This is a genomic window from Chryseobacterium oryctis (assembly GCF_025971925.1).
Classification (GTDB): domain Bacteria; phylum Bacteroidota; class Bacteroidia; order Flavobacteriales; family Weeksellaceae; genus Chryseobacterium; species Chryseobacterium oryctis.
Genome location: NZ_JAPDHV010000002.1, coordinates 57,672 through 115,342, shown reverse-complemented (window position 1 = coordinate 115,342; position 57,671 = coordinate 57,672). Strand labels below are relative to the sequence as shown.

The following is a 57,671-nucleotide window of genomic DNA, read 5'->3' as shown; positions in this document are numbered from 1 at the left end:
AACTTAATGTATAATGAATCTTAAAAATATTCATATTGGTAGTCTCATTCAATCTAAAGTTGAAGAGCTAGAGATTCCAACTAGTAGAATAACAAAATTTTTAGATTGTGATGAAGAAAGTGTAGAGAAAATGTATCTAGAAGAAAGTATTGATGCAAGTATTCTTTTGAGATGGTGTAAACTTTTAGAATTCGATTTTTTTAGAATTTATTCTGGGCACCTTATTCTTTATTCTCCTCCTGCAAAGGTAGGTCGAGTGGTGAAGCATAAAGAAGATACATTAATGTTTAGAAAAAATGTATACACGCAGGAAGTTAAAAACTTCATAATTGAAAAAATTAAGACAAACCAAATGACGGCAAGTGAAGTTATTTCGAAGTATAGAATTCCTAAGACTACATTATTTAAATGGCTTAAAAAAGAGTAAAAATCAGGATGTTTTCTGAATATTAATTCATAGAGCATAGAAATAAAAACTTTAACAGATTCTTTTCTAATGTTTAGTTTTTTAGTCCAATAAATCAAATATAGTGAGTTTTACTACGCGCGAGTAGTGTTGTGTGGTTTTGTTTTTAATGATTATGGGGTTTAGCAAGTAGTTTTGTGCTCTAAAATAAATCAAAGTATTTTTTAGGATATAGTAGTTTAGATATGGAGATTATTTAAATTAAATTGTTTCCATGCCTTACGAATTCTGAAGAATGATAATTGATTCTAGTATACAGTAAATATCAGCATATTTAAAACTTAATGTATAATGAATCTTAAAAATATTCATATAGGTAATCTGATTCAATCTAAGGTGGAGGAGCTTCAGATTCCGATGAGCAGAATAGTAAAGTTTTTAAATTGTGATGAATATGAGGTAGAGAAAATGTACAAAGAGGAAGATATTGATACAAATGTTTTATTGAGATGGTCTAAACTTTTGGAATTTGATTTTTTTAGGATTTACTCTGGGCATTTAATACTTTATTCTCCACCTGCAAAGGTAGGAATGGCACAAAAACCTAAGGTAAGTAAATTGGAGTTCAGAAAGAATGTATATACAAAAGAAGTTAAAGACCACATAATAAAAGAAATCAAAACAAAACAAATAACCACAAAAGAAGCTATTTTAAAGTATAGAATTCCAAAACCAACATTGTTCAATTGGATAAAAAAAGAGTAAAAATGGGACCAGATTATAAACAAATCTATTTGGATATTTTGGAAGAGAAATTTCCGGAAAAACTAAGGGATAAAACTATAAAAAAGAAACTTAATTCTTTAGAATCTGCAATGGATATTCTAAAGCTTAATAAGATGATTTTTGGTGAAGCCAAATCTGCAATGGAATTTAAAAGCCAAAGATTACGTTCTTATGATGAAAGTTCAATTTTGGAAATCTTAGAATATCAGAAGAAAAATAAGCTTACCAACATAGGAGTGGCTAATCATTATAAAATCAGCCGTAATACAATCGCAAAATGGAAAATTTTTTATAAAGTTTAGGTGATAATCTTTATAATTTGTTCTTCTTATTAGATATTTTGCTCTTTTTGAGAGTGCCTTTTCTGTTCCCTTTCTCCCTCTCTCTATTTTCTAGAAGTGAAGTTTTTACATCTAAACAAATAGTATTTGTGAATTTTATATTGAGTTCATAGAATAGAAGAGGGATTGTTTCTCTGTTTTTCGAGTCTGACAAACCAATTGTGCACAGGTTTGCATGTGAAAAATTATAGATAATAGTTTTTGTAATTATCTGATTTGAAGTGGTTGTGGAATTGTCTTTTTGAATTTGATATTTATAAATTATTATTGATTGCTTTGTATTACATGTTTGTGGCATTTCATTTGTTTAAGGGTTGTTGATTATGAAGGATGATTGATCGTTAATAAAGTTAATTTGTGTTTTATTTTATAATATATTTTGTATACTATTGTGGAGTTTGGAATATTTTTAGATTTTATTGTTTTTAAGGTTGATAATATTCAATGTTTTTATTATAATTGTTGTGAATAGATTAATTTTAATGATATATGTAGAGGATTTTTACTATTTGTTTCTCAACAGTACTTTAAAGTTTAGACATGAAAAATAAAATATTCAAAAAAATAACTATTAGTAATGATAACAAAAAGATGGTTAATAATTATGACCAAAACTATTTGGATCTTATTAATCGTTATTTAGTATTCTTATTTCTACTTTTTTCATTTTATTCTCTTTTCATTATATTTTATTTTGGGGATAATTTTACCTCTACGATTTTAGTTGGTGTTGCCCTTATGTGGCTTTTACTGATAAGTATTAAAGGAAAGACGAGTAGATTCCTTCATATTTTGAAGCCATCTATTATATCGGTTTTTTTAGTCTTAATATTTTTAGTGAGTTTTTTTTACATATATACCTGGAAACAAGGTGGAGTAGAATATTTTTATTTTTCAATATTATTTGCCTTACCATTTTTCTTCAATTACAAGCAAGATTATTATGCTATACTTTTTATTGTTTTGGTGGTAGCTCTAAGCTTTATAGGAGGTGTTTTTTTTGAGATGGAGTTTTTGCCAAGAAGCAAATATATTAAACAGGAGGAATTCAAGGTAATACAATTCCTAAACATAATGTTCAATATTGTGATATCTATCTTAAATATGTATTTCGTACATCGGAAAGATGAACTTATTTTCGGATTAATGAAAGAAACAGAAACTAAAACTTCAACTATTGAAGATCTATTGAAGACAAATAATGAGTTGATGAAGAAACAGATTATTACTAATAATTTAACAGAAGAAAATATTAAAGATATTTTAGACTTGGCAGAGACTAACTCTTCTCTTTTTTTAGAAAGGTTTCAAACATATTTTCCTAATTTTTTACCGGATCTTTTAAAGATAAATTCCAATCTTATCAGTTCGGAAATATATATATGTGCATTGATAAGGTTGAATTTTGATACAAAAAAAATAGCTTCGTGTACAAACAGTAGTGTTCGGGCAATAGAGAGCAGGAAATATAGGATTAGAAAGAAATTGGGAATACCTTCTGATGTCAATATAAATAATTTTATACTTAATATCTAGGCTTAATATACAAGTTTTACTACGCGTGAGTATAGTTGCGTAGGCGCATATTGGTGATTTTTAATGTTTTGTAAATAGTTTTGTGCACTCTATTAAGAATTTGAATGTAAATTCTGATTAATAATGAGGACATAAATATTAGTAGAAAAGGGCATTAATGTTATTAAAAGAGGACATTAATGTTATTAAAGATATTAATGTAAATAACTATATAAATGATGGCAAAATTTTCAAAAATGCAAAATCAAACTTTGTTTTTGTTTTTGTTTCTGTTTCTTTTTTGTGGGAAATTTTTTTCGCAAAATAATGGTGCAGTTGGGATTAACACTTCCACTCCCAATGCAAACAGTGTATTAGATGTTGTTTCAAATAATAACGACAAAGGAATTCTTATTCCTCGACTTACAGAAGCTCAAAGAGATGCTATTGTAATAAATCCGGCAACTGACGATGGTCTTACTATTTTTAATACTACAGAAGACTGTTATAATTATTGGAGCTTAGCAGACAATGAGTGGAAAAGTGTTTGTGGTCAAATAGGAAAATCAGTTTTTACTGTTGACTGTGCAAATACAAAAGCAATGGGGACATACATTCAGGGAAAAGAGTTAACCGCTTCTAACTATTTGAGTGTTTCTGTAAATGTGACAAAAATTGGAAATTATACTATTACTGGTACAACTACTAATGGATATAATTTTTACGGAACAGGTGTTTTTATGAATACAGGAATACAAACCGTACAGGTTCCGGGGCAGGGTGTTCCTTCTGCCATACAAATAGATAATGTACAGCTTTCTGCAAATGGCGTAGACGTTACCTGTACTCCTGCGGTAACGGTAGATGTGTTAAGCCCTGCAGCAACTTATACCATGAGCTGTGGTAGTGCTACAGTAAATGGCGTATATAAAGTGGGAACTGCCCTTACAGCTTCTAATACTATTACTCTACCTGTTAATGTTTCAGCATTGGGAAGCTATACGGTTACTACCAATACTGTAGACGGGATTTCCTTCAGCGGTTCTGGTACCTTTACATCTACAGGAAATCAAAACATAACATTATCGGGTATGGGAACTCCGTCTTCTACGTCAGTAAAAACCCTTACAATAACTTCGGACAGTAAAGGAGGAACATCTACAACATGTACAGTTAATGTTATTGTTGTTATACCTAAAAAAAGAATTTTAACTTTGGGTGTAGGAATTTATAACGCTGGAACTAATGGGACTTATTTAAATTCAATGATAACATCTAGTAATAATTTTGGTACTAATGCAAACAGTACTGTAAAATTTGAAGGATGGGAAATAATAAATGGACCCGATGATCCAACTGCGGCCTATCTATCAACCTATTTAACAGGTGCTAATCCTGTGGATATTGTTATTACAGGGCATGGCGGATATATAGGAGCTGGTTCAAATGAAGCACAAGTTATTGCGGATTATTTAGCTAATAAAGGTATTGTAATTACTTTTAATGAATTTGCAACAGAAATGCAACCTTTATTTAGAACTGTATTTAATGACCCTGGAATCACAGCTACTCAAGCTGGTGCGGGTGGTGCAGGAACTGTTAAACAATTTGGTATAGGTTTATCTAATGACCCAATTATTAATGGTCCTTTTGGAAATCTAGCAGGAAAATACTGGGGAGAAGATTGTTCTGAAACTTTACGAATAAATAATCTGCCATCAAATGAGATAATTGTTTATTCTAATGGTATTTACAATAATACACTTGGAAGTTCCAATAATATTACTAGTTTCAGACACGCTACATTAAATCTGGTTTGGATAGGAGATGGTGGTTTTGTTTCCAATAATAATTCTACTACTGCAGGAGCAACATGTTATCCTTTCTTAACAGATGCTAATAACCGTCCTATTCCGAGACCAAATTTTGGTTCTACCAATACGACTATTAACAACTCTATATTTGTTGCAAATGCTTTGGCTTGGGCAATAAAAGAGGCAGAATTTAACGGAATAAATACACAATAAATAAAGCATAAGTTTTTAAAGTAAACTCTGGTACGAAGAATTTCGTTCCGGAGTTTTTTATTTGATGTAACTTTTTACCTCCTCAATCAGATTTAGAATATATTTAACAGGTAAATCCTGTTCCAGATCAATTAAAAGGATTTTAAACTTCTTTCTGCCTTCCTGTAGAAGTTCGGGATAATCAAGTTTGTCACCGTGATAAAAACTTATGTAATGTTTTTGATGCTTTTTGCTGTAGTAGAAGTAGCATAGCATTTTCTTTTTATACTTAAAAAATGGTAACCCAAAGCTTAGAGTTTCGGTAATATTTTCAGTGTCGGATTCAAGTATTTTTTTACGCAGAAAAAGAAGAGTACTTCTGTCAGGTTCTTCAATTTTGTAGAAATACTCTTGTATAGGATTCATTTAAAATATAAATTAAAATATTTTAGTCAAAATTTTGAAGTTCAACAAGTTTGTGGTACATGCCTCTTTTCGCAATAAGCTCATGATGTGTTCCTTGCTCTACAATAACTCCTTTTTCCATTACAACAATCCAGTCTGCTTTTTGAATGGTAGAAAGTCTATGTGCAATAACCAGAGATGTTCTGTTTTCCATCATTTTTTCCAAAGCATCCTGAACAAATCTTTCAGATTCTGTATCCAAAGCGGAAGTTGCTTCATCCAAAATCATAATTGGTGGGTTTTTCAAAACTGCTCTCGCAATAGAAACTCTTTGTTTCTGACCTCCAGACAGCTTATTTCCATCATCTCCAATATTAGAATCATAGCCTTCAGGAAGCTGAGAAATAAATGAATCTGCATTGGCGATTTTTGCTGCTGCAATCACCTCTTCTTTTGTAGCATCAGGTTTACCCATCAGAATGTTATTATAAACAGAATCATTGAATAATACAGATTCTTGAGTAACCATTCCTAAAAGTTGGCGATATTCTTTTAATTTTAAATGTTTGATATTAGTTTTGTCAATTAAGATTTCCCCTTCTGTAACGTCATAAAATCTTGCTAAAAGGTTGGCAATTGTGGTTTTACCACTTCCACTTTGCCCGACAAGTGCTACCGTTTTCCCTTTAGGAATGCTTAGTGAAAAGTTTTTGAGAATCGTATGGTCTTTATCATAATAAAAACCAATATTATTAAACTCAATTGAATGATTTAAAGTGGAGATTGATACAGGGTTTTCAATTTCATCAATTTTCACATCTGCATCAAGAATTTCTAATACTCTTTCAAGAGAAGCTTCTCCTTTCTGAATATTCGAAATAGATTGAGATAAACTCTTTACAGGAGGTAAAATTTGAAAAAAAATACCTAGGAAAACAAGAAATTCACCAGGAGAAATGCTCTGTTCTACAATAATCTGCTTTCCTCCGTACCAGGCAATGATTAAGAATGTTACAGAACCTAAAAATTCGCTCATAGGAGATGCTAACTCCTTTTTTCTTCCCAGTCTTATAGAACTGTTTATCCATTTTTGCATAGATTGCGTAAAACGGTTATTCATTATTTTTTCTGCACTAAATATCTTAATGACTTTAGTCGATTTTAAGGTTTCATCAACAATCGAAAAAATATTTCCCATCTCGTTTTGTGCTTCGTGAGAATCTTTTTTTAGACTTTTTCCGATTAGTGCAATCATTGTTCCCATTACTGGCAAAACCAAAAGTGAGAAAAGTGTCATTTCTGTACTCAGCATGAATAATGTAACTAAAGTACTTATTAACATAAATGGCGCATTAATTAATTCTACCAAACTTCCCAAAATACTACCTTCTACGTCACCAACGTCATTCGACATTCTTGACATCAAATCACCTTTTCTGCTTTCGGAAAAAAATGAAACAGGAAGAGAGAGTATTTTATTATAGATTGTTCCACGAAGGTCTTTTGTAACTCCTACACGATAGTTGATTAGTAAAAAAGCACCTAAATATCTAAACACATTTCTTAGTAAAAACATGAAAGCTGTAATAATGCAAAGCCAAGCCAATACATTAAGTGCCCCATGTTGTGAAACCATCGTTTGAACATAATAATTAGCATATTCTTTTGCGTAATCAAAAAAATCTGATATTTCACCAGAATAAACAGGTGCAGATTCATATTTTTCAGCTTTTACAGTTCCAAACAACATGCCTAAAACAGGAAGAATAGTTCCAACAGAAGCAATCTGAAATACAGAATACATAATGTTGAAAAATAAACTTCCGAAAATGTATTTTTGATGAGGTTTTGCGAACTTAAGTATTTTTATATATTGATTCATCCAATAGAAAATTGAAAAGCAAAATTACGTAATTTAAATGATAAGACGTTTTTAAAGGTGTTTTACTTTAAGGAATAAGCTTCTATTTTACTGTATTTTGATAAGTTGCAAATTCAGAACTGATTAAAACCTTACTTTATCATTATATTTTGGAGTAAAGTTTTTTGGTGTCAGTTTTTCCAAAGTTTTTCCGAAATTATTGATGATTGTAGTTAAGTTATCAAAATCTACTACATTTATGTCATCACTCTCGTTGTGATAATGTGTTGCTTTTGTCATGTCAACTGTTGAAAACGAATGCGCAATAATTTTCTTTTTCACAAAACTTACGTTGTCTGATCTGTAAAATAATTGTTGATCTGCATAAGGGTCAGGATAGATTTTTAAATTATTTTCAGCATTTTGATTGAAAAGCTCGTCAAGGTCAGAGAACTCGTCTCCTGTCATGAATAAAGCATTTTTTCCAAAAGCAGATTCTGTTGCTACCATTTCAAAATTGAAAAGTGTAGTCAGATTATCATATATTTTATCCAGATTTTTATCCTTTGAGATTGCTCTTGAGCCAAGCATTCCTTTTTCTTCACCATTAAATGCCATAAATACCATAGAAAATTCAGGCTCTTTAGTCTTAAAATAATCGGAAATTCCTACCAAAGTTGTAATTCCACTTGCATCATCATCTGCTCCATTATAGATGTTGTCTTTAGGGTTTTTACTTGTTCCGATGTGGTCGAAATGTCCTGAGAAACCTAAATATTTATCTGTTTTTCCTTTTTTTATTCCGCAAACATTGTAGGCGGTTTTCCCTTTGTAATCAAACGGAACCAAATAAGAGTTTCCTGTACAATATTCTAAATTGTTTTCTTCGAATAGTTTGGCGATATAGTTGGCTGCATTTTCGTTTTCCAACGTTCCTATTTCGCGTCCTTTCATTTCGTCTGATGCTAATGTTGAAAGTACGATTTCAACTCTCTCTTTGGAAACGTCCTGTGCAAAAGCAAAGATTGAAAAAAGTGAGAAAGTAAGAAAAGTTATTTTTTTCATTTTAAATAAAATTTATAAATAATCTGTCGCGTTTTAAATGAAAATGTTGCATTTGATTTTTCAAAATTAATTTAAAATAAAAAAACAGCTCCTAAAAAAGAAGCTGTTCTCACTCAAAAAATCGTTGTAAGGTTATCGAAGTCTGTCTACAGATTTTACGAGCCTCTCATCTTTTTTAATATATATGTTTGCAATAAACAAACAAATAATCGCAATTAATGGGAAAATTGGCTCAATACCCTTCTCAGGAATTTGAATTCCTCCGGATAATTTTAGTAACCAGTAAATCACTACACCAATCAACAAAGCGTTTATAATGATGCTGATATTATTCAGCAAAATTTGTCTTTTTCTGTTTTTAAAGCTGAATACACTAAGTAATCCAACTAAAACAAGGATTATACAACCTATATTTAGTACAGGAATACTGTCAGAAATGATAACATCTTGCCCTGTAATAAAAAGAAAAACAGCAGCCAAAACTGCTAAAAAAGTCCATATAGTCTGTATTCTTTGTAACATTGAATATTTAATTCTGTGCAAAAATAACATAAATTTTGCACAATTCAAAAATAAGTGTAGATTTGCATTATACAATGTACTTGAAAACAATAGTCACCGGACTTACTTTTCTTACTCACAATTAATTACATTTTTACATTAAATATGTTTAACATAGAAACGTTAAGGTCAAAATCCGTAACGGAATTGACTAAAATCTTAAAGGATTTAGGCGTTAAAGTTGCAAGAAACAGCAATGAAAATGACAAAATCTTCGCCATTCTTGACTTTCAAGCTTCAAATCCAAAGGTAGCCAAAGATTATTTCAACGATACAGAAGTTGGAGCCGAAGCTGAGAAAGTTGCAGAGGAAAAACCAGTAAAAGTTCCTGCGAAGAAAGCGGCTCCTAAAAAGGTAGCTGCGAAGCCTAAACCGACAACAAAAGCTCCTGTAGAAACAAAAGAAGAAGTTGAAGGAAAAACAGAAGAGATTGTTTCAGAGGAAATAAAGCTTGAAAAACCGGAAGAAACAAAAACAAACGAAGTCATAAAAGAAGCTTCAACAGATAATCCGGCAAAGAAAAAAAGAAAGAGAGTTTCGTCATCCACAGGAAATACAGAAGCTCCACAAGAAAAAACAGACGCCCCCAAAAATACAGAACCTCAGGAATCTGCTTCAGCAGAAGAAAAGCCTAATAATTCTCAACATCAGGCTAGACCTCAAAAAGGGCAACACAATAATCCGCACAACAACGGAAATCAGAATAGAAATCAGCATCAAAACCAGAATCAGAATAAGCAACAGCAACATTCTGACAAACAGGAAGATCAACAAGAACAGAAAAAAGAGTTCAACTTTGATGGAATGGTGAGTATTGAAGGGGTTTTAGAGATTTTACCTGATAATTATGGATTTTTACGTTCGTCAGATTTCAGTTATATTTCTTCTCCCGATGATGTTTATGTTTCTACGGCTCAAATCAGGAATTTTGGTTTAAAAACAGGTGATACTGTAAAAGGTATTGTAAGATTACCAAAAGAAGGAGAAAAATATTTTTCCCTTTTAAGACCAACTGAAGTTAATGGACGTGATTTGGCTTTCATTAAAGACCGTGTTGCTTTCGAATATCTTACACCGCTTTTCCCTGAAGAAAAATTCAATCTTGCAGGAAAAGGTTCAACGATGTCTACAAGAGTTGTTGATTTGTTTGCTCCAATCGGAAAAGGGCAAAGAGCCATGATTGTTGCACAACCAAAAACGGGTAAGACAATGTTGCTAAAAGATATTGCTAATTCTATCGCAGCAAATCACCCTGAAGTTTATATGATGGTACTTCTTATAGATGAACGTCCGGAAGAGGTGACCGATATGGAAAGAAGTGTAAATGCAGAAGTTATTGCGTCTACATTTGATGAAGCTGCCGATAAGCACGTAAAAGTGGCTAATCTTGTTTTGGCAAAAGCTCAAAGAATGGTTGAATGTGGTCATGATGTGGTAATTTTGTTAGATTCTATTACAAGATTGGCAAGAGCTTATAATACGGTAACTCCAGCTTCTGGAAAAGTACTTTCGGGAGGTGTTGATGCTAATGCTCTACATAAACCAAAAAGATTTTTTGGTGCTGCCAGAAAAATTGAAGGAGGAGGTTCTTTAACGATTATTGCAACTGCACTTATTGATACGGGTTCTAAAATGGATGAAGTTATCTTTGAAGAATTCAAAGGAACAGGTAATATGGAACTTCAATTAGACAGAAAGATTGCTAACAGAAGAATTTACCCTGCAATAGATTTAGTTGCTTCAAGTACTCGTAGAGACGACTTACTTCTTGATGAGGTAACTTCTCAGAGAATGTGGATTTTAAGAAAATATCTTTCCGAAATGAATCCTGTGGAAGCAATGGAATTTGTAAGTAAAAACATAAAAGGAACCCTAAATAACGAAGAGTTCCTGATGTCTATGAATAAATAATTTAATTGTAATAAATCAGGCTTTTATATTTTGAAATAAGGGTGTAATAAATCCTCAAAATTATAGAAGCCTGGTTTTTTATTAATAAGATGTTCTACAGCAAAAAGAGCTCCGTTGCCAAAAGCTTCTCTTGATATTGATTCGTGAATGAGTCTTACTGTTTGATATGGAAAACCGAAAATTACTTCATGTTTTCCTACAATTCCACCCGCTCTGATTGTATTGATTTTTTCATCCTGTACTTCCAATACATCTGCAATCCGAATAGCTGTTCCCGATACTCCTTTTTTATCTTTAAAATGCTCTTCGATGATTTCGATGTCTACTGAAGGTGCTATTTTTTTTAAAAAAGTAGAAGCGTATAATAGATAATTGATACCTAAAGTGATATTGGGAGACCAAAATACGATGGCTTTTTTAGCCAATTTTTTAATGAAGCTCATCTCTTTTTCAGAATAATGGGAAATTGCAGATACAATTTTTACATTTTTTTCTATAGCCGGTTCTCCATAAGTGTAAATGCCTTCTTGGGATGAGAAGTCAATAATAGCATCCACAGGATGTTTTTCTAGTAATTCTTTGATACCAAGTTTTTTTTCAGAATAAAAGTTACTAGGGTCGTTGCTTTCAATTCCAAAAAAATCAGCGGCGTTTCTGTCATTTAATTTATTTGTCTTTCTATAAACCCATTGCAATGAATGTTTTTTGTTCTGAAGAATTACCGAGGCTACGGCTTTTCCCGTTTTTCCAAATCCAAAAAGTCCAATTTTCATAATAAAAATATTTTGTGGTGAATATTCAGTTATTGGCAGAAATATTCCTTCAAAGAACTTTCCTATTACAGCTAAAGTTACGAAATTGAAAATAAAGGTGCATTTTGAGTAGTTTTTGGTAGATATATTTGAAAATTTAATTCATTCTAAATCAATTATATCAATGTTAAAGATTTATTAAAGTAATCCCTGTTTTTTGAAGATAAATTAAATTATGGCTAAATTTGGCTAATAACATTAAAAATAAGAATTATGTCATTTGAACTGCCAAAATTAGGATATGCTTACGATGCATTAGAACCAATTATAGATGCGAGAACTATGGAAATTCACCATACTAAACATCATCAAGCATATGTGGACAATTTAAATAATGCCATTAAAGGAACTGATTTAGAAGGAAAAACAATAGAAGAAATCTGCCAAACAGGGACTGATAAACCAGCTGTAAGAAATAATGGTGGAGGTCATTTTAACCATACTTTATTCTGGGAAATTTTAACTCCAGGAGGAAGCAAAGAACCAGTAGGAAATGTAAAAGCTGCTATTGAAGCTTACGGAGGTTTAGAAAAATTCAAAACTGATTTTTCTGATGCTGCTAAAACAAGATTTGGTTCAGGATGGGCTTGGTTGGTAAAAAATACTGATGGTTCTGTTTCTGTTTCTTCAACTCCAAATCAGGACAATCCATTAATACCTGTTGCAGATGTAAAAGGAACTCCAGTTTTAGGACTTGATGTTTGGGAACATGCTTATTATTTAAACTACCAAAACAGAAGACCTGACTATGTTGCTGCTTTCTTTGATGTGGTAAACTGGGATAAAGTTGAGGAATTATTCAACAAGTAATTTTTAACTATTATAAAATAAAAAAGGTTCAGAATTTTCTGAACCTTTTTTATTTTACTTTTTTACATATTCTTTCTGAATTACAGAAACAGCAGGGAAATGGTCACTGTACCCTCCTGTGTATGTATCTCCGTTCCAAGAACGGAAAGGATATCCTTTGTATTGCCCTTCTTTTGTAATCAAATATGATGGGGCAAAAATTTCAGCTTTAAAAAGTGAATATGTAGGCGTATATTTTTCTGTACTATATAGATTTTTAGATATTATAATCTGATCAAATAAGTTTGGAGAATCTCTATATGCTAAAGACGCTATTCCTGCTTTATGGAATTTATACATTAAGTTATAATATGGAGATTTGTCTGATAAGTCTTTTGGATCTCCTACTGCCCCAAGAGCTTTCTTTAGACTATTGTTGTCCGGATCATCGTTGAAATCTCCCATTGCAAACATTTTGATTCCGGGCATTTCTACAGATAATTTATCCATTTCTGCTTTCAAAACATTTGCAGCAGTTATTCTTAATGGTTCAGATTTTACGTCACCACCTCTTCTAGATGGCCAGTGATTTAAGAAAACTGCTATTTTTTCTCCGTCTAAAATTCCTATTGTTACTAAAATAGCTCTCGTATAAGATCTTTTACCCTCGTCATTGAAAATTTTAACTTCTTTTTCGTAAAAATCTGTAACGGTGAATCTCCCTTTTTGATAGATAAGTGCAATGTCAATCCCACGGGCATCATAAGAGTTGAAGTGTACAATTCCGTAATTGCCTTTTGCTAAAGCTGGTTGCTTAATAAGATCTTCAACAACTTGTCTGTTTTCAACTTCAAGTAAACCACATATTACAGGACTATCATTGGTGTATTGTCTTCCTAAGTCCGCGATAAGCTTTGAAACGTTACCTAATTTATGATTATAATTTTTTTGATTCCAGTTTTTAGGACTGTTTGCGGTGAAATCATCTGCAAGAATTTGTTTTCTTATTACTTTTTTCCCTATAAGAAGATCATTACTCCATTCTCCTTTATAATCTTCAGTTACTTCTAAAAATTGTAAGGAATCTAAAGGCACACTTCTGTGGAAAGCTGGATTTTTTACAGGTAAAGTACCGTCAATATAATCTGCTGAAGGAACAGTGTCCCAAAGATTTTCAACATTCATAAAAGCTACAGTCGCTCTTTTTACTTGTTTTTGCTGTGAAAATGTAAATCCAAAGCAAAATATAGCCGAAAGGATTAAATATTTTTTCATAATCTCTTAGTATATTCAAAAAATTGAGGGGTAAAATTACTAAATTTATATCATACTTTAGATTAAATACTTTGCCACTTTATTATTTTGTGATTGATGATAAATAATTAATATTTTTAGCATAATGATTAATCGTTAAGAAAAATTAATAGAATAAATTGCTAAAAATGTTTGAGTTAATGAAAATAGTATTAAATTTGTTGCCCCTTAAATAAAGAAGGAGTTAAAAAAGTTTATTATGATTAAAAAACTATCCCTAATCTCTTTGTTTACATTGTTGCCTGCTTCTTATTATTTTGCGCAAACGACTGTTCATGCGTACGTTAAGGATCAGGAAGGTAAGCCTTTGGAGAAAGCAGAAGTAGATCTAGCACAATCCGGCGACGATGTTACCGCGGATAAAATTGGTTACTTCCAGTTTGTGGATTTAAAACCTGGCCATTATCTTATTACTGTTACAAAACCAAATTTTGAATCTAAAGTTTTAGAATTTGACGTTACAGCTGATGAGAAGAGAAAAGATTTAGGTGTTATTACACTTAATTACAGTTTAGGATCAGATGCAGGAGTTATTGTTATTGATGATTCGGCAAATGATACTGAAGATGGAGGTTCATCAATGCAACCTACTGTAGGACTTTTAAGTTCAGGAAGAGATGCTTTCCAAAATGTTTCTGCTTTTGAATTAGGAGCTTATTGGTTCAGACCAAGAGGGGTAGATAATAGATTTGAGGATGTGATGTTTAATGGGGTTTCAATGTCTAAAAATGATGACGGTAAAGTTGATTTTAACAACTGGGGCGGTTTGAATGACGTTACAAGATATCCTTACGAAAATGTGGATAATATTACTCCTTCAGAATATACATTCGGAAATTTAGGAGGCGTAGTTTATTATAATACCAGAGCTTCCAGCTATAGAAAACAAACTTCATTAGCATATTCTTTTACTAATAGAAGCTACCTTCACAGAGCTATGGCAACCCACTCTACGGGTATGAGTAAAAAAGGATGGGCATTTACATTCTCTGCAAGTAGAAGATGGGGTGATAAAGCTATTATTGATGGTGTTTACCAAGATGCGTATGCTTATTTTGCTGCTATTGAGAAGAAGTTTAGTGACAGACACTCAATTAACTTGACAGCTTTTGGTTCTCCAACCTATAGAGCTTCAAACTCTCCAAACACTCAAGAGGTATATGATATTATGGGTAAAGACTATAATTCATATTGGGGATGGCAAGATGGTGAGAAAAGAAATTCAAGAATAAGAAAGGTGTTTGAACCAGTATTTATGTTAACTGATTATTTGAAAATTGGTAAAAACTCAAACTGGATTAATACTTTTTCATATCAATTCGGAAGTGATGCAAGAAGCCGTTTAGATTGGTTCCATGCTGCAGATCCTAACCCTACATATTACAGAAAATTACCAAGTTACGGTCTTTTAACAGTGGATGAGTTTAAGGCTCAATCACAAATCGACTGGACTTCTCTTTATAATGCCAACTATATCAATAGATATGACATGTATGGGAATGAAAGAGGGGCTGTTTACACAATCGTGGAGGATGTTGTTAAAGATAAAACTTTCAACTGGGCATCTCACTTTGATACTAGATTAAAAGATAACTGGAAATTAAACATCAACTTTAATTATCAGAACCTAAAATCAGATAACTTTAGAAGAGTTAAGGATTTGTTAGGGGCAAATTTTGCATATAACCTTAATGCATTCAATAATGATGTTCAGTATAACTTAGATGATCCTAATTACAAAGCAAAAGAAGGAGATAGAACTCAATATTCTTATGAACTTTTAAGAAATCAATATTCATTGAATGTTTCTACGGAAATTGATTTTCCAAAATGGAATATTGTAGCTTCTGTTTTCTCATCTTATTCAGAATCTCAAAGAGATGGTCATTTTAGAAATGGGATTGCGAGATTTAGCAATAATTCTAGAGGTAAGAGTGAAATCTATGATGCTTTAGATGCAGGTATTAAAGGTAAAATTACTTATAAAATCAATGGTAAAAACTTTATCGTATACAACGGAGCATTCTTCAGTTTAGCACCAACATTAAGTGAAATCTTCATTAACCCAAGAGCGGCTGATTATTTTACTCCGGGAGTTAAAAATCAAGTTATAAATTCTAATGATTTGAGCTATATTTTCAGAGGACAAATTTTAAAGCTTAGATTGTCTGGATACTATACGACTATCGACAATGCGACAGATATTGCAAGATATTATGCAGACGCAAATGATGGTTCAGGGTCTTCATTCAGTACATTAGTTAATGAGGCGATGACAGATGTTAGTAAGAGATATATTGGTGCGGAATTAGGCTTCGATTTGAAAATTACACCTACTTTAAATGCAATCGGGGTAGCAAGTATTGGAGAATATAAATATACTAGCGATGCTAACGTTTCTACTTTTGATGACTTAAACGGATTCAGAGGTGAAGAATTCTGGCTTGGAAAAGCAAAAATAAAAGATTATAAAGTAGCTGGTACACCTCAAAAAGCTTTCTCTTTTGGGTTAAAATATAATTCGCCTAAATATTGGTGGGTTGGTGCTTCTGCAAACTATTTGATGGATCAATATCTTGATTTTTCGGCATTGAATAAAACTCCATATATGTATACTAATCCAGATACAGGTAATATTTATGAAGGAGCAACACCAGAACTTATTCAACAGCTTACTGCGCAGAAAAAATTTGATGATCAGTTTATGCTGAATGCCAATGCGGGTAAATCTTTCCAATTCGGAAAATATAGAATGGGTATCAGTGTTTCTGTAAATAATATCTTGAATAACAGGAACTATGTAACAGGAGGCTTTGAGCAAGGAAGAAATGTAAACTTTGCAGAAGCTTTAGAAGACGCTCAAAGAGGAACACCTTACTTTGGCCCAAAACTTTGGTATGATAGAGGAAGAACGTTCTTTACAAATGTTTATTTAAGATTCTAAAACAACTATTATGAAAAAATATAATTCAATTTTTACATATATTTTAGTTATTATCACATCTTTATTTATTACAGGTTGTGTACATGACGATAAATATGACGAGCCGGGTCTTGAAAACTACCAATGTAGAACAGAAGACTATTATACAAAAGCTGAAAATAATTTTGTAAAGTGGACTATTGCTCAATTAAAACTTAAACCTCAAGGTACAGCATTTACAGATAATGCATATATTGAAGGTTATGTTTCTTCAACAGATGAAACAGGGAATATTTATAAAACAATTTACATTCAGGACGCTCCAGAAAATCCTACACAAGGTTTAACTGTAAGCGTAGATGCAGTAAGTACTTATACAAAATATCCTCAAGGTTCGAAGATTTATATAGAACTTAAAGATCTTTCTCTTTCTACTTATGGAGGAGTTGTACAATTGGGTATGAAAACTGATGCTGGAACAAGAATACCAGAAAAAGAAGTAAGCAAACACCTTTTTAGGGATTGTTCACCAGAAAAGGCAAAAATTGTTCCTAAAGTAATGACTTCAGCACAAATGGTTTCAGCTAACGATCAATATATCGGATGCCTTATTCAGATAAACGATGCTGAGTTTGATGTAAAAACGTTGTGTATGAATTATGCTCCAAACGGACTTACAGTTGATAGACAAATAAGGGATGCTTCAACTAATACTGCAAGAGTTGTAAGAAATAGTGGCTATGCTTCTTTCGCGAATCAGATTTTACCTGCTGGAAATGGTAAATTTGTTGGTATCTATAGCAAGTATAATTCTACTTACCAAATGTATATCAATAAAGTTACAGACTTGGAAATGAATAAATTCCCTCGTTTAGACGGCCTTACTTCAAATCCGTGTGATTTTAATAATACAGGTTTAACAGCTAAAACTATTGCTGAGGTTAAGCAATTATATACTTCAGGTAACTGGAATCAGATTACAGGAGATTATTATGTTAAAGGTCAAATTGTAGCTAATGACGAAACAGGGAACCTTTACAAATACGTTTATATTGAAGATGCTACAGGAGGTATTAGAGTAAATATTAATAAAACAAATCTTTATCAGGATAATCGTTTTAGATTAGGAAAGGATATTTATATTAAACTTAAAGATCTTTATGTAAGTAAAGTAAGTGGGGAGATTCAGTTAGGAACGACTTATATTTCTGGTGGTAATACATTATTTGGAGGAGTAGAAGAAGCGGATGTTTACAAAAGATTCTTTGATAGTAACCAGCCTTCAAGAGCTGTTGTACCAACTGTAAAAACAATTTCTCAGCTTACAACTGATGATGTTGGTAGATGGATTAAAATTAAAGATTTGCAATTTACAGAGTCTAGTCTTTATCAGCCATATGCACCAGGTGCTACAACAAATCGTACATTAGAAGATTGTTCTGGTAACAAGATTATTCTTAGAACAAGTAATTTTGCAACTTTCTCTGCTGTTGAAGTAGATCGTGGAAAAGGAGATGTAAATGCAGTGTTAACTTATTTCAATGGAGTTTATCAGCTTTGGATTACTAAAGCATTGGATGCTAATTTAGAAAATCCGAGATGTGATGGTTCTGTTTTGCCTCCTCTGACAACAATTTTCAGCGATGATTTCTCTTCAGGATTAACAAAATGGACGGCTGTAAGTGTTGTGGGTGCCCAGGTTTGGGGAACTTCTAACCAAGGAAATGGCTCAAACTATTATGCTGTAATGAATGGTAACTCTGGAGGTAATAAAGATAATGAAGACTGGTTGATTTCAAATGAGATCAGTTTGGTAGGAAAAACAAAAGCTATTGTTAGCTTTACTTCAGACGTGAGCTATGCAGGTAATCCTTTACAAGTTTTAATAACAGATAATTATACAGGAACGCCAGGTACAACAACTTGGACACAATTACCGGCAAACTTGGATACTAATACATCAGGATTTGGTGATTGGGCACATTCTGGAAATATAGATTTGGCGGCTTTCTTAGGTAAAAACGTAAGAATAGCCTTTAAGTATACTTCTACAACTTCAGCTTCTTCTACATGGGAGATTGATGATTTTAAAGTAAAAGGTCAATAATTGACTTTGAAATAATAAACTAAATTAAAGGTGGACTGTAAAGTTCACCTTTTTTCTTTCTCACATTTCCAACGAAATGATAAAAATTTGCATCTTAAAAATAAAGCGACAATTTTTGTCGCTTTGTGAATATACTTTTGTAAAGGATTGAAAAGCAAAATACTGATATGTGATAAAATTCACATCAGATTTAATTAATTTAATTTTAATAAGTGTCAATAACTCTTATATTTGTGAAATTATTGTAACAAAAAACTATTATTAATCTTTAAACACAAAATAGATGAGAAAACTCTACATGAGTGCATTTACGATGTGCACAATTCTGAGCATATCTGCTCAGGAAGTGGTCTGGCAGAAAGACATTAAATCTTCGACACAGGATTTTCTGAGTCAGGTTACCACGACAATCGACCAGCAATACTTGATTTCAGGAAGCAGTATTCAAACCAATAACAGCCAAAAAGCAGTAGGAAGTAGTCAGCAAAATAATGGCTACGATTTTCATTTGGTGAAGTTGAACCAACAGGGAGAAGAAGTCTGGGAAAAGTATTTTTCAGGTCAGAATCATGATTTTTTGTCAGCAACGGTTGCCACTCAGGAAGGCGGATTTCTATTGGCAGGAACGTCTTATTCAGGGAAAGGGTTGGATAAAAAAGAGGAATCAAAAGGTGGTTCAGATATCTGGCTTGTAAGAATCAATGAATTTGGGGATGAAATGTGGCAGAAAACCATCGGTTCAAGCACGGATGAAGAGGCTAAAGCTGTGGTTCAGACGACAGATTTAGGATTTTTTGTAGCCGGATCCTTCGTCTCTGCTCAAGATTCTCAATACAAAGGTTACGGTTCAAAAGATATTTTAGTTATCAGACTAGATAAAAACGGAGGCATAGCCTCTCAAATTGTACTTGGCGGAAAAGGTCTGGATGAAGTAGAAAAAATGATTCCTACAAAAGATGGAGGTGTTTTGGTAGGGATATATTCAAGGAGCTCAGCTGTACAAAGTAAAAAGTATAATGTACCAAGTACAGAAACATCCGACACCCGACATTTTACATCCGTACAAAAGAATACAGAAAATTTCGGAGAAGGCGATTATTGGTTGATTAAGCTCAACAAAGACGGAAAATTGGAGTGGGAGAAGAATTTCGGAGGCAAGGGAGACGACCATTTACGCACTCTTTCGTTGACTTCAACGGGATATTTAGTGGGCGGAGAAAGCCGTTCTGAAAGGTCCGGGAACAAAACTTCGGGCCTGGAGGAAGGAACAGATATCTGGCTGGTTTCCATCAATGAAAAAGGGGAAGAAATTTGGCAAAAATCTTACAACTTCAAAAACAGGGATGTTTTGATGGGCATGAGTGTGATTCATTCGGCTGATGATAAGTCTTCAAAAGGCATCTTGTTGGGCGGATATACCCAGGCAGAAGGACGAATTGAGGTGGATGATGAGACATTTTGGATGCTTTATCTGAATTCTGAAGGAAAAGAAGAATGGCGAAAACATGTAAAAGGTGAATCTAGAAAGCGTGAAGAAAGGCTTTCGGACATCAAACTGAACAGAGACGGTTCGATAATTTTGGCGGGAACCAGCGCCGAAGAGCTCGGAAAAGAGAACTGGAAGATTGTAAAACTAGGCGATAAACAGATTGACCAATTAATCGAAAAACAAAACATCAAGATTTATCCGAATCCTGTATCAGACTATGCTTATGTGGAAATTGGGTTTGACCCTTCGACAGGCTCAGGACAGAGTTTTGAAGCTGAAATCAACTTGTTTGACATGAGCGGAAGGCAATTACAAAGTCTGAAAACAAAGAACAAGGTAACGAAGATAAACACTCAGAATCTGATTCAGGGAGCTTATCTAGTGACCATAAAAACCAATGAAAATAAAACTGCGAATGCTAAATTGATTAAAAAGTAAACCATGAAAAATTATATATCTGTTATTATATTACTTGTAAGTATTTGTAATGCAAAAGCTCAATTATCACAAAACGAAAGTAAAAGTTATGTAGGAAATATTAACGAAATGTTTGCTGCAGCTCCGACCGCAAATAATTTAATGAAATTCGAAGAAGTTCCTGTAAGTTACTATACAGGTGTGCCGGATATTAATATTCCAATATTTAATATTCCGACCAGTAATAAGGATGTTGCAGTAAATGTACAGCTTAAATATCACACGCTAAACGCTAAACCCGAAGATAGATCAGGAGAAACAGGATTAGGATGGAGCTTAATTGCTGGTGGGAGCATTATCAGAACTGTTAGAGGTGGAGGTCCAGATGAGAAGAACAGGACGATAGCTTTTTCTACTCCCCCTAAATCGAAGTTTGGAATTTATAACCATATACAGAATCCAACTTATAAAATCATTAATAATGATAATTCATTTAACTTTAGCGATTACACTTTTTATGCCGGGCTAGGAAGATATGATACTGAATATGACCTATATCAATACAATTTTGCGGGTCATTCTGGAAGGTTTTTTGTTGTTAAAAACACTGATGGAAGCTATTCAGTTGAAAAATTGGACAAGAATAACCTAAAGATCACTTGTGGAACAATTGATAATTATGGTGCAATATTATCTTTTACGATCACAGACGATAAAGGAATTAAATATGTATTTGATGGTAAGGAAAGATCTCAGAAAGACATAACTACGGTGAAAGTGGGGTTAATAAACGGAAGTGGTGATTTAAGTCCAAGTATGGAAATAGGTGATTATTTTACATCTTTCCATTTGGTGCAAATTAATGATCAAAATAATACAAATTTAGTTCAGTTTAATTACGATCTCTCTTCAATAGTAAAATACAAAGATACGCCCACAACTACCCGAAGACTGGCAAGGAATGTAAGTTATGTTAACAACTCACATTGGGATACAGGGCAAACGCAAGATCCTGACGGTAGCTTGCCAGGCTCGCTTGAAAGTCAAACTGTCTATACGACTTCCCAGACGAAGTTGCTTACCAGTATTATTGTTAATGGTAAAGCAACGATATATCTTAATTATGAACAGGGAAGGCAAGATTCAAATTATCTGGAGCCGCAAAACCTTTTTAAATTAAAATCCGTTCAATCAAATTTATTAGGGCAAAGCCTAAGTCAGTATGTTGAGAAATTTACTTTTGATTATGATTATTCAAATGTTAATTTTAAGACGTTTACAGGATTCGAAGAGCTGAAAAAATTATTACTTAAAAAAGTTATTAAAATTAGTTCTAATAATGGTAATTCTGAATATAATCTGGATTATTATCAAAACTCCTCTGTTTTAGATAAAGATGACTGGGGATATTACAAAATAGCAGAGGGTCTAAGTTTAACGCCTTTAATAACAACCGACGTTCTTAAATCAATTACCTATCCTACCAAAGGAAAAGTTGAGTTTATTTTCGAAGAGAATGAGTACAGCTACCTTCCTAATGAAAATGTTGTCATGGAACCTCTTACAGGAGAGTGGGTTGATGTAGAAAATACTTTCCAATCATGGGAACTTAATACATTCAATGACATGAATAAAATTGAGTTCTTTACAATACAAAGTCCACAAAAGGTTACTTTGCATCTTGATTTGATTAATTTGATTTATAGCAATTGGAATTTTAAGATATATAAAAAAAATCTAGATAATACATTTTCTGCTCCAGTAGATCAATTTGGAATGAGTTGGCAGTCATGTATTAGTACAGGTGGTCCAGCTTGCCCAAATCAAAATTTAGGAATCGACGGTTCTCCAATCACTGAAATAGATCGCATAACTACATCGGTCTTAGATCCTGGTACTTATTATATATCACTAAGTGGAAGTCATGGAATGACAACAAAGCCAATTTCATATTATCTTACAGCTCATACAAAAGATAGAGTTTTTAACAGTTTTATTGTTAAGAATGGTGGAGGAATTCGGATTGCTGAAATCAAATATTTTGATATTAATAATTCCCTTACGCCAGCAAAAAATCTTAATTATAGTTATCATAATATAGAGAATCCTCAAAGAAGCAGTGGTGCTTTAGTTTTTCCTAAACCAATTTTTAAATTAACAGAAGGATATTCATTTCAAAATAAAATTTCTAGTCCATCTATAAGGTATAGTGCAGAGTTTGACATAACAACCGATTACAATATTCTACCTGTACAAAAAACACAAGGTGGTGATGTTGGATATAAGTATGTTACTGTAGAACAAGTAGACAGTAACAACAATAAAAAAGGAAGAACTGAATATAAGTTCAGATCACCAATTGACTATCCGAATGAAGGAACTGTTTTCATATCACTTCAACCTATTCCTATTCCCAATCAGGATTATCTACGAGGTCAGCTTATATCTGAAAAAAAATTTGATGATTCTAATAATATTCTTGAAGAAACTATTAATGATTATGCTAGTACATCATACGAAAAAACTGATGGAGTAAAGCTAAAAGATGTTTATGCTAATAATATGATTGCTGAAGCTTTTTCATATGCAGGATGTCCAGATCTTCAAAATCATGGTGGAAATTGTAACTTGGCAAGTCCTTATAAAACTTTTGAAAAGTTCGGAATTACCTTGCCTAGTCAAAAAATTGAAACATTCTATTTTTACAAGAATGGTGTTCAAAGCTCTGTATCTGCAACAACCAATACATTGTACAATAGCTTGGATTATCCAACATCGGTAACGCAGCTCTTTTCGGATGGTAATTCCAATGTAGCATCCTATAAATACGCACACGAGAAAGGCAACCAGAAACTAATCAACGCTCATATGATAGGTATACCTTTAGAAACAGAGGTTAAGAAGAATTCAAAAACCATTTCAAAGGTAGAAACTAGATATGATAATCCGTTGAATTTATTCCCAAGTTCTGTAAAATCCTACGATTTACAAAACAACGAATCCACGGAAGTCACTTACGATAGATACGACAACAAAGGAAATCTGGAACAATACACGACAAAAGACGGAATTCCGGTGGCTATTGTTTGGGGTTATAATCAAACCCAGCCCATTGCAAAAATAGAAGGCGCAACGTATGCACAGGTATCCGGCTTAATTTCATCAATCGTTTCTGCTTCCGATGCAGATGCTTTAGCGGGAGCAAATAATGATGAGACTGCACTTTTAAACGCTTTAAAGACATTTAAAGATAATTTACCAAATGCCCAAGTCACGACTTATACTTATGATCCGTTAATCGGAGTTAGAAGCATCACTCCACCATCGGGAATCAGGGAAGTTTATTTGTATGATTCAGCCAACCGATTAAAAGAAGTGAGAGAAAACAATCAGACAGGCAGAATCATCAAAGAATATCAATACAACTACAAAAACTAACACAAATCATGAAAAAGATATTAATTCCGCTGGGAGCCTTACTGTTTTCAGGAATGGCAGAAGCTCAGCTGAGCCCTACAGAAAATTATGTTTATTCGAAAACGTATTTAGATTATAACGGAACGACTCCCACTAAAACCTCAGAAACGGTTCAGTATTTTGATGGTTTGGGCAGGCCAAAACAGGTAGTGAATGTAAAAGCTTCACCCACGGGAAAAGATGTGGTAACGCATATAGAATACGACCAATTCGGGAGACAGGTGAAAGATTATTTACCCATCCCTCAATCAGGAACGCTGAATGGTGCGATTGTTCCAAATCCTTTGGGAAATGCTTCTTCAGTTTACGGAGGAGAGAAGATTTTTGCCGAAAAAGTCTTGGAAAATTCTCCGTTAGACAGAATCCAGCAACAGATTCAGGTGGGAAACGACTGGACGAATAAACCCGTAAAGTTCGATTATGACGCCAATATTACGGAAGATTATGTAAGAAAATATGAAACCTCCACAACATGGGTTGAAGGCAGAACGGAAACTTCTGTTCAGTTACTCCAATATTTTTCACCTAACCAATTGTATAAAAATACGGTAACGGACGAAGACGGAAACAAGACGATTGAATTTAAAAACGGAAAAGGTCAGGTTCTGTTGGTGAGAAAAGTATTAAATTCTACAGAAAATGCCGATACTTATTATGTTTACAATGAATATGACCAGTTGGCTTTTGTGATTCCCCCATTAGCTTCGGCTCCTAGTGTAGAAGCTTCTACTGTTGAAAATTTGTATTATCAATACCGCTATGACGGCAAAAACCGTTTGGTAGAGAAGAAACTTCCCGGGAAAGGCTGGGAATATATGGTGTATGATAAAGCTGATAGACTGATTTTAACGCAGGATGCAAATCTTGAAGTACAGGGAAAATGGCTGATGACCAAATATGATACGTTTGGAAGAGTGGTCTATACCTCAATCATTTCGGGAGGAAGTAGAACGAATATGCAATCTCAGGCAGGAAATTTAGTTATTGTAGAGAGTAGACATAATTCTGGGTTTACTCAAGATGGAATGCAGGTGCAGTACACCAATAATTATTTTAGTTCTCTTGAAAAAATATTGACAGTTAATTACTACGACACCTACCCATCATACGGCTTCAATCCCACGTTTCCGACAACAATTCAGGGGCAGACTGTGTTGACGGAGAGTGTTGATGCACAAGGTTTAAGTACTAAAAGTCTCCCTGTGATGAGTTTGGTGAAAAACATCGAAGATGATAACTGGACGAAGAATTATTCCTATTACGACACCAAAGGAAGAGTGATAGGCACGCATTCCATCAATCATTTGGGAGGTTACACCAAAACGGAATCCCAGCTTGATTTTTCAGGTTTGGCAAAGCAGACCAAAACCTACCACAAAAGACTGAATACCGATACGGAAAGAATCATTACAGAGACTTTTAGCTATGATAATCAGAATAGATTATTGGTTCATAAACATCAGGTTGACAGTAATCCTGAAGAGATTTTGGCTCAAAATGAATACAATGAACTTTCTCAGCTAAAAAACAAAAAAGTGGGAGGAACAAACACTGCTTCTCCCCTCCAAAGCATCGATTATCAATACAACATCCGAGGTTGGATGACCAAAATTAATGACCCTTCAAACCTGAACGGAAAACTTTTCGGATATGAAATGAGGTATAATAATCCTGTAAGCGGACTGTATCCAGGAAAATTCAACGGAAATATTTCCGAAATAGACTGGAAAGCAGCCACAGACGGACAACGAAGAAGATATAATTATTTATATGATTCTCTCAACCGATTGCAACATGCGATATATTTAAAACCTGATGCATCTGTGGTAGTGACGAGTGCTTATAACGAATGGGTGCAATACGACCTGAATGGAAACATTACCCGACTAGATCGTTATGGAGGTATAGATGGAAACGGACCGATACAGATAGATCAATTATATTATACTTATTCAGGTAACAGATTGAACTCTGTGACGGATGCTTCACAGAATTATCAGGGATATCCAGATACATCAGGAATTACAATTCCGTATGATAGTAACGGAAATATGATTTCTCACGAAGATAAAGGTATTTTGCAGATTGATTATAATCATCTGAATCTTCCGAAGTATATTAAGTTTAATGATTATATAGATAGAAAAGGGGGGAAACAATATGTAAACACAACTTATAATTACAGAGCAGACGGAACAAAAATTACGAAAAATTACACTTACAGAGACTGGATAATTGTCAATTCATTAAGAACAAAGACAATAGAATATCTTGAAGGTTTTCAATATGAGTCTAGCTCGGGAGGGAGTGGGTCATTTTCGGCAATGTTACAATTCGTACCAACTTCCGAAGGGTATTTTGATTTTGTAAAAAATAAGTATATTTACAATTATGTAGATCATTTAGGAAATGTAAGATTAAGTTACCTAAACAATGGCAACGGCGCAGAAGTTCTTGAAGAAAACAATTATTATCCATTCGGGTTAAAACATGAAGGATATAATGCATTGGCAGGGAACTCGAGCTATCAGCATAAATACAACGGAAAGGAGCTTCAGGAGACAGGAATGTATGATTATGGCGCAAGATTTTATATGCCTGACTTGGGAAGATGGGGTGTTGTAGATCCGTTGGCGGAGAAATATCGTAGACATTCTACATATACTTATGCTGTAAATAACCCAATTAGGTTTATTGATCCGGATGGAAGGCAGGTGATGGATCCTATTTATGGTAAAGCTGGTACGTTTAGTAATAGACTTAAGTTAATCGGAGACGATGGTAAAAATACGGGAGCTGCTTATATTGTAACAGGAAGTGTAAGAAAGAATGTAGAAGCAGCAACTAAAAAAGGGGAAACTTATAAAGGTGATTTGTCTGAAAGTAGTAATGTAGTACGTATTCCTACAGGAAATAGACTTGGTGCTGTCGTGCAATCTGTTGAAGAAACAAGAAAATCTGGTCGTGAAAATGGCGGATTTGCTTACAAAGGAGACGAAAAAGTTATACGAAGTGATCAAGGACCTGCAGCAAAACAAAAAATGGAAAATGGAAAGGTTGTTACAGAGGCTTCTATGAATCCTTTTAGAGTTGGGAGACAGAATGTTAGGCCAGATAATCTTTCAAATTTAGAAATATTGTGGCACACTCATCCTAATGTAACTTTAAATGAATTATCGCAGTTACCTGTAGATTTAGGTTTTTCTACTCCCTCTGATGCGGATAAATCATTTCAAAGAGGTCTCCAAGAGGATGGATATACTGGCAATAGTTTTGTTATAGGTACTAAGACTAATGATGTAACATACTATAATAGTAGAAGTACTATTGTTACTGTAAATTATAATGATTTAGTAGTGGCTGGGGTAGCAACAACGGTAAACTATGTAATGTCTTTAATTAAGTAATGAGTAAAATCTTATGAAAAAATTATTATTAATATTTTGTACAATAGTGTTTTCTTTGAGTTATAGCCAAAAAAAAGAAAGTCAGCGATTTTCTACCAATAAGAGGTTGTTAAATAAAATGCTTAAAAAAAATGGAAATGTATTTGAATTGATTGCTCCAGGAGGAAATGTATCATATATTTGGACATATTCATCAAATATGATAACTATATACTCCTTAATTCAAGGCAAAAAAAAATCTCTAAACTCATATCCTCTTAACGATTCTAATTTAGAATGGTTAATACAAAAAGATTTTAAACAATATAGATTACCTGATTGTCAAGTTGTGGATGGAAGATTGTTAATAATTAATATTATTAATAAAGAAGAGAGTAATAAATTGATAGAAAAAGAATACTCCATTGATATTGAATGTTTAAAGGAAACGGAATTTAATTCTATATTCTACAAAAAACTATCTAATGATATGAAAACCTATAAAATCGGGTAATGTATCAAATTTAGTGATGACAATATTTTAAGTCCTTAACTTATTGAAACCCAGTTAAAATTCAAGTTGAATAATTAAAACCAAAAGCAGGTTATTCCTGCTTTTGGTTATTTTAGCGGAAAAAACATCCTTAAATGATTGAGAATCATTCCAGATACATCAGGAATTACAATTCCGTATGATAGTAACGGAAATATGATTTCTCACGAAGATAAAGGTATTTTGCAGATTGATTATAATCATCTGAATTTACCACAGTTCATAATGTTTGATCAGCAATACTACACAAGAGGGGTTTGGCAAAATGTAAATCTTACTTACTATTACGGAGCAGATGGAACTAAGCGAAGAAAGGAATACAGATATAGTGAAAATTCTATTTACATAAAGAAAACTATTGACTATTTGGACGGATTTCAGTATGAAGCCTTAACGAATGGCATATTTACCATGCAATTCGTGCCAACTTCTGAAGGCTATTTTGATTTTGTAAAAAATAAGTATATTTACAATTATGTAGACCATTTAGGAAATGTAAGATTAAGTTACCTAAACAATGGCAACGGCGCAGAAGTTCTTGAAGAAAACAATTATTATCCATTCGGGTTAAAACATGAAGGATACAATGCATTGGCAGGGAACTCGAGCTATCAGCATAAATACAACGGAAAGGAGCTTCAGGAGACAGGAATGTATGATTATGGTGCAAGATTTTATATGCCGGATATTGGAAGATGGGGAGTTGTAGATCCGCTGACGGAAAAGATGAGAAGATGGTCGCCCTATAATTATGCGTTTAATAATCCTATAAGATTTATTGATCCGGATGGTAGAGCTCCTTTCGGAGACTTTTTTGGAACCTCAGGTAAATATTTAGGAAGTGATGGAATTAATGATGGAAAAATATATATAAGTCAAGGAGGTAAAAAGGATTTTTTAACAGCTGCTAGACAAGAAATTTCTGGAGGTTTAGCTTCTTTAAGTGCAATTTCAACGGCTCTAAAAATGACCAACTCTCCTTCTAACCATTCAATTAGTCCCGATTCACAAGGAGGACTTCATGAAGTTAGAGCAGATATTGATTTAACGGCAGGTAGAAGTACGTTTACAACAGGAGGAAAGGTGTCTATTAGTAATGGTGTTGCAGGAGGAGAAGTAAATGGTTTTGATTTTGTAACACAACAAGGTATAAAAAATAATATAACATCAGATATTGTATTACATACTCATCCTACAAAAACAATAGTAGAAAGCGCGGGCAAAGAAGGACAATTTACTACTTATACTTTTACTGCTACAGAGCCTTCTGGTGCTGATAGGAGTGATTTTACGAGAAGAGATACGAGTATTATAGCTGGTAATATTGAAAGAAAGACGGTGCAGATAAATTCTGATGGGACTTTTACTAATCCTAATAACAGACAAGGTGCGGTTTTTTATGATAGAAATGGAAATCAAACAATGACAATAGAATCCTCAACAGTTAATAAAATATTATCTAGTTATGAAAATGCACAAATTAAACCTTAAGTTATTGATATTTATTTTGTCTGTAATTACATCTTTCTTTGTGTATGGTCAGAATAAAAATAATATTAACTTAATAATAATGATAAATGATGAAATTATTACGAATTCTTTAAGTTTAACATTCAGTCAAAATATGTCTAAAGAAGAATATAAAGTTAATTATTATCCAGGAATAGAAATTGCTAATAATGACATTTTTAAAGAAAATAGTGTGCTGAATTTTAATTATCAAGGATTTGATAACAATCAAAATATTAAGACATATAATTATAGTATTCCACTTAATAAAGGTTTGTTTTCTGACACGAACTATTTAATAATTAAGATTTCTAATTTAGATGTGAAAAAATATAAAAAAATGTATTGTAAATCTAAAGATGATTATGTTGTAGAGTTTAAAAATAGAAGATATTATCAAGATATTGCACGATGTAAATAATAACCCCCGCTGGGTCATGTTCCAAAGTTAGTGATGGTGATATTCCAAAACATTAACTAACTGAAAATCAAATAAAATTCCAAATTAAATAATCAAAACCAAAGGCAGGTAATCCCTGCCTTTGGTTATTTTATGAGAAAATAGGATGCCTAAATAACTGAATATCATTATTAGTGTTTCAAATTTAGTGATGGTGGTTTTAAGTTCAATGTTGGTGGTTGCGGATTCAATATCCCGCTACGCAAAGTCTCCCGACTTTGAATGAATAAAAATAAGAGGCTGTCTCACTTTTGAGACAGCCTCGTTGTAATTCAAATTGAACGTTTTTAAAAAGAAACTTCATTTACTTCTTTTCCTCGTTGGAAATTCATTGTTTTCTGACTTCCTTTGTAAGCTATATTAACCAAGTTAATTTGCTTAGGAAAAGCACTTAGAAGTATCGTATTTTTTATTTTTAAGGTACTGATATCCGAAACACCGCTTGTTTCAAAATATACCCAAACCGTTTCTCCGCTTACCTGACTTCCCGTAAAGGTCATCGTTTTCGGTGAGCCGTTGACATACACATCGAAGTTATTATTTACGTATTTCTTCACTTCAGCTTCAAATCCTGCAGTATTAGGGTTTATTTTAATGGCATCTGAAATATGACTTGTGTTCATTTTTGTAGTAAACTTCAACGTCTTACTTCCATCAATATAATCTACTTTGGTCATTGAAGAGAAAAAGTCTACATACATAAAACTCATTAACATAAAAAGTGTTAAAAATCCTGATATATAGAAAAGTTTTTTCATCTTAATTAATAAATTTACAATCATGCTTTGTTATTTATAAGTCACAAATAATATGCCAATTAGAAGTTTACATTCACAGAATATTTATCATAAAAAGCCTTAATGTGTGCTACCGCCTCATCTGCGGTGTCAACAATTCTGTATAATTCAAGATCGTTCTCAGAAATCATTCCCTCTTTTAACAGAGTTGTCTTAAACCAATCCAATAATCCACCCCAAAATTCAGAGCCGACCAATACGATTGGGAATCTTCCGATTTTGTTAGTCTGAATCAAGGTTAAAGCTTCCGTAAACTCATCTAAAGTTCCAAAACCTCCGGGCATTACAATAAAACCTTGAGAATATTTCACAAACATTACCTTTCTGACAAAAAAGTAATCAAAATTCATGGAATAGGCTTTGTTGATATACGGATTGAAATGTTGCTCAAACGGTAAATCAATATTTAAACCGATTGATCTGCTTTGAGTGTTGAAAGCTCCTTTATTTCCTGCTTCCATAATTCCGGGACCTCCACCGGTAATAATTCCGAAACCTATTTTAGTGATTTTTTCTGCAATTTCTACAGCCATTTCGTAGTATTTGCTTTCGGGTTTCAGTCTTGCAGAACCGAATATTGAAACGCAGGGACCGCTTTCCACCATCTTTTCATAGCCATTTACAAACTCGGCCATTACTTTGAAAACCATCCAGCTATCTTTGGTAATGGTTTCGTCCCAGTTTTTTTGTCTTAAACTGTTTTGTAGTTTTGTTTCATTGACATCAACTTCAGGATTTACTGAACTTTCATTTATCGTTCCTTCGATTTCCATTGCAAAATTTATTTAAAATATTTTTCAGCCTCTATTACAGATTCTGGTCTTCCTACATCTATTAAGATACTTTTATGCAAAAAACCGTGAATATGTTCGGTTTGCATAAGGTCTAGATACTCTTCCATGACAGAGAATTTTCCCGTTCTTTTTATTTTATTAAAAATCATCGGGTTTATACAATGTACACCACTGAAAGCTAATGCTTTGAATCCTTTGTTGAATTCGGCAAGTCTTTGTTCTCCGGTTTGTACATTGAGCCAGCCTCTTAAAACCATTTCATCGTTGAATAATAGTTTTCTGGAGCTTTCCCTGTCCGAAACGGCTAAAGTAGCAAAATCTTTTATCTTTTTATGGTATTCTACCAGTGCATTGATATTAATCTCCGTTAAAATATCGGCATTCATAATCAGGAAGTCTTCTCCGTGATCCAGAAATTTTCTTGCAAAAATCAAACCACCTCCGGTTTCAAGGAGTTCATTGGTTTCGTCAGAGATTTCGATATTGCAGTCGAAATTGTTATTTTTCTTTAGAAATTCAACAATCTGATTTCCGAAATGGTGAATATTGATCACAAAATCTTTTATTCCGAAACTTTTCAGATATTTTATGTTTCTTTCCAAAAGCGGAACTCCGTTTACAACGGCTAACGCCTTCGGATGATGATCCGTAAAAGGTTTCAGTCTAGTTCCTTTTCCTGCTGCGAAAATAAGAGCCTTCATATATTTATAATAAGTGAAAAAATGATAATTAAATGAAAAAATTAATTATTATTTACATTTAATTGAGGTTGCTCGTCGTGATGAATACTGATTTTTGTTCCTTCAGGATATTTTTCCTTAATGAATTCGGCAATCTTTATGGCAGAATACACAGACCTGTGTTGCCCTCCAGTACAGCCAAAGTTGATTTGCAGGTTTTCAAAACCTCTCTCTAAATAGTTGTTGATATTAATAGAAACAATACTTTTTACAAGTTCTAAAAACTTCGGCATTTCGGTTTTTGTTTCAAGATATTCCTGAACGCCAATGTCATTTCCTGTTTGGCTTTTATATTCTTCAATTCTTCCGGGATTCAAAATTCCTCTGCAATCGAAAGCAAATCCGCCGCCATTTCCTGATTCATCGTTAGGAATTCCTCCTTTTTTATATGAAAAGCTGTGTATATCTATGTGTAGCATATTATTTATTCGTTTTGTAGTTATTATTTAATTAAAATTTTACCATTAAGATATTAAGAAAATTAAGGTGCTATTCTGATAAGAGATTAAAGTATTCGTTTACCAAAGGCTTCATAGATTTTGTTATATTTTCTGTGAAAAAATTGATTAATAATCCCTGTGGTTTTTCTAGAATTTTCATGTAAGTCAATAATTGTGCTTGGTGTACGGGCAAGAGTTCATTCACTGTTTTTAACTCTTCAACAACTAAATCATTGACCAATAAATCAACACGAAGATTGGTTTCCAACAATAAAGTATCATAAATTACCGGCGCGCAAATCTGTTGTTTTACATTGTAACCATTGCGTTCTAATTCAAATTTTAAACATTCTTCATAAATGCTTTCCAATAAACCTGGACCAAGATTTTTGTGAACTTTTATTGCAAAGCCCGTAATTTCATATGATAATTGTGTAACATATTTTCTTGTGTACATAATATTCTTAATTTTGCTGAAAGAGCTTAATAATCTTAATGCCTTAATGTTTATTTAGTTATCTATTTTAAAGTCTCTTTAATTTTCAAATTAGTATTCTCTAAACTTAATTGTTGAATAACCTTTTTAAGTTCGGGATAATCTTTCATATTTTCCCAATTTTGAGCAAATTGAGTAATATTTTCAATTCCTTTTTCAATGCTTGAAATGAAGTGTTGTTTTCTCTGAATAAGCCCTCTAAATCCATAAGCGCCTAAAACCTGTAAAAATCTCATCAATTGAATCGGCTTAACCGAGTTTTTTAGTTGAAGTTTTATCTGTTCGTTTTCAAACTGATTAATGTAAAAATTTAGCATCTCATTTTTGAAATCTTCCGGAAAATTTGCTTTTGCCTGAAATAAAAATGAAATGACATCATACATCAAAGGTCCTTCCATTGCAGATTGATAATCAATGAAAGAAACTTGGTTTTCATCATTTACCATGATGTTTCTTGCCTGAAAATCACGAATCATGATGCCTTTTGGTTCAAGGTTTTCGATAAGGTGTACTATTTTTTTGAATTCTTTTAATAGGGTAGACTTGTGATATTCAAGTTCAAGAACATCAGCCACGAAATTTTTGAAATAATATAAATCGTGCATTACAGGAAGCTCGTCATATTTTTCATATTCAAAAGTCTTTGAGAAATCTATTTTATGCTGAGTCTCAATCTGTAGTTTAAATAGTTTTTCTAAAGTTTGTTTAACTAAAGACTTTATATTCTCAGAGAGACCTTCATTTGAAATAATTTCAGAAAGAGTATTTTCTCCTAAAAATTCTTGAATATATATTTTTTTATCGTCAGAAATTTTGAAAATAGTAGGAGTGTTTAGCTGCAATGCTGAGAAAATTTCGGAATAATAAACAAAACTTTCGTTCTCAGGTATATTTTCGTTGTAAGTAATAATATACTTTTGGTTTTCGGTTTTAGCCAAAAAATTTACTCTCGCAGAACCGCTTTGAGCTAATGTTATAAATTCAGATGATTTTTTACCTGTATAATTTTCAAAAAATCTTTGTGCGTATTCAGAAATCATAGTAGAAAACAAATATAGTAATTTACGGGCTAATTTCTATCTTTGTATTATGCTAAAGGATTTTAAGCCTGTTTTAGGAATTTTATTACGTTTCATTGTTATTTATCTGGTGTTGCTTTTTGGCTACCAGTTTTATCTGAATTCATTCAAAGAAACGGGGCTGGATCCTTACTCAAGAATTATTGGAGAACAGGTGTGTTTTATTCAAAATTCTATGCGTTATCCTACTCAATTGTATGATGATGTGAAGAGTGAACAGGTTTGGTTTTATGTGAAAAATGATTATGCAACAAGAATGGTGGAAGGTTGTAACGCGATTTCGGTAATGATCTTGTTTTTGGCTTTCATTTTTGCTTTTTATAAAGGAACTAAAACTTTTGTTTTTGCCTTTTTAGGAATTCTGGTACTTTATATTATGAATTTGCTAAGAATTACAGGCTTAAATATTGTAATGACCGACTATAAAGACTATGGTAAAATTGCTCATGATTATGTTTTTCCTGCAGTTATTTACGGGACAGTTGTATTACTTTGGTTAGTTTGGATTAAATTTTTTGCTTTAAAAAATGAAGATTCTTAATTGGTTTTTGGTTATAATCGGACTTTTTGGACTTATAAGTGTCAGAATGCTTGAAGACAAAATTTTTTATGATCCTTTCTTGAATTATTTTCATGAGGCAAATAAAGAAATTGCTTTTCCTGTTTTTGAATGGGGGAAATTAATAATTGGTCACCTTTTCAGGTTTATTTTAAATTTATTTTTCTCTTGCCTTGTCATTCATTTTATATTTAAAAATAAACAATGGACGGTTCAGGGAGCTATATTAATCACGATAATTTTTTTAATAACCTTTCCTATTTATCTTTATTGCGTATATGATAAGTTTGAAATTGGCTATTTACTTTCTTTTTATATGAGAAGATTTGTGATTCAGCCTTTAATTTTACTTTTGATTATTCCTATGTTCTATTACAGACAACAAGTTGAAAAAAGAGGAAAGAATTAGCCTTAAACTATAATTAATAAGGCTATTTCATGTGTTTTACTTAAATTGTATGTTTATCTGTACTTGTTACATTTTCAGGTGTCCAAGCTACTTTTTTTATGAAATCGTTTTCACGAACGGGACAGTTGGTAATTTGACAAATAGAACATGAAATAGGTTTGCAATCATCCATATGGAAATTAAATTCTACGCTTCTTTTCGTATGTTTTGCTAATAAAAGAATCATTTTTTCCATCTCATTATGAGCTTCGCGAAGGCTGTAATACCAAGGAAGGGTAATGTGCGCATCGATATGAAGAGAAGAGCCAAATTGCTGAATTTTCATATTATGTACGTCTATCCATTCTATGTGTCTGTTTTCTTCGAGAACTTTAATGATATTGTTGAGCAAGTCTGGATCTTGTTCGTCCATAATTCCGCTCAAAGATTTTCGAATGATTTTATATCCGATAAAGATGATGTATGTTCCAAAAATAATGGCTACAACAGAATCTATCCAATAAATTTTAGTAAAATATACGATAATCAAACTTATTACAACGCCAAGTGTAGTAATAGTATCTGACTGAAGGTGTTTTCCTGAGCTTTGTAATACAAGAGAATTTTCTTTAATTCCTTTTTTGTAAGAAATATATCCTAAAATATAGTTGATAATAGCTGTTATCCCAACGATTATCATTCCCCAATCTAATTTTGAAGGAACGCTTTTGCTTAATAATGAATTGACAGCCTGTACAATAATGATGATACCTGCAAAAATAATTAAAGCACCTTCAATTCCTGAGGTAATAAATTCTACTTTTCCGTGTCCGTAAGGATGGTCTTCATCTTTTGGTTTTGCAGCTAAATATAATGAGTAAAGTCCCATAAAAGCGGCAATAATGTTTACAATGCTTTCCATTGCATCAGAAAAAACAGCGTTGGAATTGGTAAGCCTCCAAGCGATAAGTTTTCCGATAAAAAGAATGATCCCGATAATAGCCACATTTCGCTGAAATGAAAAGTTTTTCTTCTCTGTGGATATGTTTTGAGAACTCATGAGTTAAATAATTAAAGGTATGATTGTTTGATATGGCTAATAATGAAAAAATGCTCACTTAGTGAGCATTTTGTTTATCCTATTAAATTGTTTTTTACTACGTATTCTGCAATTTGTACGGCGTTGGTAGCTGCTCCTTTTCGAAGGTTATCGGCAACAATCCAAAGGTTTAGAGTTTTGGGTTGTGAAAGGTCTCTTCTGATTCTTCCTACATAAACCTCGTCTTTTCCTTCTAAGTATAAAGGCATTGGATATTCATTGTTTTTTACATTATCCATTACAATTACTCCCGGTGTTTCAGATAAAATTTTTCTTACTTCATCAAGGTCAAATTCATTTTCAAATTCAATATTTACACTTTCAGAGTGTCCTCCTTGTACAGGAACTCTTACTGCTGTTGCGGTTAAATTAAATGTATCATCACCTAAAATTTTCTTAGGTTCTTTCATTAATTTAATTTCTTCTTTTGTGTAGTCATCATCAGCGAAAACATCACAATGTGGAAGGGCATTTTTGAAAATCTGATAAGGGTATACTTTTACAACAGAATCATCACCGTTGATTTCTCCATTTAATTGATCAACCGCTGCTTTCCCAGTCCCAGTTACAGATTGGTATGTAGAAACAATTACTCTTTTTAAATCATATTTTTTGTTCAAAGGTCCTAAAACCATTACTAATTGGATAGTTGAACAATTAGGATTTGCAATAATTTTGTCTTCTTTGGTTAAAACATCAGCATTAATTTCAGGAACAACTAATTTTTTAGTAGGATCCATTCTCCAAGCTGAGGAATTGTCGATAACCGTTGTTCCTACTTCTGCAAAAAGAGGAGCGAACTCAAGAGATGTGGAGCCTCCGGCAGAAAAAATTGCAATATCCGGTTTGGCAGCTATAGCGTCTTTCATGCTTACGATTGTAAATTCGTCTTGTTTATACTTCACCTTCTTACCAACAGATTTTTCAGATGCTACCGGAATTAATTCTGTGACAGGGAAGTTTCTCTCCTCGAGAACTTTCAGCATAACTTGTCCAACCATTCCTGTTGAACCTACTACAGCTACTTTCATTGATTTAATTAAAAATTATTTTTGTTAATATATTTATGCCCCAAAGACTCTTGTCCAAGGGAACGCGAATGCAAATAAGCCAATCGCAATTAGTCCCATAATAACAATCCCTAAAGAAATTGTGTCGTTTGACTTTACTTTTTTGTTGATGATAGTCATCAAAACAGCTGCGATTAACATTGAGAATGGGTGTTCTACATATTGGAATCTTAAATCAGCATTTTTCATTACTGCTCCCATGTTCAGTCCTTTTGTGAAGTTAATGATAAGCATAATGATACCCACTATAAATTGAATGTGGAAAAAGATCATTGTAAAAAGTGTTGTTTTCTTTAGAAACTTTTTCACTTTTCCACTGAATCCGAACATAGTTGCTAATAAAGCAATTATAAATAGTGATACCAGAAGTAATTCCAGATATCCAAATCCTTTGTGTGCATTGAGTAAAATGTTGTAAAAATCCATATTTATTGTTTCTATTTTTTCTAAATACAAATATAACAAAAATCCCGACGTTGAGTCGGGATAGTTATTTATAAAATCTAATAGAGTGATATTATTAGAAGTTGAATGATAACGTGGCAGTCCAAGTTCTTCCGAAACCGAAGTAAACTCTGTTTCCTGTATCAATACCTTTATAAAGTACGCCAGTAGAACCTTTATCACCTTCAAAAATATTAGTTGCTCCGTCTGCAATATAAGTAGTATCAAATAAATTGTACACGTTAGCTCCTATAGTAAAGTATTTTGAAGTATCTTTTAATTTCAATTTATAGGAAGCGCCTAAATCAAATAGGTTGAAGTCTGGTAATTGTAGTACTCCTCTATCTTGATTAGTCTGAACAGCAAATGTTGATACGTCAATTGAAGAATATAATTTGCCAGTATATCTCCAAGTTCCATAAATTGATAAATCTTTAACCGGTCTTACTGTAGCGCCTAATGAAGCAGTAAATTGAGGAATTGAGTTACTGCTACTACCTCCTACTTTTACTCCATCTAAATATAGTGTTGCACTATTAGAGCTTGAACCTGTCGTATTTAAAGGATTGTTGTTTTCATCAAAAGTTGTTCCTGTTGCATTACCTTTATATTTGTAATCACCAAAAGATAGCATACCTTGGAACTCTAAGAAAGATGTAGGCTTGTAAGCTGCATCAACTTCAACACCCATGTGAACTTGTGTGATTCCGTTAATTTCTGCATATCCTTTAATAATAGAAACTCCATTTGTTGAGCTCGGATCTGGAATTTCAAAATCCATAGTTCTTCTCATCCATCTGTCTTTCCACTGAGTTCTGTATAGGTTAACATTTGCGTTAAATTTAGCAGATCTAAAGCCATATCCAACTTCTGCAGAGAATATTTTCTCATTAGTAAGGGTTGGGTTCACAACTTGTTGGTTTGACGGATATACAGAATTCATAAATGGTTGTTTACTGTAATAACCAATATTTGCAAATACATTATGGTTTGAATCAATGTTGTAGTTTGCTCCCCCTTTAATATTGTATCCAAATAAATCTTTGAATCCTGTTTTTGTATTTACAATTTGCCCTTGTTGTTTTGTAACTCCATCTTGAACGAAGTTGTCAATTCTCTGATATGATTGATTGGAAACGGATCCTTGTAAGAAAGCAGATAAATTATTTTTAGAATATTCTATTTGTCCAAAAGCTGAATACCAAAGTACTTCACCATCGTTGCTGTAACCAATTTGCTCTTCTAATGCAGCCGTTTTTCCACCAAAAGGATTCCAAGAAAGCTTTTTATAATTATATAAGCTATTAACAACTCTTGGAGCTAAGTTTTTATTGTTAGCATCTTTATATCCTGTTGCACCATATAAATCTGTTATTACTTGGTAATGGTAACCATAATAATATCTATCATCAGTACCTATTGAGAAGTTCCAGTTGTCATTGATTTTATGTTGGAAGTTGGCTAAGATACCATACCAGTTGTGAGAGTTAATAGAAGCTCTTCTTATTAAAGTTGCTCCATTTCCTGCGGTATATGGATTTACTGCTGCATTGGCAGCAAATATTTTATCAAAATTATAATGTCCTGAAGTATCTCTGAATGATGTATCGTTGATTGATTTCCCTCCAACTCTACCTAAGTCACCTGTTCCGCCACCTCTACCATTAGAAGCATATAGAACAGTTGATAGTTTTGATTTTTCAGACATATTCCAATCCCAGTTTAACATCATTACTGGTTTTGCATAATAGTTTGATTTGTTCGATAATGCAACTCTTCTTCCTTCAGAGTCTGTATAATAACCAAAATCAGAATTATAAGCTCTGTAAGGAGTACCATCATTATCTGGGTTGAATTTTATGTAGTCAGAAATTGCACTTGCATAGCTTCTTTGGTCATGCCATTGCGGTGCAGATGTTAATGTAAATTGGAAGTTATGTTTTTTATTGGGCTCCCAACCTAATGCAAAATAGTAAGCGTAAGATTCATAATCTGTATTTTCTACATATGTAGAACCCGCTTGTCTGCTCATTAATATTGACGAAGACCAACCTTTATCACTTTTACCTGTATTATAAGCAAAAGATGTTTTTAAATAATCATTATTACCAACACCAAGTCTCACAACACCTCCTTTTTTCATGTCAGCGGATCTTGTAAGGAAATTTACAGTACCTCCAACTGAAGCAATAGCAAGTTTAGAAGAACCTAAACCTCTTTGTACTTGTAGTGTGCTTGTAACATCGGAAAGACCAGTCCAGTTAGAAAAATAAACAGTACCCCCTTCCATATCGTTGACCGGCATACCATTTACCATTACTGCAATATTTCGTGATTCAAAGCCACGGATTGTTAAGCCACCATCACCGAAGCCTCCCCCTGATTTAGTTGCATAAACTGAAGGAGTTGTATTCAAGATTTCAGGAAGTTCTTGGTTTCCTAATCTTTCTACAAGTTGTGCTGCTTTGATTGTAGAAGCTGCAACTGGTGTTTTTCTATCTTTTGCGATATCTGTAACACCTTGTAAAATTACCTCTTCAATGTCTTTAGATCTTGTTGTTGTAACAGTATCTTGCGTTTGTTGAGCGTAATAAACACTAGCTGTAGATAATGTAATTATCGCAGTTAGCATCGATTTGTTGATTAATTTCATAATCCTTATAGTGTAATAGTTAGATTTAAATTTTATGCAAAAATCGGTAAATAAAATTTAACTAATATTAACTATATGTTAATTTTTAATCAATCTTAATAAGGGTTAATTTATTGATTTTCAGTATGGTGTATAAAAATTGAAATTTCATATGAAAAAAATCACATTATTGAATTTTTAACAATTAGACGTTAAATTTATTATATGTTCAAAATTATTTCACCGCTTTTAGGCTTAAATCTATGTTTTTTGCTGAGTGTGTAAGCGCTCCTGCTGAAATGTAAGTTACACCTGTTGAAGCTATTTCTTTTAGTGCATCTCTTGTAATTCCTCCCGATGCTTCAGATTCACATGAATTATTGATCATGTCAACTGCTTGCTTCATTGTTTTTACATCCATATTATCAAGCATGATTCTGTCAACTTTAGCTTTGATAGCTTCCTGTACTTCTTCCAGATTTCTGGTTTCAACTTCAATTCTTAGCTTCTTTTTATTTTTTTTGACATAATCTTTTGCCATTTTTACAGCATTTGTAATGCTTCCATTATAATCAATATGGTTGTCTTTTAGCATAATCATATCATAAAGACCGTACCTGTGATTGGTTCCTCCACCGATGGCTACTGCCCATTTTTCACAAACTCTGAAATTTGGAGTTGTTTTTCTGGTATCTAAAAGTTTGGTTTTAGTACCAACAAGTCTTGAGTCCCAATCATGTGTAAGAGTGGCAATTCCGCTCATTCTTTGCATGCAGTTCAGAACAAGTCTTTCTGTGGAAAGTATTGATCTTGCACTACCTGTTACAATAAAAGCAATGTCTCCAACTTTTGCGGTTGCTCCATCTTTAATAAAAGTCTCAACTTTTAGGTTTTTATCAAATGTTTTAAAAATAATTTCAGCCAGTTCAACTCCAGCCAAGATGCAGTCCTCTTTTACCAAAAGTTTGGCACTTTGTTCTAAGTCTTTAGGAATTGTAGAAAGGGTAGAGTGGTCTCCGTCTTGGATGTCTTCTTCCAAGGCATTTTTTATAAATTGTTTTAAAACTTTATCTGTTGCGTAACTAGGTCTTTTCATGTTTTGTGCTTTTAAGCTAGATCTTTATTGTAAAATGCTCCTTTATTCTCTTTCATCTCCATAGATTGGGTGATGATGAGGTGAGCAACGGTAGTTAAATTTCTTAATTCTGATAACTGAGGTGAAATAATAGAGTAGTGATAAATTTCATCAACAGCGGCAGCAATTTCCTGATGCTTTTGTAACGCCATGTTTAGACGCTGATTACTTCTTACGATACCTACTAAATCACTCATCATTTCCTGGAGTTGTTTTCTGAGGTACGAAATAATAACCATTTCATCCATGATTTTCATTCCTTCCTCGTTCCATTCGGGAACGGCTTTTAAATCATCAAAGTTGAAATTATTTTCTTTTAATAATTCTGAAGTTTTGATGGCTGCGCTATGCCCGAAAACCAAACCTTCCAACAATGAGTTTGAGGCTAATCTATTAGCTCCGTGAAGTCCTGAATTGGTACATTCACCAACAGCAAAAAGATTTTTTATGGATGATTGACCGTCTTTGTCAATTTCAATTCCTCCCATCAAGTAATGACAAGCCGGAACTACAGGAATCAATTGAGTGAAGGGGTCAATTCCTTCATCTTTACATTTTTTATAAATATTAGGGAAATGTTCAAGGAATTTATCGTGATCCATTTCTTTGCAATCAAGTCCTACAAATTCATCACCTGTTATTTTCATTTCAGCATCAATGGCTCTTGCAACAATGTCTCTGGAAGCCAATTCTTCACGCTCATCGTATTTTTGCATGAATTTTTCCCCTCTTTTTGTTCTTAATTTTGCTCCGTCACCACGAACAGCTTCGGAAATTAAAAATAACATCCCGTCCATTTTGCTATATAAAGCTGTTGGGTGGAATTGATAGTATTGCATATTGGAAACCTTTCCTTTTGCTCTTGCTACAAAAGCTATTCCGTCTCCTGTGGCGATAGTTGGGTTGGTGGTGTTTTTATACACATGTCCTGCTCCTCCTGTTGCTACTAAAGTGATTTTTGAGGTTATTTTTTTGATGGTTTTAGATTTTTCATCTAAAATATATGCTCCATAACAATGAATATCTCCTTCGTTTAGTTCCTTTCCAGGAATGTGGTGTTGAGTAATGATATCAATTACATAATGATGGTCGAGAATCTCAATATTCGGACTGTTTTTAGCAGTTTCTAATAAAGCTCTTTCTATTTCAAATCCTGTGATATCTTTGTGATGAACAATTCTATTTTCGGTATGACCTCCCTCTCTTCCTAAAGCAAATTCCCCGTTTTTCATATCGAAATTTGCACCCCATTCTACAATTTCCTTAAATCTTTTAGGAGCTTCAGTAACTACCATTTCTACAACATCGCGCTTGTTTTCTCCGTCTCCGGCACGCATGGTATCTTCTATGTGTTTTTCGAAATTATCTTTTTGAAAATCTGTAACAACCGCCAAACCACCTTGTGCATATTTGGTGTTACTTTCATCTTCATCAGACTTTGTTACTATGGTTATTTTGGCATCAGGAATCTGTTCAGAAACTTTTATGGCATAAGAAAGTCCCGAAATACCGGAACCTATCACTAATACATCCGCTTTTATCATATGCTTACTTTAAGTACAATAGTGTTTAAATATTAAATAAATTTAAACAATTTTTCGTTTGGTTTTCTTACTTTTTTCATGTGTTGGAAGTGGTCTTCCTCTGAACGGTAGCCTAAAGCCAGAGTAACGGTCACTTTTTCGCTCTCCGAATCTATATTTAAAACTTCTTCTATTAAATCCTGACGAAAGCCTTCCATAGGGCAGGAATCAATATTTTCGATAGCAGCGGCATACATTAGGTTTGCTAAAACAATATAAGATTGTTTTTCTGCCCAGTTGAAAATCTCGTCACTGGTTTTCTGGTTTATATGTTGGTTAATGCTGTTTTTAAAAAGCTCCAGATTTTCAATAGGTGTATCTCTCACTTCTGAAATATGTCTGAAATAACCATTGATATAACTTTCATCAACTGTTTTTTTTGAAATTATAACAATTAAATGAGAGCATGTAGATATTTGGGAGGGATTATAAAACGCAGGAATTAATTTTTCCTTCATTTCCTCACTTTCCACAACCAAAATTTTATAAGGTTGAAGTCCTAAAGAGCTTGCAGATAGTTTCCCTGCTTCAAGAATATTGAGAAGAGTTTCCTGAGGGATAATTTCTTTATTGAATTTTTTTACAGAATATCTTCTGCTTAAAGCTTCTAAATAGTTCATATTACAAATTTAAGAATTGAATATGAATAAAAATAGATTTAAAATAAAAAAAGAATCACTGTCAAATTGAAGTGATTCTTTTGGTAATGATATGAATGTTAGTATTATTCTTTGTTTTTTACTAATATCCAGCCAGAATATTTTGTCTGAGTATTATTCTTGTCATTTTCGTTCCAAGAGATAGTATACCAGTAAGTTCCGGTAAGTATTTTTTTGCCTGAAGCTGTTCCGTCCCAAGTGAAGTTTCTTGTTTTGTTGGCTTCATATAGTTTGTTGCCATATCTGTCATATATTGTGAATATAAGATTCTTCTTGTAAGCTAGTGCAGAATAATCAATGAAATCATTTATATTATCTCCGTTCGGAGTAATAGCATTGATAAGATTGGGAACTGTAACTTGAATATGAATTGGCTCACAATTGTAAAAATCTTTTACATATACTTTTACCTCACCTCTTGGAAGACTTGTGAATGTATTAGACTCTTGCCAGTTTGTCCCATCTAGAGAATATTTGTAAGGTGGAGTTCCTCCAGTTGTATTTATTGTAATTGTGTTATTTGTAATATCTATACTTGAAATTACAGGCGCTGTTGCTGGAAGAACTTTTACGGTTTGTAATGTGGTACAGCTTCCTGTTTTTAGCTTTACCCAATAAATACCTACGGTTACCCCTTGAATAGACGAAGTTGTGTCTCCAGTGCTCCATTCGTAAGAATCAAACCCTGGACCTGCGTCTAAATTTGTTCTTGCATCAATACAAATTATTTTGTCTTTTAAAATTGACGATTTTACTGGAGGTAAAACAACCAGGTTTATTTTAGCTATCATATAGCAGCTATTTTCGTCAATAACTTTTACATAAACGGCTCCGTTGGTAGAAATATATGAATTTGGGTTCATAATTTCATTCGTTCCGTTGATAGCATTATTTATTGTAGTGTAATATTTTCTTGTTGCTCCTGGGTGTGAAGTTACGTTTGCTGCTGTTAAATCAAATGAAGCTGAAGTGATGTTGTTTTCAATAAAGCAAGACTTTAATGTATCTTCTTTTACAACAATAGGATCATAGAAACTTAAAGTTATTTCCGCATTATCAGTACAGCCTTGAGGCGTTGTAACTTTTACATAAACTTTTCCCGGTGCAGAAACGTAGGCGTTTGGATTTGAAATTTCATTGGTTCCTGCTGTTAAGTCTGCTATGGTTTTGTAATATTTTTTTACTGCTCCAACTACATTTGTAACTGCTGCTGAATTTAAGTTGAAAGTAGCAGTTCCTACATTGTTATTATTACATGCTTTAATTGTAGCATCATCTGCATTGAGTGGAGATAGCGTTAAAACAATTTTTCCGTCAGGATTATCGCAAAGTAATCCGGAATTATCTTTTATAACAACATTTACGGTTGTATTTGTGTTGAATTGGTAATTTGTAGGATTGGCTATCGGAGTTCCTGTTGGTGTAAAGTATGAAAATGTATAGTTTGCAGGATTACTTACAAATTGGCTGTTGTATGATGTTAAGTCTACTGTGCCACTATTTGTTGCCGGATTGGGACACATTGATACAGGAATGGAGTTTTGTAGGATCGAGACTTTATCAGTGTAAATTTTCACGTTTTTAATAGAGCTTCTTACTGATGCTGATCCTGTTGATCCTGAAAATCCAAAATATCCTGTTGTCATTGTAGCGGCTGCACCTTGAGGAGCAAAGGACTGTGAAATAATTGTATTTCCTTCAATTTTTAAAGTGATAATCCAGTTCGCGGGAGTTGCAGGATCTACTTGTCCTGTTACTTCTACGTGTTTATAAGTTGATCCTACGAAAGGTTGAGTAGACGTAAGGTCTGCTGAATGGAATGAGCTTCCTACAACATTAAAATATTCAATATTATTGGTATCTGTTGTGTTTGGAACAAGTCCATATGCGAGATGTACTTTATTCATCTGACCAGCTGTGGTATTGTTGTACAAATCAAAACCTATCATAAGACCTATCGCATTTTGAGGGATTCCTAACCCAGAACCTTGTTGGCTTACTAATGGTGGATTCTGTAGGTACCAAAAAGCAAAACCGTCACCTCTCCCTGCTGATGTTCCGTTTCCGTCAAGTCTGAAATCGAATTCAATCCTCCATTTGTCACAATATTTTAAGTTGATAGGATCGTTTAATTTGATTGAGCCCGATTTGTTGGTAAGGTCATCAGTAAGCATTACGAAATCTCCATTTACTGCTGCTGAAGGAACAACTGTCCATCCTGTAGTATTTACGGGGTTGCCTGTAAGTTGATAAGACTGAGATGAAAGCCTTCCGGGAAAGCAAATTGAAATGAAAAAAAGGCAGAAGAGTAGATTTTTGTTCATATAATATATCACATTCGTTAGAGATGTAAATATATTAAATTTTGATAAAAGAATATTTTTTTTATATTAAATTTATTAAAAATATGAATTTCTGATAACTGATTGTGTTGTAAGGTTGAAAATATGAATTTATTTATCTATTATTTTTGAGGTAAATTGATTCTAAAAAAGAGAGTTGTTTTCAAGATTTTCAAAAAAAGTATCGATTTCTAGAATATTAGATGCAGCGGCAGATACTGCGAGCTTGTCACAGAGCTCATTTTCGAAATGACCTGCATGGCCTTTTATCCAGTGCATTTTTGGATTGTGCATATTGTAAAGAACTGTAAACCTTTGCCATAAATCCGGATTTTTCACATTTTTCCAGCCTCTTTTTATCCATCCGGAAAGCCAGTTTTGATTAATTGCGTCTGCTACATATTTGCTATCTGTATAAACATGAATGTCGTTTTCTGTAGATTTTAACTTTTCAAGGGCAGTAATAACGGCCAAGAGTTCCATTCTGTTATTGGTTGTTTTTCTGAAGCCTTTAGAAAAGGTTTTTTGATAGTTTTTTTCAGGAACGCGCATGAGAATCCCGTATCCTCCTTTGCCGGGATTTCCGCTACAAGCTCCGTCTGTGTATATTTCGATTTTCAAATTTTAATTCGATATCAAATTTTCATTTTTCAGCTTTAAAATTTATTTGAAAAAATGAGAATTTTTTAGTTATTTTTTTAGAATGGGAAGTCATCGTCATCATCAAAATCATTCATGGAAGATCCTGAAACTTGTGAGTTGTTTGGAAGATCAAAAGCAGCACCCGGTTGAATGGTTGTTTTAATTTTGTCAAAACCACTAGGCTCATTTGAATTAAAATTAGAAGGGTAGCCTCCGCTTCCACCATCAAAGGCAGCATCAATGTCTCCAAATTTTGCAAAATGCTTCAAGAATGATAAACGCACATCTGCTGTAGCACCATTTCTATGTTTTGCAATGATAAGTTCTGCCTGGTTTTCTGTTGAGGTTTCCTGTCCTTCTTCATCATTATCCCAAACAGCAATTTTATAATATTCTGGTCTGAAAATAAATGAAACAATATCTGCATCCTGCTCAATAGCTCCGGATTCCCTAAGATCTGAAAGTTGAGGTCTTTTTCCGGGACGAGTTTCCACACTACGGGAAAGCTGCGAAAGTGCAATTACAGGTACATTCAATTCTTTCGCAATAGCTTTTAATGAACGGGAAATCATTGAAATTTCCTGTTCACGGTTTCCAGCCCCTTTTCCTCCGCCTCCTGCAGTCATTAACTGAAGATAATCGACCATGATAAGTCTTACTCCGTGTTGCATTACCAATCTTCGGCATTTTGCACGGAAGTCGAAAATTGAAAGAGAGGGAGTTTCATCAATATATAAAGGTGCATTTTCCAGTTCAGATACATTTGAAAATAGTCTTTGCCATTCTTCGTCATCCAGGGTTCCTTTTCTTAATTTCTCGGATGAAATTCTTGTTTCAGAGGCAATCATCCTTGTAATTAATTGTACAGAAGCCATCTCTAATGAGAATAAAGCCATTGGAATCTTGTGTCCAACTGCAATATTTCTTGCCATGGAAAGAAGAAAAGCCGTTTTACCCATTGCGGGACGTGCTGCAATAATGATAAGGTCTGAATTTTGCCAACCTCCTGTTTCTTTATCAACGTCTCTAAATCCTGAAGGTACGCCGGAAAGTCCTTGTTTATCTTTTAAAGATTTGATGGTATCAATAGCTTGTTTTACTAATGAATTTGCGGTGTCAAAGCCTTTTTTTATTGTTCCGTTTGTGATTTCAAAGAAAGATTGTTCTGCTTTATCTAAAAGTTCAAAAACGTCTGTTGATTCTTTATATGAAGCATCAATTACATTTGCAGAAACATTGATGAGGCTTCTGAGAATGTATTTCTCCAGAATAACACGAACGTGATATTCAATATGGGCAGAAGAGCTTACTCCCATAGTGAGATCAATAATGTAATGATCTCCACCTGCTTTATTTAATTTATCATTCTTTTTTAAATCCTGAATGATAGTCATTAAGTCGACAGGTTGGTTGCCTTCGTATAATTTTAAAATGGTAGAGAAAATTACCTGATGTCTAGGATCGTAAAATACTTCAGGAGTAAGTAAGTCGATAGAGTGATCCAGACCTTTTTTATCAATCAAAAAAGTACCAATAACCAACCTTTCGAAATCTACTGCATTGGGTGGCATTTTTCCATCAGCAATTGACAGCTCTTTCGCAAAATTTCCATGTGTAAGAGATGATAATGTTTCCTTTTGTGCCATAATCCTACAAAGATAGTTTTTTTGAAAAGTAATTAAAAAATAGTAATCAAGATTTTAATGTTGATAACTCTAAAACATTAGTATTGAAAGGCTTTTTCTTTGTGAATAAAAAAATCGCCCCAAAAAATGGAGCGATTTAACTAAATATATACTGAAGTTTTTAGTCTTTATTTTTTACCAATATCCAACCGCTGTATTTTGTTTGGGTATTGTTTTTGTCATTTTCTGTCCAAGTGATTGTATACCAATATGTACCAGTAATGATTTTCTTTCCAGAAGCTGTGCCGTCCCAAGAGTAATTTCTCATCTTGTTTGCCTCATAAAGTTTGTTTCCGTATCTGTCATATATCGTGAATACTAGATCTTTCTTGTAAGCTAATGCTGAATAATCTAATACGTCATTTACATTATCTCCGTTTGGAGTAATAGCATTTACAAGATTAGGTACTGTTATTTGTACATTGATAGGTTGACAGTTGTAAGAGTCTTTTACAAATATTTTGTTTTCACCTCTTGGAAGACCTGTGAATACGTTAGAATCTTGCCAGTTAATACCATCTAAAGAGTATTTGTAAGGTGGTTTTCCTCCGTTTGCATTTACCGTAATTGTATTGTTTGAAATGTCTAAACTAGAAATTACAGGTTGCTCAGATGCATAAACTGTTACTGTTTGTAATGTATAACATTTTCCTGTTTTCAATTTTACCCAGTATGTACCAACAGAAACATGACCAATTGATTGTGTTGTAGCACCAGTACTCCATTCATAGCCATCAAAACCAGGACCTGCGTCTAAAGTTGTTGTATCTTCAATACAAATTGTTTTGTCTTTTAAAATTGTAGATTTTACAGGAGGTAAAACTTTTAAATCAATTTTAGAGATAGCAAAACAACCTTCAGAACTAATTACTTTCACATACACTGTTCCAGTTGTAGTAATGTAATTGTTCGGGTTTAGGATTTCATTTGTTCCGTTTGTTGCGTTTGCAAGAGTGGTATAGAACTTTTTAGTAGCTCCAGTAATAGATGTAACATCGGCAGATGTTAAATCAAATGAAGCTGTCGTAATATTTGACTCAATATAACAAGATTCTAGACTTGCATCTTTAACGATTACAAGAGGGAAGAATTGCAGTGTAATTTCAGCATCATCAGAACATCCGTCAGTTGTTGTGGTTTTAACATATACTTTTTTCTCCGCCGAAACGTAAGCCGATGGATTTGTAATCTCATTTGTTCCAGCATTTAAGTCATTAAGTGTCGGGTAATACTTCTTAATAAGATTAGCTCCAGGATAAACAGCTGCTGAAGTTAAATCAAACGTTCCTGTTCCTACATTATTATTGTTACAAGCATAGATTGTGGCATCCTGAGCAACAATATTTCCTTCCCTAAATTTGAAAGCTCCTGTTTGGAAACATCCATTGATTGGGTTTTGAGGGTTTGCAGGATCTGTGTATTCTACTCTGTAATAATAGGTTGTAGTTGAGTTTACTAAAATTGGAGCTGTGATAGGATTGGCTCCGGTAATAGCATCGTTAGTAGTTGTATGATAGCTAAGTTCAAAATTTTGATTACCATTCAGAATATCGGCTGTTAATGTATTAAAATCAAACATTGTTGGTAGTGCACACTTCATAATCTCGTTAGGAGACGTAGGTGTTGGGCCGGGAGTTCCAGGTGTAATAAAAGGATTAGGTGTGATAGTAGGATCTGAAAATGCTGACGTTAAAGTCGCTGTTCCTCCCCAGGTTAAAGAGAATCCGTTTATCGTGTGAGTCCAGTTATCTACAACCAAATAATATGTTTCTCCGGCTACAACGTCCATATAGGCACTGTATGTTCCGTTGGTTTGAGTTCCGGTAAGTGCTAAGCTGAGACCTGTAGGTCCGTCTAATCCAGAGTAATTACATCTTATAGGTGGAGATAGAGCTCCGCAAGTCTGGTTGGGTCCGTAAACACCGAAATCATAATCATCAGCATAAACATTTGGAGTGATTTCAAATGTTAAGGTTCCTGAAGTCGCAATCGTGAATGAATACCAAACTGAAAAGTGTTCATCAGATGCGAGGCATCCCATAAGATCTTCCTGAATGGTTCCACTATTTAAAGGTGTATATGAGATGTTTGAATTTCCGCATACAGGAATTGCAGAAATACAATCTGACTGCGAAAAATATAGTTGAGAGAAAGATAAAATAAAAATCAGTAGTAATTTTCTCATTTTAAAATGAATTTTATTTAACAAAAGTAATGAAAATAATGACAAAAAGTTAGTTTTGACTGGTTATGGGTGGAAAAAACCGCCTTCAAAGGCGGTTTTTGTGTATAATATAAATTAATCTCTGTTTTTTACCATAACCCATCCTGAGAACTTCATTGCGGTGTTCTTCTTGTTATTTTCATTCCAAGTTACAGAATACCAATAAGTCCCAGTTGGTACTTTCTTGCCTCCAACGGTACCGTCCCACTTATATCCGTTCATTTTGTCAGCTTGATGGATTTTTGTACCGTATCTGTCAAAAATACTTAGTACAAGACCTTGTTTGCCGGCTAGGGCAGAATAGTCAATTATGTCATTTACACCATCTCCGTTTGGAGTGATTACGTTTATCAAGTTAGGAACAACAATTGTAACTTCAATTGGTTCACAATCGTAAGCATCTTTTACATATACAGGGTGATCTCCTCTCGTAATATTTTCAAATACGTTGGAGTCTTGCCAATTTACATTGTCCATTGAGTATTTATAAGGTGGAGTGCCTCCGATTACGTTCACTGTTACAGTAGTAGTTGCAATATCAATGTTTGAAATTACAGGTTGTTCAGCAGGGTAAACTTTTACAGTTTGTGTTGTAACGCAATCGCCGGTTTTTAATTTCACCCAGTAAGTGCCAACTCCTACATCGGAAATCGTCTGCGTTGTTGCTCCTGTGCTCCATAAGTATCCATTGAATCCTATACCTGCATCTAAAGTAGTTTTATCTTCTATACAGATTACCTTGTCTTTCAATGTTGTTGAATATACAGGAGGAATAACAACAAGCGTAACTTTTGCAACAGCATAACATCCTTGAGCGTTTATTACTTTTACATAAGCAACTCCACTAGGAGCGATATATGCAGTTGGATTCGGAATTGGGTTGGTTCCGTTCACGGCATCTGTCATTGATGGATAATATTCTTTCGTAATGCCGGTTTGTCCTGTTACAGTTGCTACGGTAAGGTTAAATAACGCTGTAGAAGGATTAGTTTCAATGAAACAAGATCTTAAAATAGCATCATTGTTTATGGTAACAATTGGATGGAATTTTAATTTAATTTCTGCTATCGTTACACAGTCAAATTCATTAGTTGCTTTTACAAAAACGGAGCCTTCGGCTGAAGTGTATGCGTATGGAATTGTAATTTCGTTTGTTCCGGCATTCAAGTCAGGCATTGAAGGATAGTATTTTACATTAAGGTTTGGAGTCAAACCTATATTTACAGAGGTTAAATCATATAATGCTGTTCCTGAGTTATTATTACTACACTCTGTAATTGTGGCTGTATTTAGTGCAAAAGACCTGTCCACAAAGTTTATGGTTCCGAATTGCTTACATTTATTCAAAAAACTGGCTGGACTTGTTGGGTCAGAATAACTGATAACATAATGATAAGTATTGGCAGTACTAACCGAAACCGGAGTTGTAATTGCATTTACGTCATCTAAGGCATCGGTAGCTGAGTTGTAATATTTTACAATGAAGTTAGGGTTGTTATTCAGTATTTGAGCAGTAAGTGTTGAAAAATTATACATTACAGGGTTTCCGCAAATGTCAATTTTTCCATCATGGTTTGCTCCGGGTACTATAAAAGGATACGGTTGTAATACAGGATCATCAAATGGTGTAAGTAGACCTGCTGAACCTCCAAACGTCAAAGAAAACTGAGATATTGTAGGAGAGAAATTATCAACAAGTAAGTAATAAACTTGTCCGGGAACTACATCGATGTATTTTACCATACCATCAGAAGAATTTCCTAAATTATCTGTTGCTGCACCTTCAGACGTATCCAGAGAGGTCATGTTAAGTCCGGTTGCATATTGGCCAGGTCCTGGTGCGTCATATGAACATCTTAATGGTGTTGCTGTTTGAATTTGGGTACAGTTTAGATCGGGTCCGTAAAGAGCCCAGTCGTAATCTACGTTATTAACAGGATTAATTACAAAAGTTAAGGTACCTGCTGTAAGGGTACTGAAGGTAAACCATATAGAATTGTTCTCTCCATTAAGGCATCCTACATTTCCTTCGTCATCGTTTCCTATACCGCTAGGAGTTAAAGTAATATTGGCATTGCTACAGATGGGAATTGCTGAGACGCAGTCGTTATTTTGTGCCCAAAAAAGATTTGTTATTAAGAAAGCTATAAAAAGTAGTGTTTTTTTCATAAGCTGAATTTTAAAATTAAACAGAAATGATTAATGCCTGAAAACTATTTTTTGCTGGTTTGCATAGTTTTATCAGTTCCAAACTTTGTTCTTTGTTCTTTAATTAAGTTTAGTAAATCATTGTTCTCTTTGTCGTTAGGTTGCGCTGCTAGACTTCCTAAAACATATTTTTCAGCAAGAGCATTTACATTTTCTACGTCTGTTCTTTTTGTGCTTTTTAGGATAAGTTCTGCTTTATTATATAGAACAAGACCGGAATAATAGTATGCTTTCCATTTGTATGGATCTTGTGCTTTCTTAAGTTCCGAAAATTCTTTGAAAAGTTTGTCATAATCAGCCATAGTTTTGGCTGTAGATATTTTTTTTGCTTTTTCATTTAGTGTTGTCTCATAAGCCGATTGAGCGTATGTAAGAGCACCTAATGCAAAGCATACAGTTAGTAAAAATTTTTTCATAAAGGGAAGTTTTAATATACAAATATAGAAAATTATTAAAAGTGAATCGAAGTTTTTGTTATTTATTTAATGAAATAGATTGATTTTCGTTAATATTGCATTTTTCTCAATTTGGGATTTGTGCTTCCGACAAGAAGGGCAACTAAGACTGTCATTGTTCCGCCGAAAACAACAGAACGAACAACTCCTAAAAGTTTTGCCATCAATCCGCTTTCAAATTGTCCCATTTCGTTGCTGGACATGATGAAAATGGAATTTACACTTAAAACCCTTCCTCTGATGTGATCCGGAGTTTTAAGTTGTACAATTGTGCCTCTGATTACTACAGAAATTCCGTCAAGCATTCCACTTAATACAAGAAACATAAAAGAAAGCCAGTAAAGATGCGATAACCCGAATCCTATAATGCAAAGCCCAAATCCGGTGACGACGGCGAGTAAGATTTTTCCTTGATTTTTTCGTAAAGGAATGATAGATAAAAGAATAATTATACACATTGAACCAATGTCTGAAGCTGCATTTAATAAGCCGAAGCCTTCGGCTCCAACCTTCAAGATGTCTGTAGCATAGACAGGTATCATCGCAACTGCTCCTCCAAACAGTACAGCGAACATATCAAGGCAGAGTGCTCCTAAAATTTCTTTAGTTTTAAAAATGTATGATATTCCTTCACGCATACTTTCAAAAACTTTTACCTGTTCTTTTTTGTATTCAGAGTGTTGTTTATTTAATTGAAAGAAAAATAAAGAAGCTAAAAATATCAATGAAATAATGACAACTAACGTCCATTTTACACCAAAAAAACCAATTAAAAATCCACCAATAGCATGTCCGCAAACCGATGAGGTTAAGAAAGTTGCCTGATTTAAAGTTACGGCATTGGGTAAGTTTTCTTTTTTAACTATTTTCGGAATCATTGAAGGAACAATAGGGCCAATAAAAGCTCTTGCAATACCTGTAAGGAAAATTACTACATATATAAAATAGGTTATTTGATGACCGTTAAAATGCATTTCTACATTGAAAAAAGCTGGAATTAGTAATAATCCGATCAGAAAAATATAAGCATAGTTACAAATGAGAAGGAGTTTCTTTTTCTCGTTCATATCAATTACATGACCTGCGTACAAAGCACAACTTACCGCTGGAATTACTTCTGACAGACCAATTAAACCAATTGAAAAAGGGTCTTTTGTTAATTGATAAACCCACCATCCTAATAATGTGGCAAGCATTCTGAAAGCTAAAACAATAAAAAATCTTCCTGTAAGAAGATTTCTGAATTCAACATTTTGCAATGTTTTTAACGGTGCGAACGAAATCATGCACAAAAATAGCCCTAAATATTAATTTAGAGCTATCTATATCGTAGTTTTTGAATGATAAATCAAATTGAATCTAAAAGATAAAATCTATTTTAGTCTGCTCTTGATGAGCTTAAAACGATAGCAGCTACACCTGCGGCACCAATTACTGCAGCACCTGTTGTAATTGCAGCTTTTTTATTATCTCTTACCGCGGCAATATTAGATTTAGGAATGATTACTTCTGTACTGTCTTTTTTTCCAGCTGTTCCTATAATGTTGTTACCATCTACATTACGGAATAACATTTTTTGATTTTTCGAACCATCCTTCATCATTACAGTGTACATTCTACCTGCTTGAAGATTAGAATAATCGTTTTTTGCAACATCTTCACTGTATTTTGTAGTAGCACAAGATGAAATTACAAATAAAGATGTCAATAAAGATGATTTTAAAAGTACAGATGCTTTCATTATTATTTTTTAGTTTTTCAAATTTATAATTTTTTTCCAATATATCTTTTTGGTTCAGAGAAAATATGCCTAAATTTTATATATTTCCAATAAATCTGCAATTTTTCTGTCATTGGCAAGCCTTGGTATTTTATTCTGTCCTCCCAACTTTCCTTGAGACTTTGCATATTCATGAAACGCATTTTTCTTCAGTTTTGATATATGAAGCTGTTGCAAAATGTTTCCGGATATCAAATCATCATAGTAAGTATTTCGATTTCTCAGTTGATTATCGAGTTCTTTTTTAAATAAATCTAAATTTTCAGGCTCTTTTTCAAACTCTATAAACCATTCATGATAAGGCAATCCTTCGTTTGGGTTTACTTGTGGAGCAAGATGGAATTCGGTAATTTGGGCAGGAAATTTTTCTAAAGTTGCTTTCATTGCTTCTTCCACTTCAAAGGCAATTACGTGTTCTCCAAAAGCTGAGGTAAAGTGTTTTGTTCTTCCGCTTACCAAAATTCTGTGCGGATATTTATCTATAAATCTTACAACATCACCAATTGAATATGCCCATAAGCCAGAATTGGTTGTTAAAATCAGAGCATAATCTTTATTGAGTTCGACTTCTTTTAAAGTTAATCTTTTAGCATCTGGTTTTCCATATTCTTCAAGCGGAATAAATTCGTAGAAAATCCCATGATTGGTTAAAAGTAATAAGCCTTCCTTTGTATAATCGTCCTGAAATGCAAAGAAACCTTCGGAAGCAGGAAATGTTTGAATGATGTCCACTTTTCCTCCCAATAAATCTTCCATTTTTTCACGATAAGGTTCGTAATTTACACCTCCTGTAACAATAAGTTGAAGGTTGGGAAAGAGTTGCTTTATTTTTTTACCGTTTCTTTCAATTAATTTTTCAAAATACATAATTAACCAAGGCGGAATCCCTGAAATTAGAGTCATGTTTTCTTTCTCAGTTTCTTCTACGATTTTGTCCACTTTGGTTTCCCAATCTTCTATAATATTGGTTTCCCAGCTTGGTAAACGGTTTTTTTGAAGATAATTAGGAATATGATGTGCTACAATTCCTGAAAGGCGACCGGTTTTTATTCCATAAACTTCTTCTAATTCGGGACTTCCCTGTAAGAAAATCATTTTTCCGTTTACGAAATCTGCGTTACCTTTTTTGGCAATATAATGAAATAAAGCACTTTGAGCACCTGCAACCTGGAAAGGCATTCCTTCTTTTGAAATCGGAATATACTTAGAACCGGAAGTTGTTCCTGATGTTTTGGCAAAATATTCCGGAGTTTCCGGCCAGAGAATATTGGCTTGTCCTTTTTTTACCCTTTCTATATAAGGTTTAAGGTCTTCGTAATCAGAAACTTTCACTCTTTCCTGGAAATCTTTAATAGAATGTATGTTTTCAAAATCATGTTCTCTTCCAAAAAGAGTTTTTTTAGCTGTATTTGTAAGTGATAAGAGTAAATCTTGTTGAGCTTGAGGTGCATTTTTTTTGAATGTTTCAGTTTTCTGAACATGTTTTTTTGCCCAAGCTAATGCCACGTTTTTCTTTAGAAAGTTTAACATGGGTCAAATTTATAAATAACTAAAGAATATATAATATCTTTTTTAAGGAATAAATAATAAAAAAACCGATGAATGAGTAGTCATCGGTTCTTTGAAATTTGATTATGAAAATAACAACTATATGTTGAGTTTATTTGTTTTCTTTATACCTTTTATCTGGCGTTCCGTCTTTTTTTAGTTTTTTATTTTGCTTATATCTTTTATCGGGAGTCCCGTCTTTTTTCATTTTTACTTCCGTGGAAGTTACGGTTGCTGGTTTTGCAACTTTAGTTTCTACGGTGGTTGTTTTTACTGTTTTAGTAGTTTTTGCAACCGGATGAGTATTTGTAGAGGTTGCTGGAGCTGTTTGCTGAGCTGTTGCAAGTCCTAGTCCTAGAGCTAAAGACATTGCTGTCAAAAATTTTTTCATAACAATTAATTTGTTTTGTTTTCTTGCTCAAAGTTATACAAAAAGCGAGCTGGAAATTCAATTCTTAGAAACTTAACTAAAGTTTATTACAGATTAAAAAAAGATTAAACTGATTATAAGCTTATCTTAAAACAAAGTCTGCTTTTCTCCGAAGAAAAAAGCAGACTTTTACATAGTATATGAATAGTTGATTTAACGTGTGCAGTTGGCGGTCCATGTTTTGCCATCTTTCATATATAAAATTTTTAAAACATTATTATCAATTTTTATATAAGATGTTCCGGTAGAGCCAACCATGACCAAAGTATGGTCTCCTTGTTTTTCAAACTGAATTCCGTTGAGGTCAGGAATGCTGTTTGAGAACGCAAAGTTATATTTTGTTCCGCTT

General features: G+C 33.3%; 46 protein-coding genes and 1 pseudogene (1 of these 47 only partly in view). 17 read left to right on the top strand and 30 right to left on the bottom strand.

Features of this window, described 5'->3' with window-relative positions; all coding sequences use genetic code 11:
* Positions 1-13 precede the first annotated feature (13 nt).
* The 5 genes from OH806_RS04240 to OH806_RS04220 all read left to right on the top strand — a co-directional run bounded on the left by OH806_RS04240 (position 14) and on the right by OH806_RS04220 (position 5,075).
* A complete protein-coding gene (locus OH806_RS04240; protein WP_264742428.1) occupies positions 14-427 on the top strand; it encodes a transposase in 414 nt (137 codons plus the stop codon).
* Positions 428-757: 330 nt separating this feature from the next.
* The gene (locus OH806_RS04235) at positions 758-1,171 is read left to right on the top strand and encodes a transposase (RefSeq protein WP_264742427.1); all 414 of its coding nucleotides are present in this window, start codon (positions 758-760) and stop codon (positions 1,169-1,171) included.
* 2 nt (positions 1,172-1,173) lie between these two features.
* A complete protein-coding gene (locus OH806_RS04230) occupies positions 1,174-1,494 on the top strand; it encodes a helix-turn-helix domain-containing protein (RefSeq protein WP_264742426.1) in 321 nt (106 codons plus the stop codon).
* 579 nt (positions 1,495-2,073) lie between these two features.
* Positions 2,074-3,069, top strand: a complete 996-nt coding sequence (locus OH806_RS04225) for a helix-turn-helix transcriptional regulator (protein ID WP_264742425.1) — start codon at positions 2,074-2,076, stop codon at positions 3,067-3,069.
* Positions 3,070-3,305: 236 nt separating this feature from the next.
* Positions 3,306-5,075, top strand: coding sequence for a hypothetical protein (locus OH806_RS04220; protein WP_264742424.1), 1,770 nt, complete (start codon positions 3,306-3,308; stop codon positions 5,073-5,075).
* Between the two features lie 57 nt (positions 5,076-5,132).
* Here OH806_RS04220 and OH806_RS04215 read toward each other — a convergent pair whose 3' ends face one another.
* From OH806_RS04215 to OH806_RS04200, 4 genes are all read right to left on the bottom strand, one after another.
* Positions 5,133-5,480 (bottom strand): DUF1801 domain-containing protein, encoded by a 348-nt coding sequence (locus OH806_RS04215; protein WP_264742423.1) that lies wholly within the window; start codon positions 5,478-5,480, stop codon positions 5,133-5,135.
* Positions 5,481-5,502: 22 nt separating this feature from the next.
* Positions 5,503-7,341, bottom strand: coding sequence for an ABC transporter ATP-binding protein (locus tag OH806_RS04210; RefSeq protein WP_264742422.1), 1,839 nt, complete (start codon positions 7,339-7,341; stop codon positions 5,503-5,505).
* A gap of 123 nt (positions 7,342-7,464) precedes the next feature.
* Positions 7,465-8,385 carry a M28 family peptidase gene (locus tag OH806_RS04205; protein ID WP_264742421.1) on the bottom strand — a complete coding sequence of 307 codons (921 nt, stop codon included), beginning with the start codon at positions 8,383-8,385 and terminating at the stop codon, positions 7,465-7,467.
* Between the two features lie 132 nt (positions 8,386-8,517).
* The gene (locus OH806_RS04200; protein ID WP_264742420.1) at positions 8,518-8,907 is read right to left on the bottom strand and encodes a DUF4293 domain-containing protein; all 390 of its coding nucleotides are present in this window, start codon (positions 8,905-8,907) and stop codon (positions 8,518-8,520) included.
* Positions 8,908-9,051: 144 nt separating this feature from the next.
* On the opposite strand from OH806_RS04200, the gene rho reads away from it, so the two are divergent.
* Positions 9,052-10,857: a transcription termination factor Rho gene (rho, locus tag OH806_RS04195; protein ID WP_264742419.1), complete on the top strand. Its 1,806-nt coding sequence runs from the start codon at positions 9,052-9,054 to the stop codon at positions 10,855-10,857.
* 23 nt (positions 10,858-10,880) lie between these two features.
* On the opposite strand, the gene OH806_RS04190 is transcribed toward rho, so the two are convergent.
* Positions 10,881-11,630, bottom strand: a complete 750-nt coding sequence (locus tag OH806_RS04190) for a 4-hydroxy-tetrahydrodipicolinate reductase (RefSeq protein ID WP_264742418.1) — start codon at positions 11,628-11,630, stop codon at positions 10,881-10,883.
* 252 nt (positions 11,631-11,882) lie between these two features.
* On the opposite strand from OH806_RS04190, the gene OH806_RS04185 reads away from it, so the two are divergent.
* Positions 11,883-12,479, top strand: coding sequence for a superoxide dismutase (locus OH806_RS04185; protein WP_264742417.1), 597 nt, complete (start codon positions 11,883-11,885; stop codon positions 12,477-12,479).
* Between the two features lie 54 nt (positions 12,480-12,533).
* Here OH806_RS04185 and OH806_RS04180 read toward each other — a convergent pair whose 3' ends face one another.
* Positions 12,534-13,733 carry an endonuclease/exonuclease/phosphatase family protein gene (locus OH806_RS04180; protein WP_264742416.1) on the bottom strand — a complete coding sequence of 400 codons (1,200 nt, stop codon included), beginning with the start codon at positions 13,731-13,733 and terminating at the stop codon, positions 12,534-12,536.
* 238 nt (positions 13,734-13,971) lie between these two features.
* Between OH806_RS04180 and OH806_RS04175 the strand changes: the two genes are divergently transcribed.
* From OH806_RS04175 to OH806_RS04140, 8 genes and pseudogenes are all read left to right on the top strand, one after another.
* Entirely contained in the window at positions 13,972-16,716 is a 2,745-nt protein-coding gene (locus OH806_RS04175; RefSeq protein WP_264742415.1) for a carboxypeptidase-like regulatory domain-containing protein, read from the top strand.
* Positions 16,717-16,726: 10 nt separating this feature from the next.
* Positions 16,727-18,802: a DUF5689 domain-containing protein gene (locus tag OH806_RS04170; RefSeq protein ID WP_264742414.1), complete on the top strand. Its 2,076-nt coding sequence runs from the start codon at positions 16,727-16,729 to the stop codon at positions 18,800-18,802.
* 283 nt (positions 18,803-19,085) lie between these two features.
* On the top strand, positions 19,086-20,729 hold the full coding sequence (locus tag OH806_RS04165) for a T9SS type A sorting domain-containing protein (RefSeq protein WP_264742413.1): 1,644 nt from the start codon (positions 19,086-19,088) through the stop codon (positions 20,727-20,729).
* A 3-nt stretch (positions 20,730-20,732) separates the two neighbouring features.
* On the top strand, positions 20,733-24,146 hold the full coding sequence (locus OH806_RS04160) for a hypothetical protein (RefSeq protein ID WP_264742412.1): 3,414 nt from the start codon (positions 20,733-20,735) through the stop codon (positions 24,144-24,146).
* Between the two features lie 8 nt (positions 24,147-24,154).
* Positions 24,155-27,592: an RHS repeat-associated core domain-containing protein gene (locus OH806_RS04155; RefSeq protein ID WP_264742411.1), complete on the top strand. Its 3,438-nt coding sequence runs from the start codon at positions 24,155-24,157 to the stop codon at positions 27,590-27,592.
* Between the two features lie 13 nt (positions 27,593-27,605).
* On the top strand, positions 27,606-28,085 hold the full coding sequence (locus OH806_RS04150) for a hypothetical protein (protein ID WP_264742410.1): 480 nt from the start codon (positions 27,606-27,608) through the stop codon (positions 28,083-28,085).
* A 162-nt stretch (positions 28,086-28,247) separates the two neighbouring features.
* Positions 28,248-28,916, top strand: a pseudogene (locus OH806_RS16640) (RHS repeat domain-containing protein); the annotation flags it as partial.
* A gap of 832 nt (positions 28,917-29,748) precedes the next feature.
* Positions 29,749-30,054, top strand: a complete 306-nt coding sequence (locus tag OH806_RS04140; RefSeq protein WP_264742409.1) for a hypothetical protein — start codon at positions 29,749-29,751, stop codon at positions 30,052-30,054.
* 326 nt (positions 30,055-30,380) lie between these two features.
* On the opposite strand, the gene OH806_RS04135 is transcribed toward OH806_RS04140, so the two are convergent.
* From OH806_RS04135 to OH806_RS04110, 6 genes are all read right to left on the bottom strand, one after another.
* Positions 30,381-30,851 (bottom strand): DUF6702 family protein, encoded by a 471-nt coding sequence (locus OH806_RS04135; RefSeq protein WP_264742408.1) that lies wholly within the window; start codon positions 30,849-30,851, stop codon positions 30,381-30,383.
* Between the two features lie 59 nt (positions 30,852-30,910).
* Complete coding sequence (locus OH806_RS04130) at positions 30,911-31,663, bottom strand: LOG family protein (protein ID WP_264742407.1); 753 nt, start codon at positions 31,661-31,663, stop codon at positions 30,911-30,913.
* Positions 31,664-31,671: 8 nt separating this feature from the next.
* Positions 31,672-32,385 carry a nucleotidyltransferase family protein gene (locus tag OH806_RS04125; RefSeq protein ID WP_264742406.1) on the bottom strand — a complete coding sequence of 238 codons (714 nt, stop codon included), beginning with the start codon at positions 32,383-32,385 and terminating at the stop codon, positions 31,672-31,674.
* A 41-nt stretch (positions 32,386-32,426) separates the two neighbouring features.
* Positions 32,427-32,843: a RapZ C-terminal domain-containing protein gene (locus OH806_RS04120; RefSeq protein ID WP_264742405.1), complete on the bottom strand. Its 417-nt coding sequence runs from the start codon at positions 32,841-32,843 to the stop codon at positions 32,427-32,429.
* A 70-nt stretch (positions 32,844-32,913) separates the two neighbouring features.
* The gene (locus OH806_RS04115) at positions 32,914-33,321 is read right to left on the bottom strand and encodes a GxxExxY protein (protein WP_264742404.1); all 408 of its coding nucleotides are present in this window, start codon (positions 33,319-33,321) and stop codon (positions 32,914-32,916) included.
* 62 nt (positions 33,322-33,383) lie between these two features.
* Complete coding sequence (locus OH806_RS04110) at positions 33,384-34,400, bottom strand: aminoglycoside phosphotransferase family protein (protein WP_264742403.1); 1,017 nt, start codon at positions 34,398-34,400, stop codon at positions 33,384-33,386.
* A 49-nt stretch (positions 34,401-34,449) separates the two neighbouring features.
* Between OH806_RS04110 and xrtF the strand changes: the two genes are divergently transcribed.
* A complete protein-coding gene (gene xrtF / locus OH806_RS04105) occupies positions 34,450-34,980 on the top strand; it encodes an exosortase family protein XrtF (RefSeq protein ID WP_264742402.1) in 531 nt (176 codons plus the stop codon).
* Complete coding sequence (locus OH806_RS04100) at positions 34,967-35,407, top strand: exosortase F system-associated membrane protein (protein ID WP_264742401.1); 441 nt, start codon at positions 34,967-34,969, stop codon at positions 35,405-35,407. Before xrtF ends, OH806_RS04100 begins: the two co-directional genes overlap by 14 nt.
* Before the next feature lie 40 nt (positions 35,408-35,447).
* On the opposite strand, the gene OH806_RS04095 is transcribed toward OH806_RS04100, so the two are convergent.
* The 18 genes from OH806_RS04095 to OH806_RS04010 all read right to left on the bottom strand — a co-directional run.
* Entirely contained in the window at positions 35,448-36,446 is a 999-nt protein-coding gene (locus tag OH806_RS04095) for a cation diffusion facilitator family transporter (RefSeq protein WP_264742400.1), read from the bottom strand.
* A 74-nt stretch (positions 36,447-36,520) separates the two neighbouring features.
* Positions 36,521-37,516 carry an aspartate-semialdehyde dehydrogenase gene (locus OH806_RS04090; protein WP_264742399.1) on the bottom strand — a complete coding sequence of 332 codons (996 nt, stop codon included), beginning with the start codon at positions 37,514-37,516 and terminating at the stop codon, positions 36,521-36,523.
* 33 nt (positions 37,517-37,549) lie between these two features.
* Positions 37,550-37,981: a hypothetical protein gene (locus OH806_RS04085; protein WP_264742398.1), complete on the bottom strand. Its 432-nt coding sequence runs from the start codon at positions 37,979-37,981 to the stop codon at positions 37,550-37,552.
* Positions 37,982-38,075: 94 nt separating this feature from the next.
* Positions 38,076-40,652 carry a TonB-dependent receptor gene (locus OH806_RS04080; protein ID WP_264742397.1) on the bottom strand — a complete coding sequence of 859 codons (2,577 nt, stop codon included), beginning with the start codon at positions 40,650-40,652 and terminating at the stop codon, positions 38,076-38,078.
* Between the two features lie 214 nt (positions 40,653-40,866).
* Positions 40,867-41,727 carry a carboxylating nicotinate-nucleotide diphosphorylase gene (gene nadC / locus OH806_RS04075; protein ID WP_264742396.1) on the bottom strand — a complete coding sequence of 287 codons (861 nt, stop codon included), beginning with the start codon at positions 41,725-41,727 and terminating at the stop codon, positions 40,867-40,869.
* Between the two features lie 11 nt (positions 41,728-41,738).
* The gene (gene nadB / locus OH806_RS04070) at positions 41,739-43,310 is read right to left on the bottom strand and encodes an L-aspartate oxidase (protein ID WP_264742395.1); all 1,572 of its coding nucleotides are present in this window, start codon (positions 43,308-43,310) and stop codon (positions 41,739-41,741) included.
* A gap of 32 nt (positions 43,311-43,342) precedes the next feature.
* Positions 43,343-43,969 (bottom strand): NAD(P)H-dependent oxidoreductase, encoded by a 627-nt coding sequence (locus OH806_RS04065; RefSeq protein ID WP_264742394.1) that lies wholly within the window; start codon positions 43,967-43,969, stop codon positions 43,343-43,345.
* Between the two features lie 104 nt (positions 43,970-44,073).
* Positions 44,074-46,332: a T9SS type B sorting domain-containing protein gene (locus OH806_RS04060; protein ID WP_264742393.1), complete on the bottom strand. Its 2,259-nt coding sequence runs from the start codon at positions 46,330-46,332 to the stop codon at positions 44,074-44,076.
* Between the two features lie 162 nt (positions 46,333-46,494).
* A complete protein-coding gene (gene rnhA / locus OH806_RS04055) occupies positions 46,495-46,971 on the bottom strand; it encodes a ribonuclease HI (protein ID WP_264742392.1) in 477 nt (158 codons plus the stop codon).
* Positions 46,972-47,048: 77 nt separating this feature from the next.
* Positions 47,049-48,638 carry a replicative DNA helicase gene (dnaB, locus tag OH806_RS04050; protein ID WP_264742391.1) on the bottom strand — a complete coding sequence of 530 codons (1,590 nt, stop codon included), beginning with the start codon at positions 48,636-48,638 and terminating at the stop codon, positions 47,049-47,051.
* A gap of 160 nt (positions 48,639-48,798) precedes the next feature.
* Entirely contained in the window at positions 48,799-50,862 is a 2,064-nt protein-coding gene (locus tag OH806_RS04045) for a gliding motility-associated C-terminal domain-containing protein (RefSeq protein WP_264742390.1), read from the bottom strand.
* Between the two features lie 114 nt (positions 50,863-50,976).
* Entirely contained in the window at positions 50,977-53,070 is a 2,094-nt protein-coding gene (locus tag OH806_RS04040) for a T9SS type B sorting domain-containing protein (protein ID WP_264742389.1), read from the bottom strand.
* A gap of 44 nt (positions 53,071-53,114) precedes the next feature.
* Positions 53,115-53,525 carry a hypothetical protein gene (locus OH806_RS04035; protein WP_264742388.1) on the bottom strand — a complete coding sequence of 137 codons (411 nt, stop codon included), beginning with the start codon at positions 53,523-53,525 and terminating at the stop codon, positions 53,115-53,117.
* 89 nt (positions 53,526-53,614) lie between these two features.
* The gene (locus OH806_RS04030) at positions 53,615-54,850 is read right to left on the bottom strand and encodes an MFS transporter (protein ID WP_264742387.1); all 1,236 of its coding nucleotides are present in this window, start codon (positions 54,848-54,850) and stop codon (positions 53,615-53,617) included.
* Between the two features lie 92 nt (positions 54,851-54,942).
* The gene (locus OH806_RS04025; protein ID WP_264742386.1) at positions 54,943-55,305 is read right to left on the bottom strand and encodes a hypothetical protein; all 363 of its coding nucleotides are present in this window, start codon (positions 55,303-55,305) and stop codon (positions 54,943-54,945) included.
* Between the two features lie 69 nt (positions 55,306-55,374).
* Positions 55,375-56,874: a GH3 auxin-responsive promoter family protein gene (locus OH806_RS04020; RefSeq protein WP_264742385.1), complete on the bottom strand. Its 1,500-nt coding sequence runs from the start codon at positions 56,872-56,874 to the stop codon at positions 55,375-55,377.
* A 130-nt stretch (positions 56,875-57,004) separates the two neighbouring features.
* Positions 57,005-57,283, bottom strand: a complete 279-nt coding sequence (locus tag OH806_RS04015) for a hypothetical protein (protein WP_264742384.1) — start codon at positions 57,281-57,283, stop codon at positions 57,005-57,007.
* 192 nt (positions 57,284-57,475) lie between these two features.
* On the bottom strand, positions 57,476-57,671 hold the final stretch of the coding sequence (locus OH806_RS04010) for a hypothetical protein (protein ID WP_264742383.1). 200 nt of this gene lie beyond the right edge of the window; 196 of the gene's 396 nt are visible here — the last part of the coding sequence; its start codon lies off the right edge, out of view; its stop codon occupies positions 57,476-57,478.

What these genes read in the sequence shown, in the direction of transcription:
- OH806_RS04240 (WP_264742428.1), top strand. Translation starts at nt 14, where the DNA reads ATGAATCTTAAAAATATTCATATTGGTAGTCTCATTCAATCTAAAGTT.
- OH806_RS04235 (WP_264742427.1), top strand. Translation starts at nt 758, where the DNA reads ATGAATCTTAAAAATATTCATATAGGTAATCTGATTCAATCTAAGGTG.
- OH806_RS04230 (WP_264742426.1), top strand. Translation starts at nt 1,174, where the DNA reads ATGGGACCAGATTATAAACAAATCTATTTGGATATTTTGGAAGAGAAA.
- OH806_RS04225 (WP_264742425.1), top strand. Translation starts at nt 2,074, where the DNA reads ATGAAAAATAAAATATTCAAAAAAATAACTATTAGTAATGATAACAAA.
- OH806_RS04220 (WP_264742424.1), top strand. Translation starts at nt 3,306, where the DNA reads ATGCAAAATCAAACTTTGTTTTTGTTTTTGTTTCTGTTTCTTTTTTGT.
- OH806_RS04215 (WP_264742423.1), bottom strand. Translation starts at nt 5,480, where the DNA reads ATGAATCCTATACAAGAGTATTTCTACAAAATTGAAGAACCTGACAGA.
- OH806_RS04210 (WP_264742422.1), bottom strand. Translation starts at nt 7,341, where the DNA reads ATGAATCAATATATAAAAATACTTAAGTTCGCAAAACCTCATCAAAAA.
- OH806_RS04205 (WP_264742421.1), bottom strand. Translation starts at nt 8,385, where the DNA reads ATGAAAAAAATAACTTTTCTTACTTTCTCACTTTTTTCAATCTTTGCT.
- OH806_RS04200 (WP_264742420.1), bottom strand. Translation starts at nt 8,907, where the DNA reads ATGTTACAAAGAATACAGACTATATGGACTTTTTTAGCAGTTTTGGCT.
- rho (WP_264742419.1), top strand. Translation starts at nt 9,052, where the DNA reads ATGTTTAACATAGAAACGTTAAGGTCAAAATCCGTAACGGAATTGACT.
- OH806_RS04190 (WP_264742418.1), bottom strand. Translation starts at nt 11,630, where the DNA reads ATGAAAATTGGACTTTTTGGATTTGGAAAAACGGGAAAAGCCGTAGCC.
- OH806_RS04185 (WP_264742417.1), top strand. Translation starts at nt 11,883, where the DNA reads ATGTCATTTGAACTGCCAAAATTAGGATATGCTTACGATGCATTAGAA.
- OH806_RS04180 (WP_264742416.1), bottom strand. Translation starts at nt 13,733, where the DNA reads ATGAAAAAATATTTAATCCTTTCGGCTATATTTTGCTTTGGATTTACA.
- OH806_RS04175 (WP_264742415.1), top strand. Translation starts at nt 13,972, where the DNA reads ATGATTAAAAAACTATCCCTAATCTCTTTGTTTACATTGTTGCCTGCT.
- OH806_RS04170 (WP_264742414.1), top strand. Translation starts at nt 16,727, where the DNA reads ATGAAAAAATATAATTCAATTTTTACATATATTTTAGTTATTATCACA.
- OH806_RS04165 (WP_264742413.1), top strand. Translation starts at nt 19,086, where the DNA reads ATGAGAAAACTCTACATGAGTGCATTTACGATGTGCACAATTCTGAGC.
- OH806_RS04160 (WP_264742412.1), top strand. Translation starts at nt 20,733, where the DNA reads ATGAAAAATTATATATCTGTTATTATATTACTTGTAAGTATTTGTAAT.
- OH806_RS04155 (WP_264742411.1), top strand. Translation starts at nt 24,155, where the DNA reads ATGAAAAAGATATTAATTCCGCTGGGAGCCTTACTGTTTTCAGGAATG.
- OH806_RS04150 (WP_264742410.1), top strand. Translation starts at nt 27,606, where the DNA reads ATGAAAAAATTATTATTAATATTTTGTACAATAGTGTTTTCTTTGAGT.
- OH806_RS04140 (WP_264742409.1), top strand. Translation starts at nt 29,749, where the DNA reads ATGTCTAAAGAAGAATATAAAGTTAATTATTATCCAGGAATAGAAATT.
- OH806_RS04135 (WP_264742408.1), bottom strand. Translation starts at nt 30,851, where the DNA reads ATGAAAAAACTTTTCTATATATCAGGATTTTTAACACTTTTTATGTTA.
- OH806_RS04130 (WP_264742407.1), bottom strand. Translation starts at nt 31,663, where the DNA reads ATGGAAATCGAAGGAACGATAAATGAAAGTTCAGTAAATCCTGAAGTT.
- OH806_RS04125 (WP_264742406.1), bottom strand. Translation starts at nt 32,385, where the DNA reads ATGAAGGCTCTTATTTTCGCAGCAGGAAAAGGAACTAGACTGAAACCT.
- OH806_RS04120 (WP_264742405.1), bottom strand. Translation starts at nt 32,843, where the DNA reads ATGCTACACATAGATATACACAGCTTTTCATATAAAAAAGGAGGAATT.
- OH806_RS04115 (WP_264742404.1), bottom strand. Translation starts at nt 33,321, where the DNA reads ATGTACACAAGAAAATATGTTACACAATTATCATATGAAATTACGGGC.
- OH806_RS04110 (WP_264742403.1), bottom strand. Translation starts at nt 34,400, where the DNA reads ATGATTTCTGAATACGCACAAAGATTTTTTGAAAATTATACAGGTAAA.
- xrtF (WP_264742402.1), top strand. Translation starts at nt 34,450, where the DNA reads ATGCTAAAGGATTTTAAGCCTGTTTTAGGAATTTTATTACGTTTCATT.
- OH806_RS04100 (WP_264742401.1), top strand. Translation starts at nt 34,967, where the DNA reads ATGAAGATTCTTAATTGGTTTTTGGTTATAATCGGACTTTTTGGACTT.
- OH806_RS04095 (WP_264742400.1), bottom strand. Translation starts at nt 36,446, where the DNA reads ATGAGTTCTCAAAACATATCCACAGAGAAGAAAAACTTTTCATTTCAG.
- OH806_RS04090 (WP_264742399.1), bottom strand. Translation starts at nt 37,516, where the DNA reads ATGAAAGTAGCTGTAGTAGGTTCAACAGGAATGGTTGGACAAGTTATG.
- OH806_RS04085 (WP_264742398.1), bottom strand. Translation starts at nt 37,981, where the DNA reads ATGGATTTTTACAACATTTTACTCAATGCACACAAAGGATTTGGATAT.
- OH806_RS04080 (WP_264742397.1), bottom strand. Translation starts at nt 40,652, where the DNA reads ATGAAATTAATCAACAAATCGATGCTAACTGCGATAATTACATTATCT.
- nadC (WP_264742396.1), bottom strand. Translation starts at nt 41,727, where the DNA reads ATGAAAAGACCTAGTTACGCAACAGATAAAGTTTTAAAACAATTTATA.
- nadB (WP_264742395.1), bottom strand. Translation starts at nt 43,310, where the DNA reads ATGATAAAAGCGGATGTATTAGTGATAGGTTCCGGTATTTCGGGACTT.
- OH806_RS04065 (WP_264742394.1), bottom strand. Translation starts at nt 43,969, where the DNA reads ATGAACTATTTAGAAGCTTTAAGCAGAAGATATTCTGTAAAAAAATTC.
- OH806_RS04060 (WP_264742393.1), bottom strand. Translation starts at nt 46,332, where the DNA reads ATGAACAAAAATCTACTCTTCTGCCTTTTTTTCATTTCAATTTGCTTT.
- dnaB (WP_264742391.1), bottom strand. Translation starts at nt 48,638, where the DNA reads ATGGCACAAAAGGAAACATTATCATCTCTTACACATGGAAATTTTGCG.
- OH806_RS04045 (WP_264742390.1), bottom strand. Translation starts at nt 50,862, where the DNA reads ATGAGAAAATTACTACTGATTTTTATTTTATCTTTCTCTCAACTATAT.
- OH806_RS04040 (WP_264742389.1), bottom strand. Translation starts at nt 53,070, where the DNA reads ATGAAAAAAACACTACTTTTTATAGCTTTCTTAATAACAAATCTTTTT.
- OH806_RS04035 (WP_264742388.1), bottom strand. Translation starts at nt 53,525, where the DNA reads ATGAAAAAATTTTTACTAACTGTATGCTTTGCATTAGGTGCTCTTACA.
- OH806_RS04030 (WP_264742387.1), bottom strand. Translation starts at nt 54,850, where the DNA reads ATGATTTCGTTCGCACCGTTAAAAACATTGCAAAATGTTGAATTCAGA.
- OH806_RS04025 (WP_264742386.1), bottom strand. Translation starts at nt 55,305, where the DNA reads ATGAAAGCATCTGTACTTTTAAAATCATCTTTATTGACATCTTTATTT.
- OH806_RS04020 (WP_264742385.1), bottom strand. Translation starts at nt 56,874, where the DNA reads ATGTTAAACTTTCTAAAGAAAAACGTGGCATTAGCTTGGGCAAAAAAA.
- OH806_RS04015 (WP_264742384.1), bottom strand. Translation starts at nt 57,283, where the DNA reads ATGAAAAAATTTTTGACAGCAATGTCTTTAGCTCTAGGACTAGGACTT.